Source organism: Streptomyces abikoensis (assembly GCF_014648775.1).
GTDB classification, from domain to species: Bacteria; Actinomycetota; Actinomycetes; order Streptomycetales; family Streptomycetaceae; genus Streptomyces; species Streptomyces abikoensis.
In genome coordinates, this window is record NZ_BMRT01000010.1 from 170,919 (window position 1) to 228,589 (window position 57,671).

Annotated in this window: 46 protein-coding genes (2 of these 46 cut by a window edge); 33 read left to right on the plus strand and 13 right to left on the minus strand. The window is 73.8% G+C overall.

Annotated features, from left to right (window positions below; genetic code table 11):
- From IE096_RS27070 to IE096_RS27085, 4 genes are all read right to left on the minus strand, one after another.
- A protein-coding gene (locus IE096_RS27070) for an ABC transporter permease (RefSeq protein ID WP_189456066.1) crosses the window boundary here: on the minus strand, nt 1–200 show its 5' end (the start). It extends 2,320 nt beyond the left edge of the window; the window shows 200 of its 2,520 coding nt (coding positions 1–200); it begins with the start codon at nt 198–200; its stop codon lies beyond the left edge, outside the window.
- Between the two features lie 36 nt (nt 201–236).
- Nucleotides 237–1,025, minus strand: a complete 789-nt coding sequence (locus tag IE096_RS27075; protein WP_189456067.1) for an ABC transporter ATP-binding protein — start codon at nt 1,023–1,025, stop codon at nt 237–239.
- Between the two features lie 162 nt (nt 1,026–1,187).
- Nucleotides 1,188–1,805: an LmbU family transcriptional regulator gene (locus tag IE096_RS27080; protein WP_189456068.1), complete on the minus strand. Its 618-nt coding sequence runs from the start codon at nt 1,803–1,805 to the stop codon at nt 1,188–1,190.
- Between the two features lie 91 nt (nt 1,806–1,896).
- On the minus strand, nt 1,897–2,508 hold the full coding sequence (locus IE096_RS27085) for a response regulator (protein ID WP_373298215.1): 612 nt from the start codon (nt 2,506–2,508) through the stop codon (nt 1,897–1,899).
- A 293-nt stretch (nt 2,509–2,801) separates the two neighbouring features.
- On the opposite strand from IE096_RS27085, the gene IE096_RS27090 reads away from it, so the two are divergent.
- On the plus strand, nt 2,802–3,035 hold the full coding sequence (locus tag IE096_RS27090) for a hypothetical protein (RefSeq protein ID WP_189456070.1): 234 nt from the start codon (nt 2,802–2,804) through the stop codon (nt 3,033–3,035).
- Here IE096_RS27090 and IE096_RS27095 read toward each other — a convergent pair.
- Nucleotides 2,948–4,969: an AfsR/SARP family transcriptional regulator gene (locus IE096_RS27095; protein WP_229820643.1), complete on the minus strand. Its 2,022-nt coding sequence runs from the start codon at nt 4,967–4,969 to the stop codon at nt 2,948–2,950. The two genes, IE096_RS27090 and IE096_RS27095, sit on opposite strands and share 88 nt — an antisense overlap.
- A 488-nt stretch (nt 4,970–5,457) precedes the next feature.
- Here IE096_RS27095 and IE096_RS27100 point away from each other — a divergent pair, with 488 nt between their 5' ends.
- The 13 genes from IE096_RS27100 (at nt 5,458) to IE096_RS27160 (ending at nt 20,147) form a co-directional block, all read left to right on the plus strand.
- Nucleotides 5,458–5,997, plus strand: coding sequence for an LmbU family transcriptional regulator (locus tag IE096_RS27100; protein WP_189456072.1), 540 nt, complete (start codon nt 5,458–5,460; stop codon nt 5,995–5,997).
- 72 nt (nt 5,998–6,069) lie between these two features.
- Nucleotides 6,070–6,603, plus strand: a complete 534-nt coding sequence (locus tag IE096_RS27105) for a PH domain-containing protein (protein WP_189456074.1) — start codon at nt 6,070–6,072, stop codon at nt 6,601–6,603.
- On the plus strand, nt 6,600–8,213 hold the full coding sequence (locus tag IE096_RS27110; RefSeq protein WP_189456076.1) for a PH domain-containing protein: 1,614 nt from the start codon (nt 6,600–6,602) through the stop codon (nt 8,211–8,213). Before IE096_RS27105 ends, IE096_RS27110 begins: the two co-directional genes overlap by 4 nt.
- A gap of 68 nt (nt 8,214–8,281) precedes the next feature.
- Nucleotides 8,282–9,289, plus strand: coding sequence for an aldo/keto reductase (locus IE096_RS27115; RefSeq protein ID WP_189456078.1), 1,008 nt, complete (start codon nt 8,282–8,284; stop codon nt 9,287–9,289).
- Nucleotides 9,290–9,336: 47 nt separating this feature from the next.
- Nucleotides 9,337–9,918, plus strand: coding sequence for a GNAT family N-acetyltransferase (locus IE096_RS27120; protein ID WP_189456079.1), 582 nt, complete (start codon nt 9,337–9,339; stop codon nt 9,916–9,918).
- Nucleotides 9,919–9,983: 65 nt separating this feature from the next.
- Nucleotides 9,984–10,967 (plus strand): NAD-dependent epimerase/dehydratase family protein, encoded by a 984-nt coding sequence (locus tag IE096_RS27125; RefSeq protein ID WP_229820644.1) that lies wholly within the window; start codon nt 9,984–9,986, stop codon nt 10,965–10,967.
- 61 nt (nt 10,968–11,028) lie between these two features.
- Nucleotides 11,029–12,306 carry an activator-dependent family glycosyltransferase gene (locus IE096_RS27130; RefSeq protein WP_189456080.1) on the plus strand — a complete coding sequence of 426 codons (1,278 nt, stop codon included), beginning with the start codon at nt 11,029–11,031 and terminating at the stop codon, nt 12,304–12,306.
- Nucleotides 12,307–12,351: 45 nt separating this feature from the next.
- A complete protein-coding gene (locus tag IE096_RS27135; RefSeq protein ID WP_189456081.1) occupies nt 12,352–13,653 on the plus strand; it encodes an activator-dependent family glycosyltransferase in 1,302 nt (433 codons plus the stop codon).
- Nucleotides 13,654–13,670: 17 nt separating this feature from the next.
- Entirely contained in the window at nt 13,671–14,972 is a 1,302-nt protein-coding gene (locus tag IE096_RS27140; protein ID WP_189456082.1) for an activator-dependent family glycosyltransferase, read from the plus strand.
- The gene (locus IE096_RS27145) at nt 14,969–16,264 is read left to right on the plus strand and encodes an activator-dependent family glycosyltransferase (protein WP_229820645.1); all 1,296 of its coding nucleotides are present in this window, start codon (nt 14,969–14,971) and stop codon (nt 16,262–16,264) included. The genes IE096_RS27140 and IE096_RS27145 overlap by 4 nt, the downstream gene beginning before the upstream one ends.
- A gap of 20 nt (nt 16,265–16,284) precedes the next feature.
- A complete protein-coding gene (locus IE096_RS27150) occupies nt 16,285–17,565 on the plus strand; it encodes an activator-dependent family glycosyltransferase (RefSeq protein ID WP_189456083.1) in 1,281 nt (426 codons plus the stop codon).
- Between the two features lie 13 nt (nt 17,566–17,578).
- Nucleotides 17,579–18,856, plus strand: a complete 1,278-nt coding sequence (locus IE096_RS27155) for an activator-dependent family glycosyltransferase (protein WP_189456084.1) — start codon at nt 17,579–17,581, stop codon at nt 18,854–18,856.
- Nucleotides 18,857–18,875: 19 nt separating this feature from the next.
- Nucleotides 18,876–20,147 (plus strand): activator-dependent family glycosyltransferase, encoded by a 1,272-nt coding sequence (locus tag IE096_RS27160; protein ID WP_189456087.1) that lies wholly within the window; start codon nt 18,876–18,878, stop codon nt 20,145–20,147.
- 62 nt (nt 20,148–20,209) lie between these two features.
- On the opposite strand, the gene IE096_RS27165 is transcribed toward IE096_RS27160, so the two are convergent.
- Nucleotides 20,210–20,911: a YqeB family protein gene (locus IE096_RS27165; RefSeq protein ID WP_189456089.1), complete on the minus strand. Its 702-nt coding sequence runs from the start codon at nt 20,909–20,911 to the stop codon at nt 20,210–20,212.
- Nucleotides 20,912–20,983: 72 nt separating this feature from the next.
- Entirely contained in the window at nt 20,984–22,141 is a 1,158-nt protein-coding gene (locus IE096_RS27170) for a sensor histidine kinase (RefSeq protein ID WP_229820646.1), read from the minus strand.
- Nucleotides 22,142–22,504: 363 nt separating this feature from the next.
- Between IE096_RS27170 and IE096_RS27175 the strand changes: the two genes are divergently transcribed.
- Genes IE096_RS27175 through sbnB form a run of 3 tightly spaced genes read left to right on the plus strand, consistent with a single transcriptional unit; the run spans nt 22,505 to nt 26,060 of the window.
- The gene (locus IE096_RS27175) at nt 22,505–24,013 is read left to right on the plus strand and encodes a 4-hydroxyphenylacetate 3-hydroxylase family protein (RefSeq protein WP_189456187.1); all 1,509 of its coding nucleotides are present in this window, start codon (nt 22,505–22,507) and stop codon (nt 24,011–24,013) included.
- An 11-nt stretch (nt 24,014–24,024) separates the two neighbouring features.
- The gene (gene sbnA, locus IE096_RS27180) at nt 24,025–25,068 is read left to right on the plus strand and encodes a 2,3-diaminopropionate biosynthesis protein SbnA (protein ID WP_189456091.1); all 1,044 of its coding nucleotides are present in this window, start codon (nt 24,025–24,027) and stop codon (nt 25,066–25,068) included.
- Nucleotides 25,062–26,060 (plus strand): 2,3-diaminopropionate biosynthesis protein SbnB, encoded by a 999-nt coding sequence (gene sbnB, locus IE096_RS27185; protein WP_189456094.1) that lies wholly within the window; start codon nt 25,062–25,064, stop codon nt 26,058–26,060. Before sbnA ends, sbnB begins: the two co-directional genes overlap by 7 nt.
- Nucleotides 26,061–26,132: 72 nt before the next feature.
- On the opposite strand, the gene IE096_RS27190 is transcribed toward sbnB, so the two are convergent.
- The 5 genes from IE096_RS27190 to IE096_RS27210 all read right to left on the minus strand — a co-directional run bounded on the left by IE096_RS27190 (nt 26,133) and on the right by IE096_RS27210 (nt 30,963).
- Entirely contained in the window at nt 26,133–27,125 is a 993-nt protein-coding gene (locus IE096_RS27190) for a Gfo/Idh/MocA family protein (RefSeq protein ID WP_189456096.1), read from the minus strand.
- Between the two features lie 68 nt (nt 27,126–27,193).
- Nucleotides 27,194–27,820: a dTDP-4-dehydrorhamnose 3,5-epimerase family protein gene (locus tag IE096_RS27195; protein ID WP_229820647.1), complete on the minus strand. Its 627-nt coding sequence runs from the start codon at nt 27,818–27,820 to the stop codon at nt 27,194–27,196.
- A gap of 78 nt (nt 27,821–27,898) precedes the next feature.
- A complete protein-coding gene (locus tag IE096_RS27200) occupies nt 27,899–29,275 on the minus strand; it encodes an NDP-hexose 2,3-dehydratase family protein (RefSeq protein WP_229820648.1) in 1,377 nt (458 codons plus the stop codon).
- 5 nt (nt 29,276–29,280) lie between these two features.
- Nucleotides 29,281–30,390, minus strand: a complete 1,110-nt coding sequence (locus tag IE096_RS27205) for a DegT/DnrJ/EryC1/StrS family aminotransferase (RefSeq protein WP_189456097.1) — start codon at nt 30,388–30,390, stop codon at nt 29,281–29,283.
- Between the two features lie 42 nt (nt 30,391–30,432).
- Nucleotides 30,433–30,963 (minus strand): GNAT family N-acetyltransferase, encoded by a 531-nt coding sequence (locus IE096_RS27210; protein ID WP_189456099.1) that lies wholly within the window; start codon nt 30,961–30,963, stop codon nt 30,433–30,435.
- A 264-nt stretch (nt 30,964–31,227) separates the two neighbouring features.
- Between IE096_RS27210 and IE096_RS27215 the strand changes: the two genes are divergently transcribed.
- The 5 genes from IE096_RS27215 to IE096_RS27235 are packed head-to-tail and all read left to right on the plus strand — an operon-like array spanning nt 31,228 to nt 44,347.
- Nucleotides 31,228–31,551 carry a hypothetical protein gene (locus IE096_RS27215; protein WP_189456101.1) on the plus strand — a complete coding sequence of 108 codons (324 nt, stop codon included), beginning with the start codon at nt 31,228–31,230 and terminating at the stop codon, nt 31,549–31,551.
- 6 nt (nt 31,552–31,557) lie between these two features.
- A complete protein-coding gene (locus IE096_RS27220; protein ID WP_189456103.1) occupies nt 31,558–31,779 on the plus strand; it encodes an MbtH family protein in 222 nt (73 codons plus the stop codon).
- 58 nt (nt 31,780–31,837) lie between these two features.
- The gene (locus IE096_RS27225) at nt 31,838–36,907 is read left to right on the plus strand and encodes a non-ribosomal peptide synthetase (RefSeq protein WP_189456104.1); all 5,070 of its coding nucleotides are present in this window, start codon (nt 31,838–31,840) and stop codon (nt 36,905–36,907) included.
- Nucleotides 36,904–43,416 carry a non-ribosomal peptide synthetase gene (locus IE096_RS27230; RefSeq protein WP_189456105.1) on the plus strand — a complete coding sequence of 2,171 codons (6,513 nt, stop codon included), beginning with the start codon at nt 36,904–36,906 and terminating at the stop codon, nt 43,414–43,416. Before IE096_RS27225 ends, IE096_RS27230 begins: the two co-directional genes overlap by 4 nt.
- A gap of 4 nt (nt 43,417–43,420) precedes the next feature.
- Nucleotides 43,421–44,347, plus strand: coding sequence for an ornithine carbamoyltransferase (locus IE096_RS27235; protein WP_189456106.1), 927 nt, complete (start codon nt 43,421–43,423; stop codon nt 44,345–44,347).
- Nucleotides 44,348–44,506: 159 nt separating this feature from the next.
- Here IE096_RS27235 and IE096_RS27240 read toward each other — a convergent pair whose 3' ends face one another.
- Nucleotides 44,507–45,487 (minus strand): TauD/TfdA family dioxygenase, encoded by a 981-nt coding sequence (locus tag IE096_RS27240; protein ID WP_189456107.1) that lies wholly within the window; start codon nt 45,485–45,487, stop codon nt 44,507–44,509.
- Nucleotides 45,488–45,770: 283 nt separating this feature from the next.
- Here IE096_RS27240 and IE096_RS27245 point away from each other — a divergent pair, with 283 nt between their 5' ends.
- The 11 genes from IE096_RS27245 to IE096_RS27295 form a co-directional block, all read left to right on the plus strand.
- The gene (locus tag IE096_RS27245) at nt 45,771–47,000 is read left to right on the plus strand and encodes a class I SAM-dependent methyltransferase (protein WP_189456108.1); all 1,230 of its coding nucleotides are present in this window, start codon (nt 45,771–45,773) and stop codon (nt 46,998–47,000) included.
- 51 nt (nt 47,001–47,051) lie between these two features.
- Nucleotides 47,052–47,924 carry a glucose-1-phosphate thymidylyltransferase RfbA gene (gene rfbA / locus IE096_RS27250; protein WP_189456193.1) on the plus strand — a complete coding sequence of 291 codons (873 nt, stop codon included), beginning with the start codon at nt 47,052–47,054 and terminating at the stop codon, nt 47,922–47,924.
- A 60-nt stretch (nt 47,925–47,984) separates the two neighbouring features.
- Nucleotides 47,985–49,130: an AMP-binding protein gene (locus IE096_RS27255; protein ID WP_189456110.1), complete on the plus strand. Its 1,146-nt coding sequence runs from the start codon at nt 47,985–47,987 to the stop codon at nt 49,128–49,130.
- Nucleotides 49,131–49,134: 4 nt separating this feature from the next.
- The gene (locus IE096_RS27260; RefSeq protein ID WP_189456111.1) at nt 49,135–50,655 is read left to right on the plus strand and encodes an HAL/PAL/TAL family ammonia-lyase; all 1,521 of its coding nucleotides are present in this window, start codon (nt 49,135–49,137) and stop codon (nt 50,653–50,655) included.
- 76 nt (nt 50,656–50,731) lie between these two features.
- Entirely contained in the window at nt 50,732–51,466 is a 735-nt protein-coding gene (locus tag IE096_RS27265) for a 4'-phosphopantetheinyl transferase family protein (protein ID WP_229820649.1), read from the plus strand.
- Nucleotides 51,463–52,449: a dTDP-glucose 4,6-dehydratase gene (gene rfbB / locus IE096_RS27270; RefSeq protein WP_189456112.1), complete on the plus strand. Its 987-nt coding sequence runs from the start codon at nt 51,463–51,465 to the stop codon at nt 52,447–52,449. Before IE096_RS27265 ends, rfbB begins: the two co-directional genes overlap by 4 nt.
- Nucleotides 52,446–53,387 (plus strand): dTDP-4-dehydrorhamnose reductase, encoded by a 942-nt coding sequence (rfbD, locus tag IE096_RS27275; protein WP_189456113.1) that lies wholly within the window; start codon nt 52,446–52,448, stop codon nt 53,385–53,387. Before rfbB ends, rfbD begins: the two co-directional genes overlap by 4 nt.
- Complete coding sequence (gene rfbC / locus IE096_RS27280; protein WP_189456114.1) at nt 53,369–53,995, plus strand: dTDP-4-dehydrorhamnose 3,5-epimerase; 627 nt, start codon at nt 53,369–53,371, stop codon at nt 53,993–53,995. Before rfbD ends, rfbC begins: the two co-directional genes overlap by 19 nt.
- Nucleotides 53,992–55,236, plus strand: a complete 1,245-nt coding sequence (locus IE096_RS27285) for a macrolide family glycosyltransferase (protein WP_229820650.1) — start codon at nt 53,992–53,994, stop codon at nt 55,234–55,236. The genes rfbC and IE096_RS27285 overlap by 4 nt, the downstream gene beginning before the upstream one ends.
- Nucleotides 55,237–55,557: 321 nt before the next feature.
- Complete coding sequence (locus IE096_RS27290; protein WP_189456115.1) at nt 55,558–56,940, plus strand: family 2B encapsulin nanocompartment shell protein; 1,383 nt, start codon at nt 55,558–55,560, stop codon at nt 56,938–56,940.
- Nucleotides 56,927–57,671, plus strand: the 5' portion of a protein-coding gene (locus IE096_RS27295; RefSeq protein WP_189456116.1) for a cysteine desulfurase. Its footprint extends 632 nt past the window's final position; only the first 745 of its 1,377 coding nucleotides appear in the window; its start codon is at nt 56,927–56,929; the stop codon falls past the right edge of the window. Before IE096_RS27290 ends, IE096_RS27295 begins: the two co-directional genes overlap by 14 nt.

The window sequence follows — 57,671 nt, forward strand, 5'->3', positions numbered from 1 at the left end:
GAGCCGCTGCCCTTGTGGGGCCGGACGGCGACGTCGATGCCGGCGAAGCCCTTCTGGGAGCTCTTCCGGAAGGCGTCGGAGACGGTGGAGGTGAAGACCAGGGTGCCGGAGACGAAGGCCACGCCGAGGACGACGGCGAGGACGGTCATCAGCAGCCGGGCCTTGTGCGCGAGCACATTGCGCAAGGCGGTGCGGAACATGGGGAAGTCAGTCCTGAGGTTCGAGTCCGGCGGGGATCAGCTCGTGCGGCCCTTGGCGTCGAAGCGCTTCATGCGGTCGAGCACGGCGTCGGCGGTGGGCTCGCGCATGTCGTCGACGATCCGGCCGTCGGCGAGGAAGACGACGCGGTGGGCATAGGAGGCGGCCACCGGGTCGTGGGTGACCATCACCACGGTCTGCCCGAGCTGGCGGACCGACTCCCGCAGGAAGCCCAGGACTTCGGCGCCGGAGCGGGAGTCGAGGTTGCCGGTGGGCTCGTCGGCGAACATGATCTCGGGCCGGCCCGCCAGGGCGCGGGCCACGGCGACGCGCTGCTGCTGACCGCCGGAGAGCTGGTTCGGCCGGTGCTTGAGCCGCCCCGACAGACCCACGGTCTCCACCACCATGTCCAGCCACTGCCGGTCGGGCTTGCGGCCGGCGATGTCCATGGGGAGCGTGATGTTCTCCAGGGCCGTCAGCGTCGGCAGGAGATTGAACGCCTGGAAGATGAAGCCGATCTTGTCGCGGCGCAGCCGCGTCAGGTTCTTGTCGTTCAGCCCGGTCAGCTCGACGTCGCCGATGCGGGCCGAGCCGCCGGAGACGGTGTCGAGCCCGGCCATGCAGTGCATGAGCGTGGACTTGCCGGAGCCCGACGGGCCCATGATCGCGGTGAACTCGGCCCGGTGGAAATCCACGGAGACGGCGTCGAGCGCGACCACCTGGGTCTCGCCCTCGCCGTAGACCTTGGAAAGGTCCGTGGCGCGGGCGGCCACAGCGGTGCTGCTGCCGCGGACGGCGGTCGGGACGCCAAAGGAGCCGGTGGTCACGGCGTTCCTCCTACTGATGACGGGTGCGCGAACGTTCCCCATCCTTGTCGCGACCGTCGTCGAGCGGATCAGCCGTAACTCCCTTTTCCCAGCATCTTTGGACGGTCCGGCGGGGCCTCCCGGTCATCCTTTGGTAGGTCCCCGCCCAACCCGCCCCGTCGGCTACGCGCTGAGCACGCTCGCGGCGGCGTCGTCGAGCATCGCCATCGCCCACTTCTGGAGGTCCAGCTCGGAACGTTCGGCGGCCCGCGCCCACAGCAGCCGCTGGTCGCGGAGGATGTGCACCTGGATCGGTGCGACCCGGCCGGCCGACGGCGTCTCCGGCTCGCCCTGGCGGGCGGCCTTGACCCGGCTCCGCAGGAAGTTCCGGGACCAGTTGAGCTTCTCCGCCCGGTCGAGCCAGTAGTCCTGCTCGTGCTCCGGAAGGCTCGCCAGTTCGGCGTGGTGCTGGAAGCTCAGCGCCGCCCGCCGCCGGCCGGGCGCGTAACGCCGGGCCACCCAGGCGTAGTTGCGGAGCGTCTGGTAGTCGAGCAGGGTCTCCTCGATGGCGTGGCGGTAGCGGTCCGGGTAGGCGGTCCGGCCGTAGATCAGCCAGTCCCCCAGCCACCACGTCGACGAGTCGGCGGCGACGTATATCCGCTTCCCTATGCCCTGCCATTCGTCCAGCGAAATGCCGGACGGCAGGCAGAGCGCGGTCCGCCGCGCGGCCGCCCCGTCAATGGGAATTCGGGCTTCCGCTTTTTCCGCGTCGGCCCGCGCACCGTGATTCGTTTCCCCCATGTCCAATGCCCCCGTAGCACAGGTCGGTTGACGATACGTCGGCGATCGTATCCGTCCGGCGCTATACCTCGTCTATACCCTCCCTTGACTTTTACCCGAGGTCGTCGAGTTTCCCCGCGTCGTGCACCAGGAGGGCCACCTGGACCCTGTTGTTCAGCCCGAGCTTCGCGAGGATATTGGAGACGTGGGTCTTGACCGTGGGCACACCGAGATGGAGCGCCCGGCCTATCTCGGCGTTCGACTTGCCCTGGCCGATGCCCACGGCGACGGCCTGCTCCCGGGGGTTGAGCAGCGCGAGCCGGCTGTCGGCGGCGCTGCGCCGCCGCCCGTGGTCCGGGGTGGTGACGACGCGGTCGATCAGCAGCTGGAGCACGGCCGGGGAGAGCACCGGCCGGCCGCCGGCCACCTGCCGGATCGCCGCCACGATCTCCGCCGGCGGGGTGTCCTTGAGCACGAAGCCCGCCGCTCCCGCGCGCAGCGCGCGCACCACGTACTCGTCGGCGTCGAAGGTGGTGAGGACGAGCACCTCCGGCCCGCCGCTCCGGGCGCGCAGCGCCTCCGTCGCGGCGATGCCGTCCATGACGGGCATGCGCACGTCCATCAGGACGACGTGCGGCTCGTGCCGCCGGACCATGGCGAGGGCCTCGGCCCCGTCGCCGGTCTCGGCGACGACGCGGATGTCCGGCGCCCCGCCGAGCAGCATCGACAGCCCGACGCGGACCAGCGGGTCGTCGTCGACGATCAGGACGTCGATCACGGCCGGCCGGGCCGACTCGGCTGCGGGGGCGGGAGGGTTGAGGGCCACGGGTGACTCCGGGGTGACGAGCCGGGCGCTTGCTGGAGAAGGCGCGGCGGGGCGGGGCGGGCATGCCGTACCCAAGTCGGCACCGCCCGATACCTTGGTCGTTCCGGGCAGCCGAGCGGCACGACTTCGGTCGACGCGGAGAATACCGATGGCCGATCCGCCCGGAACGCCCGCCCGCATAACGTGGAGGCATGGCGAAGGTCGTTCAGCTCGTCGGTCTGTTCCTGGTCGTCGCGGGCATCAGCGGTACGGTCGATGCGCTGGCCACACAGCCGTTCATGAGCCCCGTGCTCAATTTCCTCAACCATGTGATCCCGCATATCGACGCGCTCAAGGGCTACGAGGTCATCTCCAACCTCTCCATGGCCATACTGGGCGTGATCGTCGTGACCGTCGTGGGCAACCGCGCGGGGCAGCGGGACTGACGGACGAGCTTGGCGCGCTCGGCGGCCATCCGCCGCCCGTACGAGTGCACCAGGGGGTTCAGCCGGAAGCGGTTGCGCGCCACCTCCCGGACGAGGCTCGCGTCGACGAGCGCGTCCAGGGCGCGGCGGCAGCCCGCCGCGTCGAAGCCGCTCAGCGCCGCCACCACGGGCAGGGTGACCTCGCGCTCGCTCTGGGCGCCCAGCGCCCGGAACACATGGGCGGCGTCGGCGCGCAGCGCCGCGTACGACCAGCCGAAGACGGTGCTCACGGAGGAGTCGCCGTCGCCGGAGATCTCCAGGGAGTGGGCCAGGTCCCCCTCGACGAGCGCGTCGAGGGCCTCGTCCGGGCCGGGGGCGACGCGGATCAGCGTGGCCGCGATGCGCAGGGCCAGCGGCAGCCCCCCACAGGCTGCCACGAGGCGGCGTACGGCCGCCTCGTGGCGCGCGACGAAGGGCCGGCCGACCATCCGGGCGAACAGCCGGGTCGCCTCCTCCTCGGCGAGGCCGTCCAGGACGATCCGGCGGGCGCCGTCGCGGGCGATCAGCCCGGTCAGGCCGTTGCGGCTGGTGACGATCACCAGGCTGGCGGGGGTGCCGGGCAGCAGCGCCCGGACCTGCTCGACGGACTCCGCGTTGTCCAGGACGATCAGCAGCCGGCGATCGGCGACCAGGCTCCGGTAGAGGGAGCGGGCGTCGAGCGGCTCCGGCGGCGTCGGCTGTCCCATGCCCGGGATCAGGTGGCGCAGCGGAGTACCGGCGGCCTGCCGGCCGCGTCGGCTGGAGAAGGCGTGCAGGTCGATGTGGAGCTGCCCGTGCGGGTACTTGTGCGCGAGCGAGTGGGCGAGCCGGGTGGCGAGGGCGGTCTTGCCCACACCGGGACCGCCGGTGATCAGCAGCAGGGCGGACTCCTCACTGCCCTGGGCCGCCGTCACCAGCTCGTTGAGCTGGGCCAGTTCGGCTTCGCGCCCGGTGAAGTCCGGGACGTCCCAGACCAGTCGCCCGGCGGCCGACGCCCGGGGGCCCGGCACACGGGGGAGCGGCTCGGCGGCCACGGACGGAACGACGGGGGCAGCGGGGTCCACGGGGTCCACCGGTTCCATCGGCTCCACGGAGGTCGCGGACGACGCGGGGGCCTCGGCCGATGCGGGTGCCCCGGACGACGCGGGTGTCGTGGGCCGGCGGCGCGAACGGGAGCTGCAGTCGCGCAGGACCTGTTCGTAGAGCCGCTGGAGGCGCTCGCCCGGTTCGATGCCCTGCTCCTCGACGAGCGTCGTACGCAGCGAGTGGTACTCCCGGACGGCGTCGGCGTGCCGGCCCAGCTCGGCGAAGCAGCGCATCAGCAGATAACGCGGGCGCTCGCGCAGGGGGTGGCGGTGGACGAGGGTGGTCAGTTCCGCGATCGGGCCGGCGGGCTGCTTGAGTTCCAGCAGCAGTTCGGCGCAGTCCTCCATGGTGTGGAGGTGGGATTCCGCGAGCCGGACGCGCTCGGCCTCCACGAAGGGGCCCACCGCGCCGCCGTAGGGGGTGCCCTGCCAGAGTCTGAGGGCGGACCGCAGCTCCGCGACCGCCCCGTGGAGGCCGCCCGCCGCCCGGAGCCGGCGTGCGGCGGCGAGGTGGTCGGCGAAGCGCTGGGTGTCCACCCCGGAGGGCGCGACACGCAGCAGATATCCCATGCTGTCGGAAACGAGCACTTCCGAGCGCGCATGCCGGCAGCGGTCGGGTTCCAGGCAGTTCCTCAGCCGTGCAATATAGGTGTAGACGCTGTTCACGGCGGTGGCCGGGGCATTTTCCCCCCATACCGCGCTCATCAATTCATCACGGCTCACCACGCGATTCGCCTGGGCCGCCAGAACCGCGAATATCGTCCGCTGGGTCGGTGAACCGAGCTCCACCCGGCTTGATTCCCGGGACGCCTGAACGGGCCCGAGCAGCATTGCGGTCAAAGAAGTGTGCACGACTGAAACCCCCCGTTTCGTCACCCCTTCCGGTGGATCATAGCAACCCGGCGCGCCGGATTGTCTGAAAGAAATCTGGTCCAGACCGCACCGGCATGCGACGTCCACCCCTGGCCCGAAGGAGACGAACCACGCGCCCGAACAGTTCCCGGTCCGCAGCCGCCGGACAGCGGTCCCGTCCCGCCGGCGGGACAGCGGCGGGCCGCCTCACACCGGGCCGGGAGAGGGCCGGGAGAGGGTCCGGACGGAGCCCGGACAGGGCCCGGAGGGGGCCGGACCGCCCGCCCCACCTGGCCACTTGGAGCTTGTCTAGGTTCTATCAAGCCACGTGTGGCAGTCTCCGTTGCCGATCGATTGCAGAGGCCACGTAAGGCGGCAAGGCAGTGCTCGACAGTGCTCAGCGGAATCCGGTGAACGCGACCGTGAACGGGGGGATGCCACGTTCCGGCACAGCTCAGGGCCAAGTGATGAGGAGAAGAACCGCGCTGCGAATCCCCTCGGGTATATCCCTCGACGCCTGGCAGCACCTGGGCAGACAGATCCAGGAATTGTCGAACTCCTCCGCGTGGTGGCTCGGCGACTGGCTGATCTACGGCCAGTCGGAATTCCCGAACCGCTACAAGCACGCGATCGCGCAGACCTCGCTCGACTATCAGACGCTGCGGAACTACGCCTGGGTCGCCCGGCGTTTCGACGTCGGTCAGCGCCATGCCGGGCTGAGCTTCCAGCACCACGCCGAGGTGGCCGGGCTGCCCGTCGACGAGCGGGACCGCTGGCTGCTCCGCGCCGCGGAGAACCGCTGGTCGCGCAATGAGCTGCGGCGGCAGGTACGGGCCGGCCGGGAGCTGCCGGGACGCACCCGCGCCGTTCCCCTGGAGATGACCCCGGACGAGGTCCAGCGCGAACGCTGGCAGGAAGCCGCGCGATACACGGGAAGCGATTTGCAGACCTGGATCACCGCCGTTCTCGACGACGCCGCCAAATCCGCGCCCGCATTGCAGAGTTGACCTCACGGCAAACCCAAGGCATTTCGTTCCCGCGCGTCGCGCGGCGGACCGCGCCCTGTGCACGATGACGGCATGACTGGAGTGAAGCCGCCGCCATCGGCGCTCTCGATCCACACCGCCGATGCCGCGATCCGCCCGCCGCGCCACCGGGTGGAGCGCCGCGCGATCTGGTGGTGGACGATCCGTGTGCTGCTGTCCATGGTCGTCGTGCTCGGCGCGCTGGGTACGACGTACTGGCTGTGGGAGGACGGCCGGACCTGGACCGGCCCCGTTCTCGTGGTCCTGGCCGTCCTCCACCTGGTCACCGGCGCGGTCATGCCCTCGTGGCGCTACCGGGTCCACCGCTGGGAGTGCACCGGCCTGGCCGTCTACGAGCTCAAGGGCTGGCTGGTGCGGGAGTGGCGCATCGTCCCGGTCTCCCGCATCCAGAGCGTCGACGTGGTGCGCGGCCCCGTGCAGCAGTTGTTCGGCCTGGCCACGCTGCGGGTGGTCACCGCATCGATGGAGGGCCACATAAAGATCGTCGGACTGGACGCCGAGGTAGTGGCGCGCACCGCCGCGGAGCTGACGGAGATCACCCAGGCCACCCCGGGGGACGCGACGTGACCCTCGCGCAATCCCCCGGCGACACCGCCCCCGCGCGGGAGCCGGCCGGCGACGAGGTGCCCTGGCAGCGCCTCCACGGGCGGCTGATCTGGGTCAACGCCGTCCGGCTGGTGCTCTCGACGCTGCCGACCCTCCTCTCGATGCTCTTCCTCGGCGGCGACCGCCGCATGGCGGACCTCTGGCCCGCCGTCGGGGCGACCACGGCCGGCGTGCTCGTCAGCGTCGCCGACGTCGTGCGCTGGATGCGCACGCGCTACCGGATCACCGAGGACCTGGTCGAGATCCGCACGGGCCGCGTCCTGCGCGTCTACCGGCAGATCCCCCGGGACCGCATCCGCGCGGTCGACTCCAAGGCACGGCTGCGCCACCGGCTCGCCGGGCTGCGCGTGGTCTTCGTCAGCGCCGGCCGCTCCCGGCCCTCGGTCCGGCTCGACGCGGTCACCAAGGACATGGCGATCGCGCTGCAACGCGAGCTGATGCCCGCCCAGTCGGAGGAGGACGCCGCACGGGAGACCGTCATCGCGCGCATCCACTGGACGTGGGTCTTCCACAACGTCATCAACGTCTGGGGAATGCTGGTCGGCGCCCTGCTGCTGTGGAGCGCGGACTCGCTGCTCCAGCTCGTCGGCCTCGACCTCATCGGGACGCTGGACCACGCCGTCGACCACCTCGCCACCAGCCGCGCGGGCCGCTGGGCGCTCTGGGCCGGCGTGCTGTTCGTCTTCGGCTTCGCAGCGCTGCTCAGCGGGTTCGTGGCCGGCAACTGGGGATTCCGGCTGGTCCGCACGGCCAACGACGAGGGCACCACGCTGCTGACCCGGCAGGGGCTGCTGTCCACCCGGGAGGTCCGCCGCGACGACCGGCGGCTGCGCGGCATGCACCTCAGCGAGCCCCTGTTCTGGCGCTGGATGGGCCTCACCGAGACCGCCGTCATCTCCACCGGCCTCGCGACCTGGTCGCTCAGCAGCGAGGCGGCCAGCAACATCCTGCCGCGCGCCCCGATCCGCGAGGCCCGGCGGGTGGCCGCGCTGGTGCTGCCCGGACCGGAGCGCCCCCTGGAGGCCCCGCTGCGCCGCCACCCGCGCGCCGCGCTGTACCGGCGGCTGCTGTGGGCGGCGCTGCTGACGGCGGCCCTCACGGGGCTGCTGTCCTGGCTGGCGGCGACGGACGCGGTGCCCGGCTGGGCCCCGGCGGTGCCCCTGTGGGCGTCCCCCCTGACCCTCCTCGGGGCGTTGATCGCCTTCCGTTCGCTGGGGCACACCGCCACCGGCGGCTACCTCGTCCTGCGGCGCGGCCTGTCGCGCCGGCAGACGGCGGCGCTGCGGTGCGACGCCGTCCTCGGGCTGAAGGTCCGGCAGACGCTCCTCCAGCGCGCGCTGGGGCTGGTGAGCATCGGGACGCCGACGGCCGCCGGCGAGCGCTTCTACCACGCGCCCGACCTCGGCACCGAACAGTTCCTGACCTTCGCCCGGGAAATCGTCCCGGAGTTCCTGACCGAATTCCTCGAACCGGTGCCGCGGAGCGATCCGAAGTCCGTTGCGGCGAAACCCCTTACGACGGAAAGGAAAACGCCCGCGCGGCTCCCCGGCCGCGACCCGGGTCGGCAATGATCGGGGACAGCGCTCTTCACCCGGACCCCTTCTGACACGCGTCGCGGGACCTCTTGGAGTACACGAAAATGTGGGAGACCCAACTAGCCGACGGTTTTTCCGTGGGTGCGCTCGGCCTGGGCTGCAGTTCGATGTCCTACGGCTACGAAACCGGCCGGCGGGACGACGACGAGTCCGTCCACGTCATCCACCGGGCACTGGACCTCGGCGTCAACCTCTTCGACACGGCCGATGTGTACGGGCCCTTCACCAACGAGGAGTTGATCGGCCGGGCCCTGGAACACCGCCGTTCCGAGGCGAACATCGCGACCAAGTGCGGGATGATCGCGCGCCCCGACGGCCGGTTCGTCCGCGACGGGCGCCCCGAGCACCTGCGGAGGGCCTGCGAGGCGTCGCTGCGACGGCTGCGGACCGACACGATCGACCTCTACCAGCTGCACCGCGTGGACCCCGCCGTGCCGCTCGTCGAGACGTGGGGCTGCCTCGGCGAACTGGTGACCGAGGGGAAGGTCCGGGCCCTGGGCATCTCGCACGCCACCTGCGAGGAACTCGCCGAGATCCACGCCGTGTTCCCCATCACCACCGTGCAGTACGAGCTGTCGGTGTGGGCGCCCCAGCACAAGCGGGAGATCCTGCCGTGGTGCCGTGCCAACGGCGTCGGGTTCCTCGCCTTCGCCCCCATCGGCCGCGGCTTCCTCTCGGGCCGCGTCTCGCACGAGCAGCTCCACACCGGCGACTCCCGCGTCCGCGACCCGCGCTTCGACGAGAGCGCCATGCGGGCCAACGAGTCCATCCTCGAAGGGCTGCGCGAGGTCGGCGCCCGCCACGGCGGGGCGACGCCCTCCCAGGTGGCCATCGCCTGGGCGCTGGCGCAGGGACCGGGCGTCGTCCCCATCCCCGGCACCCGGCACCTGCGCTGGCTGGAGGAGAACGTCGCGGCGGCCTCGCTGCGGCTCACGGAGGAGGACCTGCGCCGGCTCGACACCCTGCCGCCCGCAGTCGGTGAGATGCGCTGGGACAGCGTCCGGCCGGACGGCGCGGACCGCACCGCCGCGCGCGCCCCGCACGCCTCCTGACCGCCGGATCCGACCCGGCCCGCCACAGAAACGATTGGACGTCCACCGTGCTCTTCCCGCACACCGCGTCGCGCCGGCTCGAGTTCCGCCCCGCGTCCGACGGCGACCACGACGAGGTCACCCGTGCCTTCCTGCGGAGCGGCGTGGAGAACGTCAGCCCCACGGAACAGCCGACCACCCGGCGCCTGGCCGACTGCGACGCGGCCTTCCTGGTCGCCCGCCGGGGCCGGGGGGACATCCTGGGCTTCAGCGCGCTCCACGGCCGCGACCAGGCCGGGCACATCCGCTGCGCCGTCTATCTGGACCCGGCCCGGGCCAGGCTCGGCGTGGGCTCCGAGGCCATCTACCTGACGATCAACTACGCCTTCGCGATGTTCGACGTCGACCGGGTGATCGCCCAGACCACCGAGGCCACCCTGGGCTCCGTGGGGATGAGCCCGGGGAGCAGCTCGGCCGACCGGGTGCTGCGCGACTTCCTCTACTTCCGCGGCCGCCACTGGGACCTCCACGGATTCCAGCTCTCCCGGAGCGAGTGGGAGGAGCACGTCGACACCGGCCACCTCGACCCCGTGCTCGGCCCGGGGCTCGGCTGGCGCCACGACCCGTACCGGACGCCCCTCGCCCCCTGAGCCCCACGGCCCGCCCCCCGGACGCGTGAGCCGTCCACCGAACGCCAACGAACCGAAGGAGAACCGTGCCAGGTCAGGGAACAGGACAACTGATCACCGTCCTCGGTGCCTCGGGCCTGCTGGGCACCGCCGTCAGCAGGGAGCTCGCGCGACGGCCCGTACGGCTCCGCCTCGTCGGCCGCCGACCCGTGGCCCTCCCGGACCGGCCGGTCGCGCGGATCGAGGAGCGCTCCGCCGACCTCACCGAGCCCGGCGCGGTCGCGGCGGCGGTGGAGGGATCCGACGTGGTGATCCACCTCGTCGCGCACATCGCGGGCTCCGGCACCTGGCGGGTCGCCGACGGCGACGAGCGGGCCCGGCGCGTCAACGCCGGTCTCGTCCACGACGTCATCGACGCGATCCGCGCCGAGCGCCGGGCGACGCCCCCGGCGCTGCTGTTCGCCGGGTCGATCTCGCAGTCCGCCACCGCGCCCGAGGAGCTGCTGACCGCCTACGACCGGCACAAGCTGGAGGCGGAACGGGCGATCGCCGACGCCACCGCCGAGGGACTGGTCCGGGGCACCACCCTGCGGCTGTCCACCCTCTACAGCCTGGGCACGGACGCCCCCGGCCTGGACCGGGGCGTCGTCGCGGCCATGACCCGGCGCGCCGCCGCCGGACTGCCGCTCACCATGTGGCACGGCGGCACGCCCAAGCGCGACCTCCTCGGCATCGACGACGCGGCCCGCGCGTTCACCGCGGCCCTCGACGCGCCCGCCGCGGTCACCGGCCGCCACTGGGAGATCGGCACCGGCGCCCAGACCAGCGTCGCCGAGCTGTTCACGGCGATCGCCGAGGCGGTCGCCCGGCACACGGGCCGCCCGCCCGTGCCGGTCGTGTCCACCACACCGGCCGAGTACGCGGTGAGCACCGATCAACTCGACTTCGTCCTGCGGTCGTCGGCCTTCCCGGACGTGACCGGCTGGCACCCCCGCGTCGGCCTCCACGAGGGGCTGGACCGGCTCGCCGCCGCCGTCGTCCGCGAACAGGCCGGGCACGAGGCGGCGTAGCGCCCCCGTCCCGCACCGCGCCCGCGCCGCGCCCGGACCCGCCCACAGACACAGGGACACGATGCGAATACTGTTCACCACCACCCCGGACAAGAGCCTCTTCCAGCAGATGGTGCCGCTGGCCTGGGCGCTGCGCACCGCCGGCCACGAGGTCCGGGTGGCCAGCCAGCCCTCGTTCACGGACGTGATCACGCAGGCCGGGCTCACCGCCGTGCCCGTGGGCAGCGCTCGGGACATCCAGCGGCTGGCCCGGCTGAAGCCGGAGCACGCCGAGGCGGCCCGCAAGGGCCTGCCCGTGCCGTACGACGCCGCCGAGCGGGACCCGGCGGAGCTCGACTGGGAGACCACCCTCGCCGGGTACCGGGACGTCGTCTCCCAGTGGCACCGGACCGACAACTTCCCCATGATCAAGGACCTGGTGGAGTTCGCCCGGCACTGGCGGCCCGACCTGATCATCTGGGAGCCGCTCACCTACGCCGGGCCGATCGCGGCCAAGGCCACCGGCGCCGCCCACGCCCGGCTGCTGTGGAGCATCGACGTCATCGGGATGGCCCGCACCCGCTTCCTGGAGCTCAAGGCCCGGCAGCCGGAGGCGGAGCGCGCCGACCCGCTCGCGGACTGGCTGGGCGGCTACGCCCGCAAGTACGGCGGCGAGTTCACCGAGGACATGGCCACGGGCCACTTCAGCATCGACCAGTTCCCGGCGTCGCTGCGCATGACGGCCGACACACACTACGTCCCCATGCGCTACATCCCCTACGGCGGCCCCGCCGTCGTCCCCCGGTGGCTGTGGGAGGAGCCCGCCCGCCCCCGAGTGGCGCTCACCCTGGGCATCGCCGCGACCAGCCGCTTCGCCGGGCACGTCGCCGACGTCGGGGACATCCTCGACTCGCTGGCGGACCTGGACATCGAGGTCGTCGCCACCCTCGCCGAGTCGGAGCAGCGCAAGCTGGGCGCGGTGCCCGGCAACGTCCGGCTCGTCTCGTACGTGCCGCTGCACGCCCTGCTGCCCACCTGCAGCGCGGTCATCAACCACGCGGGGCCGGGCACCTTCCTGACGACGACCCTCAACCCCGTGCCGCAGGTCGCCGTGCCCTGGGACTTCGACGAGCCGGAACTGGCCCGGCGGGCGGCCGCGCAGGGCTCCGTCCTGACCATCCGCGCCGACCGCGCCACCGGCCCGGCCGTGCGCGAGGCCCTGCTGCGCGTCCTGCGCGAACCCGGCTTCCGGCAGGCGGCCACGGCGCTGCGCGACGAGTTCCGCGCGCTGCCGAGCCCCACCGAGCTCGTCCCCCGTCTGGAGGAGCTCACGGCCGCGTACCGCGCCGCCACCCGCTGAACCACCTGCCGAACCATCCGCTGAACCACCCGTGAGGGAGCCCCCATGCGCGTCCTGTTCGCGGCCAATCCGCACAAGAGCGTCTTCCAGTACATGGTGCCGATGGCCTGGGCGCTGCGCACCGCCGGCCACGAGGTGCGCTTCGCCAGCCAGCCCGCCTTCGCGGCGACGATCACGCAGGCCGGGCTGACGGCCGTGCCCGTCGGCCGGGACCACGACCGGCTGTGGGCCGCGCGCGCGGCGGCGGGCGGGGCGGACGGCGCGGCGGACGCGGGGCGGGCCGGCATCGAGCCGCCGTACGACGCCTTCACCGATCCGGAGAAGGCCACCTGGGAGTACCTCTCCGCGGGCATGGCCACGGCCGTCGGCGAGCGGCACCGGCTGGCGGCCTTCCCGATGGCCGCCGACCTGGTGGAGTTCGCCCGGCACTGGCGGCCCGACCTGGTGATCTGGGACCCGCTCAGCTACGCGGGCCCGATCGCGGCCCAGGCGGTGGGCGCCGCCCACGCGCGCCTCCTCTTCGGCGTCGACGTCTTCGGCGGGGTCCGCGACCTCTTCCTGAAGCTCAAGGAGCGGCAGCCGGAGGGCGAGCGCGTCGATCCCCTCGCGGACTGGCTGGGCGGCTACGCGCGCAAGCACGGCGGCGAGTTCACCGAGGACATGGCCACGGGCCACTTCACCATCGACCAGTTCCCGGCGAGCCTCCAGACCGAGGCGCCCGGACTCCACTACGAGCGCACGCAGTTCATCCCCTACGGCGGCCCGGCCGTCGTACCGGACTGGCTGCGCCGGGCGCCGGAACGGCCGCGCGTCGCCATCACCATGGGGCTGAGCGCCACCGACGTCTACAGCGGCTACACCGTCGACACCCAGGACGTCCTCGACTCGCTCGCCGACCTCGACATCGAGATCGTCGCCACCATCGCGGACAGCGAGAAGGCCAAGCTGAAGCGGATCCCCGGCAACGCGCGGCTCGTGCCCTACGTGCCCCTGCACGCCCTCGCACCGACCTGCGACGCGGTCGTCCACCACGCCGGAGCGGCCACCCTCGCCACCGTCGCCCGGCACCCCGTGCCCCACCTGTCCCTGCACTACCACTACGACCAGCCGATCCTCGCCCGGAAGCTCGCCGAGCACGGCGCGGGACTGGAGCTCCACACCAGCGAGGCCACCGGCCGGGCCGTCCGCGAGCACGTCCTGCGGCTGCTGGACGAGCCGTCCTTCCGCGAGCGCGCCGCCGCCCTCCGCGACGAGACCCTCGCCCTGCCCACCCCCAACCAGCTCGTCCCCCGCCTCGAAGAACTCACCGAGCGGCACCGCCGCGCCACCACGACCACCGCCGCCTGACCGGACACAGGGACACCATGCGAATACTGTTCACCGCCTATCCGGAGCGGACGCACTTCCTCCTGATGGCTCCGCTGGCCTGGGCCCTGCGCACCGCCGGCCACGAGGTCCGCTTCGCGAGCCAGCCGAAGTTCACCGAGGAGATCACCCGGGCCGGGCTCACCGCCGTCCCCGTCGGCCGCGACCGCGACCTCTGGCAGCTCCTCGCCCGCGACCCGAGCTGGCTCGGCGAGACCGAGCGCGGCGGCATGCCCATGCCCTACGACGTGGCCGACCGCCCCCACGACGAGATCACCTGGGAGTACCTCAGCCAGGGCTACGCGACCCAGGTCGAGCGCTGGCACAAGACCAGCAACGTCCCCATGGTCGGCGACCTCGTGGAGTTCGCCCGGCAGTGGCGGCCCGACCTGGTGATCTGGGAGCCGCTCACCTACGCCGGGGCCATCGCCGCCGAGGCCGTCGGCGCCGCCCACGCCCGCCTCCTCTTCGGCATCGACATGTACGGCGTCGCCCGCGAGCACTTCCTCCGCCTCAAGGCGGAGCGCCCCGAGGCGGAGCGCGTGGACCCCATGGCCGACTGGCTGGGCGCCTACGCGCGCAAGTACGGCACGGAGTTCCGCGAGGAGCTGGTCACCGGGCAGTTCACCGTCGACCTGGTGCCCGAGTGCCTCCAGCGCCGCGCCGCCGGCCTCACGTACGTCCCCCTGCGCTGCACGCCCTACGGCGGCCCCGCCGTGGTCCCCCCGTGGCTGCGCGCCCGCCCGGAGCGGCCGCGCGTCGCCCTCACCCTGGGGCTGAGCACCACCGGGCACGGCGGCGAGTACAACGTCGGCGTGCAGGACATCCTCGACGCCGTCGCGGACCTCGACATCGAACTCGTCGCCACCATCGCCGAGTCCGAGCAGCACAAGCTCACCCGCGTGCCCGCCAACACCCGCGTGGAGTCCTTCCTCCCGCTGGACGCGCTCGCCGCCACCTGCGACGCCGTCATCCATCACGCCGGCTTCGGCACCCTCGCCACCACCGCGCTGCGCGGACTGCCCCAGCTGACGCTGCCCTGGGACAACGACGGCCCGGCCCTGGCCGAGGGCGTCGTCGCCACCGGCGCCGGCCTGATGATGAACCCCAAGCGGGCCACCGGCCGGGACGTACGGGAGGGCCTGCTGCGGCTGCTGTCCGAGCCGGGCTTCCGGGCGGGCGCGGCGGAGCTGCGGACGCGGATGCTCGCCCAGCCCGCCCCGAACGACCTGGTGCCCGTCCTGGAACGGCTCGTGGCCGAGCACCGCGACGGTTCCACCGCCGCGAAGGGCCGGGGGTGAGCCCGTTGCGCGTCCTCCTCGTCGCCAACCCCGAGAAGGCCCACGTCCTGCCGATGTTCCCGCTGGCCTGGGCGCTGCGCACCGCCGGCCACGACGTGCGGGTGGCCTGCACGCCCTGGTTCGCGGACGTCGTCACCCAGGCGGGGCTCACCGCCGTCCCCGTCGGCCGGGACTACGACCTGTGGAAGCTGCTCGACCGCAGCATGCACACCCTCCCCGACTGGTCCTACCGCCCGGAGTACGGCCTGCCCGCGCCCTACGACGCGGCCCACGAACCGGACCGGGCCACGTGGGAGCACCTGACCGAGGGCTACGAGCGGATCGTCTCGCTCTGGCACAAGCCCGCGAGCTTCCCGATGATCGCCGACCTCGTGCGCTTCGCCCGGCAGTGGGGGCCCGACCTGATCCTCTGGGAGCCGCTGGCCATGGCGGGCCCCATCGCCGCCGAGGCGTGCGGCGCCGCGCACGGCCGGCTGCTGTGGAGCGTCGACGTGTTCGGCGCGACCCGCCGGCGGTTCCTGCGGCTCAAGGAGCGGCGACCGGAGGGCGAACGCGTCGACCCCCTCGCCGACTGGCTCGGCGGCTACGCGCGCATGTACGGCGGCGAGTTCAGCGAGTCCATGGTCACGGGCCAGTTCACCGTCGACCAGCTCCCGGCGTCGCTCGCGACGGACGGCCTCCCCGGCCGGCTGCCCCTGCGGTTCGTGCCCTACGGCGGCCCGGCCGTGCTGCCCAAGTGGCTGTGGACCCGGCCCGAACGGCCCCGGGTGGCGCTGACGATGGGGCTCAGCTCGACGGACCACGACGCGGGCTACGCGATCGACGTGCAGGGCGTCCTGGACGCGCTGGACGGCCTCGACGTCGAGATCGTCGCGACGGTCGCGGACGCCGAGCGCCACAAGCTCGCGCGGGTGCCGGCCAACGCCCGGCTGGTGCCCTACGTGCCGCTGCACGACCTGGCCCGCACCTGCGACCTGGCCATCCACCACGGCGGCTTCGGCACGTTCCTCACCTTCGCCCGCCACCCCGTCCCCCAGCTGCTGCTGCCGTGGGACTTCGACGGGCCGGTCCTGGGCCGCCGGGCCGCCGAGCAGGGCGGCTCGCTCGCGATCCGGGCCGACGAGGCCACCGCGGAGTCCGTCCGCGCGGCCGTGCTGCGGCTGCTGACCGAGCCCGCCTTCAAGGAGCGGGCGACGGCGCTGCGGGACGAGATCGACGCGACGCCGAGCCCCAACGAGCTCGTCCCCCGCCTGGAGGAGCTCACGGCCGCCCACCGCTCCACCACCCGCTGAACCACCCGTGAGGTAGCCCCATGCGCGTCCTGTTCGCGACCAGCCCGCACAAGAGCGTCTTCCAGTACATGGTGCCGATGGCCTGGGCGCTGCGCACCGCCGGCCACGAGGTGCGCTTCGCGAGCCGGCACGCGCTCACGGAGACGATCACCCAGGCCGGGCTGACGGCCGTGCCCGTCGGCCGGCGCGGCAATCCCTTCCGGCTGCTCGACATGGTCGACCCGCAGGTGATCGCCGACGCGCGGGTGGGGCTGCCCACGCCGTGGGACGTGACCGAGGACCCGGCGCGGGCGACCTGGGCGGGGCTGCTCGACGGCTACCGCCTCGCCGTCGGGTCGCTGCGCGAGGACAACTTCCCCGTGATCGGCGACCTGGTGGCGTACGCCCGGCACTGGCGGCCGGACCTGGTGATCTGGGAGCCGTTCTGCTACGCCGGGCCCATCGCCGCCGAGGCCGTGGGCGCGGCCCACGCCCGCCTGCTCTTCGGCGTCGACGTCTTCGGCGTCGCGCGCGAGCACTTCCTCCGCCTCAAGGAGCGGCAGCCGGAGGGCGGGCGCGAAGACCCCCTCGCCGAGTGGCTCGGCGGCTACGCGCGCAAGCACGGCGGCGAGTTCACCGAGTCCATGGCCACCGGGCACTTCACCATCGACCAGTTCCCCGCCAGCCTGCAGGTCGAGGCGCCCGGACTCGCCTATGAACGCGCCCAGTTCATCCCCTACGGCGGCCCGGCCGTCGTACCGGACTGGCTGCGCCGGGCGCCGGAACGGCCGCGCGTCGGGATCACCATGGGCCTGACGGCCACCGACGTCTACAGCGGCTACACCGTCAACACTCAGGACGTCCTCGACTCGCTCGCCGACCTCGACATCGAGGTCGTGGCGACCATCGCCGACGAGGAGAAGGCCAAGCTGAAGCGGATCCCGGCCAACGCCCGGCTCGTGCCCTACGTCCCCCTCCACGCCCTCGCCCCCACCTGCGACGCGGTCATCCACCACGCGGGCGCCGCCACACTCGCGACCGTCGCCCGGCACCCGGTCCCGCACCTTTCCCTGCACTACCACTGGGACCAGCCGATCCTCGCCCGGAAGCTCGCCGCGCACGGCGCGGGACTGGAGCTCCACACCGGCGAGGCCACCGGCCGGGCCGTCCGCGAGCACGTCGTCCGGCTGCTGACCGAGCCGTCCTTCCGCGAGCGGGCGGCGGCGCTGCGCGACGAGACCCTCGCCCTGCCCACCCCCAACCAGCTCGTCCCCCGCCTCGAAGAACTCACCGCACGGCACCGCCGCGCCACCACCGTCTGATCAGAGGGACACCATGCGCATTCTCTTCACCGCCATCCCCGAAAAGACGATCTTCATGGGGATGGTGCCGCTGGCCTGGGCACTGCGGAACGCCGGTCACGACGTCCGCGTGGCGAGCCAGCCCTCGTTCGCCGGGACGATCACCCAGGCCGGGCTGACGGCCGTGCCCGTCGGCCGGGACAGCGACCTCTTCCGCACCGCCCGGATGGAGCCCGAGGCGCTGGAGGAGGCCCGTGCGGGCCTCCACTCGCCGTGGGACGTGACCGAGGACCCCGCGAGGGCCACGTGGGACCACATGTACGCCGGGTACTACGACATGGTCGAGAAGGGCCACAAGCCGGAGAACTTCCCGATGATCGCCGGACTGGTGGAGTACGCCCGGCACTGGAAGCCCGACCTGGTGATCTGGAACCCGCTCACCCTCGCCGGGCCCATCGCCGCCGAGGCCGTCGGCGCCGCCCACGCCCGCCTCCTCTTCGGCATCGACGTCTTCGGCGTCGCCCGCGAGCACTTCCTCCGCCTCAAGGAACAGCGGCCGGAGGGGGAGCGCGAGGACCCCCTCGCGGACTGGCTGGGCGCCTACGCGCGCAAGCACGGCGGCGAGTTCACCGAGTCCATGACCACCGGGCACTTCACCATCGACCAGTTCCCGGCGAGCCTCCAGACCGAGGCACCCGGACTCCACTACGAGCGCACGCAGTTCATCCCCTACGGCGGCCCGGCCGAGACCCCGAAGTGGCTGTGGCGGAAGCCGGAGCGCCCCCGCGTCGGCATCACCATGGGCCTGAGCGCCACCGAGCTCTTCAACGGCTACGCGCACAGCACCCAGGACCTGCTGGACGCCCTGGCCGACCTGGACGCCGACATCGTCGCCACCATCGCCGACGACGAGAAGGCCAAGCTGAAGCGGATCCCCGACAACGCCCGCCTCGTGCCCTACGTCCCCCTCCACGCCCTCGCCCCCACCTGCGACGCGATCATCCACCACGCGGGCGCCGGCACCCTGGCCACCGTCAGCCGCTACGGCGTGCCCCAGCTGTCGGTGCCCCACCACTTCGACGAGCCGCTGTTCGCCCGCAGGCTCGCCGAGCAGGGCACCGGACTGGCGCTGGCCCCCCGGGACGCCGGCGGCGAGAACATCCGCGCGCACGTCCTGCGACTGCTCACCGAGCCGTCCTTCCGCGAGCGCGCCGCCGCCCTCCGCGACGAGATCCACGCCCTGCCCTCCCCCAACGAGCTCGTCCCCCGCGTCGAGGAGCTCACGGCCGCACACCGCTCCACCACCCGCTGAACCACCGTGAGGTAGACCCATGCGCGTCCTGTTCACCTGCTATCCCGAGCGCACCCACTTCCTGCTCATGGCCCCGCTGGCCTGGGCGCTGCGCACCGCCGGCCACGACGTCCGGGTGGCGTGCCAGCCCAAGATGACGGCGGCCATCAACCAGGCGGGGCTCACGGCGGTGCCCGTCGGCAGCGACCGGGACCTGTGGCAGATCATCGGCCGCCGCCCCGGCCGGCCCGGCGCGCGGAAGCAGCCGGGCCTGTCCGAGCCGTACGACGCCGTGGAGCGCCGGACCGAGGACATCACCCTCGCGTACCTGCGCGAGGGCTACCGGCTGCAGACCGACAGCTGGCACAAGATGACCAACGTCCCGCTGACGGGCGCGCTCGTCGAGTACGCCCGGCACTGGAAGCCCGACCTGGTGCTGTGGGAGCCCCTCACCTTCGCCGGGGCGATCGCGGCGCAGGCCGTCGGCGCGGCCCACGGCCGGATGCTGATCGGCGCGGACGTCTACGGCGTCGCACGCCGCCACTTCGTCCGGCTCGCCGCCGGGCAGCCGGGCGGCGAGGGGAGCGACCCGCTCGGCGAGTGGCTGGGCGGCTACGCCCGCCGGTACGGCGGGGAGTTCACGGAGGAGCTGGTCACCGGGCAGTTCGGCCTCGACCTGCTGCCGCCGTCCCTGCAGGTCCACGCGCCCGGCCTCGACTACCGGTCGCTGCGCTTCACCCCGTACGGGGGCCCGGCGGTCGTGCCGAAGTGGCTGTGGGAGCGCCCCGAGCGGCCCCGGGTGGCGCTGACGCTCGGGCTCACGGTCACCGACCACGCCATCGGCTACGCGATCGACGTGCAGGAGATCCTGGACTCGGTCGCCGACCTGGACATCGAGCTGGTCGCGACGATCAGCGACGAGGCCCGGGGGAAGCTGGAGCGGGTCCCGGACAACGCCCGGCTGGTGCCCTACGTGCCGATGCAGGCCCTGCTGCCCACCTGCTCGGCGATCATCCACCACGCCGGTGTGGGCACCCTCAACACCGCCGCGTTCTACGGCGTTCCACAGCTGACCGTGCCCTGGGACGTCGACCAGCCGCTGCTGTCGGACCGCCTGGCCGCGCAGGGGGCGGGGCTCACCACCCACTCGACGCGGGCCACCGGGGCGATCGTCCGGGAGAGCCTGCTGCGGCTGCTCGGCGAGCCGTCCTTCCGCGAGCGCGCCGCCGCGCTGCGGGACGAGATGCTCGCCGTGCCGAGCGCCAACGACACCGTTCCCTTCCTGGAGGAACGGGCGGCCGCCGCCCGGTGAGCACGACGCGCGAACGCCCCGGCCGCCGGAGGCGGTCGGGGCGCTGCCGGTACGGGCGCGGGCTAGCGGAGCGTCCGCCAGTACTGGCGCTTGTCCTGGTCGCGCACGACGACGCCGACGCGGGCCAGCTCCGTCTTCAGCTCGGCGGCCTCCATCTTGGCGCCGGGCTTCCGCAGCGCCTCCGCGCGGGCCTTCAGCAGGGTGTTGGCGCGCTCGGCCAGCTCGGGGACCTCGGCTATCCACAGCCGGAAGTCCTGCTTGTACGGGTCCTCGTCCGCCCAGGCGTAGCCGTGGGCGGCGAAGGCGGCGGCGAGGCGCGCCCGGTCCTGGTCGCAGTCCTCCCGGGCGAGCTCCTCGGTGCCGGGGCCGAGGAGGACGAGCTGCTTGCCGTCCCGGAAGGCCAGGGCGATGTCGGCGCCCGGGACGACGCGCGGCTCGCCCTTGCGGATGAGCTCCACCCGGTCGTCGTGCACGGCGACGGACAGCTCGCTGAACTTCACGGCCACGCCCGCGACGAGGCCGACGAGGCCGCCCAGGGCGATCGCCCCGATCGTCAGGCCCGGCTCGGGGATCGCCGTGACGAGCTTGGCCGGGCCCTGCAGCGGCGCCCAGGGCAGGGTCACCAGCCACTTCGCGACCGCCTTTATCAGCCAGCCGAGGCCGGCGCCGAGCAGGGCGAAGACGACGCAGACGAGTACCTGGCCCCAGACCGGCTCGGCGACCACGGTGGGCCCGGCCTGCTGCGGATACCGCTTCTCGGACATGGGGGGATCACTCCAACCGCTCGAACAACTCTGACTAGGGGGTGGTGGCGACTAAAGAGGCGCGGGGCGCCGTCAGGGCCAGGGCAGGCAGGCCGTGATCTGCCAGCCGCCGCTGCCGTCCGGCCCGTACTCCAGGCGGCCGCCGGCCAGCGCGACGCGCTCGGCGAGTCCGGCCAGGCCCTGGCCGGGCGGTGCGGCGGGCACCGGCGCCGGGTCGCGCGGCTGCCGGGGCCCCGGCGCCGCGTTGGTCACCGCGACCGTCAGCCCCTCGCCGGCCTTTCCGCTCACCTGGACGCTGACGGCCGCGCCGTAGGCGTGCTTGCGGGCGTTGGTCAGCGCCTCCTGGACGACCCGGTAGGCGGTGCGGCCGATCGTCTCGGGCGCGGCCTCCGGGACCTCCTCCAGCAGCTTCACCCGCATCCCGGCCCGCCCGGACTCGGCGACGAGCCGGTGGACGTCGGCGAGGGTGGGCTGCGGCGGGCCGTCCACCGGGGCGCGCAGCACGCCGAGCACCTCGCGGAGGTCCTGGAGCGCCTGGTGGGCGCTCTGCCGGATGACGCCCGCCGCGCGGGCGACCTCCTCCGGGGACGCGTCGGTGCGGTACTCCAGGGCACCCGCGTGGAGGCTCAGCAGGGAGAGCCGGTGGCCGAGGACGTCGTGCATCTCGCGGGCCACAGCCTCGCGGGTCCGCATCTGGGCCTGTTCCGCGCGCAGTTCGGCCTCCGCGACCATCCGGTCGCGCAACTGCCTGCGGTGGGAGACGAACAGGCCCCAGCTGACCGCGCTGGCCTGCACGATCATGCCGAAGACCAGGTACTGGAACCCGGACAGCAGCGGGTCGGGCCGGAAGAAGACATCCGCGACCACGGGCACCAGACCCGCCAGATAAACCAGCGCGGTCGTCCGGGATTTCCTCTGGACGGCCACGCTGAACAGCGCGACGAGCATCGCGCCCGCGACCATCTCGAAAAACACCGAAAGGACGATCAAAACCAGCGCGAGATGCACCGGCCAGCGGCGGCGCAGCCACAACAGACCGCAGCCGACCGCGCCGGCTATCTGCTCGGCCTTGAACATCGCGTCCGGTGCGGAATCCGGCCCGCCGTGCAGCCTGCTCTTCGCGATCGCCATTCCGTAGGCCACCGCGAGGAGAAAGAAGACGGTGTCCACGGTCCATTCCCGTGGGCCGCGCCTGGGGGCGGCCTCGGCCGCGCTCGAAGCATCTGACACGGTCCGGACTTTACCGCCCGGAACCCTTCCCGAAAGGGGTCCGGGCCAGGGACGATACCTTGGTAGGGCCGATCGGGGCCGCGAACGATACCTCGGTAGGACCGCCCCGGACTTCCGTAGCCGGCGGCGCCCCGGGGGAGGCGCCGGACGGCCCCTCGTCGTCCCGCCGGCGGGACGACGGCCCCACCGCCGGGAATTGCCCGGCGCGGACCGTACGCAATTCCCTCGCCGAATCGCCCTCCCCGCATTGTCCACGGCCTCGCGCTGCCCGTTTCCCGCAATCGCCGAAAACGCATCGACCAGGCTGACCGCAGAATTCCCCGAGAGAAGGCCGAGTTGACGACAGCGAACGACGTCCGCCCCATGACCGGGGAGGAGTACCTGGATTCCCTGCGCGACGGACGGGAGGTCTGGTTCCGCGGCGAGCGCGTCCGGGACGTCACCACCCACCCCGCCTTCCGCAACAGCGCCCGGTCCGTCGCCCAGCTCTACGACGCCCTCCACGACCCCGAGGCCAAGGGCACGCTGAGCGTCCCCACCGACACCGGCAACGGCGGCTTCACCCACCCGTTCTTCAAGACCGCCCGCACCTCCGAGGACCTCGTCACCGCGCGCGACGCGATCGTCTCCTGGCAGCGGCTGGTCTACGGCTGGATGGGCCGCACCCCCGACTACAAGGCCGCGTTCTTCGGCACGCTCGACGCCAACGCCGACTTCTACGGCCCGTACGCCGACAACGCGCGCACCTGGTACAAGCGGGCGCAGGAACGGGTCCTGTACTTCAACCACGCGATCGTCCACCCGCCCGTGGACCGCGACCGGCCGGCCGACCGGACCGCCGACGTGTGCGTGCACGTCGAGGAGGAGACCGACGCCGGGCTGATCGTCTCGGGCGCCAAGGTCGTGGCCACCAACTCCGCGATCACCAACGCCAATCTCATCGCCCACATGGGCCTGCCGCTGCGCGACAAGCGCTTCGGCGCCGTCTTCACCGTGCCCATGGGCACCCCCGGCCTCAAGCTGATCTGCCGCACCTCCTACGAGATGCAGGCGGCGGTCCTGGGCAGCCCCTTCGACTACCCGCTGTCGAGCCGGCTGGACGAGAACGACTCCATCATGGTCTTCGACCGGGTGCTGGTCCCCTGGGAGAACGTCCTCATGTACGACGCGAGCGCGGCCAACGCGTTCGCCACCCGGTCCGGCTTCCTGGAGCGCTTCACCTTCCACGGCTGCACCCGCCTCGCGGTCAAGCTCGACTTCATCGCCGGCTGTCTGCTCAAGGCGGTCGAGGCGACCGGCACCTCCGGCTTCCGGGGCGTCCAGGCGCAGATCGGCGAGGTGCTGAACTGGCGCGACATGTTCTGGGGCCTGTCGGATGCCATGGCCAAGTCGCCCACCGACTGGCACGGCGGCTCCGTGCAGCCCAACCTCGACTACGGCCTGGCCTACCGCACCTTCATGGGCATCGGCTACCCGCGCGTCCGCGAGATCGTCCAGCAGACCGTCGGCAGCGGCCTGATCTACCTCAACTCCCACTCCAGCGACTGGAAGAACCCCGAGGTCCGCCCCTACCTGGACCGCTACCTGCGCGGCTCGCGCGGCATCCAGGCCATCGACCGGGTGAAGCTCCTCAAACTGCTCTGGGACGCCACCGGCACCGAGTTCGCCGGCCGCCACGAGCTGTACGAGCGGAACTACGGCGGCGACCACGAGGGCATCCGCGTGCAGACCCTCCTCAGCTACCAGGCGCGCGGCAAGGCCGACGCCCTGAAGGGCTTCGCGGACCGCTGCATGTCCGAGTACGACCTCGACGGCTGGACCCGGCCCGACCTGTTCGGCCCCGGCGACCTGCCGCCGGCCGACCACCGCTGAAGGGGGAGGCGATGGCCGCGGACCGCCCCAAGGGCATCCTGTCGACCGTCGGGGACACCCCGCTCGTCGAACTGGAACGGATCGCGCCCCACCACGACTTCCGCGTCCACGCGAAGATCGAACGGTTCAACCCCGGCGGCAGCATCAAGGACCGGTCCGCGCTCGGCATGCTGCTGGAACGGATCCGCTCCGGCGCGCTCGTGCCGGGCACGTCCACGGTCGTCGAGTCCAGCTCCGGCAACCTCGCCATCGGGCTCGCCCAGATCTGCTGCTACTACGGGCTGCGGTTCATCTGCGTCGTCGACGCCCGCACCACCGAGCAGAACCTCGCGATCCTGCGCGCCTACCGGGCCGAGGTGGAGATCGTCACCGAACCCGACCCCGCCACCGGCGAATACCTCCCCGCCCGGCTGCGCCGCGTCGCCGAGCTCGCCGCGACGGTGCCCCACGCCTACGTGCCCGACCAGTACGCCAACCCGCGCAACCCCCGGACGCACCGCGAGACGACCATGCGGGAGATCGACCGGGCCATGGGCGGCGACGTCGACTACCTGTTCGTCGCCGCGGGCACCACGGGCACCCTGGGCGGCTGCGCCGCCTACATCCGCGAACGCGGCATGGCCACCACGGTCGTGGCGGTCGACGCGGTGGGCAGCGTGCTGTTCGACTCGCCGGTGTCCTGCCCCCGGCTGATCCCCGGGCACGGCGCCTCCGTGGCCCCGGCCCTGCTGGACCGGACGGCCGCGGACCGGGTCGTGCACATCAGCGACCTGGAGTCGGTGGCCGGCTGCCGGCGGCTGGTGCGGCGCGAGGCGATCCTCGCCGGGGGCTCCTCCGGGGCCGTCGTCGCCGCGCTCGGCAAGCTCGCGCCGGAGATCCCGGCCGGCGCCTCCTGCGTCCTGATCCTGCCCGACGGCGGCGACCGCTACCTCGACACCGTCTACTCCGACGCCTGGGTGCGCCGCCACTTCGGCGACATCGACCTCGACACCGTCATCGACCCCGATTTCGAACCCGACCTCGACCCCGACATTAAGGAGACCGTCCCTTGCTGATCATCGGCCACCAGGCGGCGCAGGACGTCCTGCGGGACCAGGAGCAGCGGATCCTCACGCTCGTGGAGGACACCTACCGGCTCCACGACGAGGGCGACACCGCCCTGCCGCACTCGGTGTTCCTGCGCTTCCCCGACGACGCCCGCAACCGCGTCATCGGCCTGCCCGGCTACGTCGGCGGCGCCGACCCGGTCGCCGGCATGAAGTGGATCGCGAGCTTCCCCGGCAACGTCGCGGCCGGGAAGGAGCGGGCCAGCGCCACCGTCGTGCTCAACTCCACGGCCGACGGGCGCCCCGAGGCGCTGCTGGAGGCGTCGGCGATCTCCGCCAAGCGCACCGCGGCCTCCGCCGCCGTCGCGGCGGGCCTGCTGGTGACGGACGCGGATCCCCGGGGGATGTCCCTCGTCGGCTGCGGGCCGATCAACCGCGAGGTGCTGCGCTTCACCGCGGCCCGGCTGCCCTCGCTGCGCGAGGTCGTCGTCTTCGACCTGGACCGCGAGCGGGCCGCCGGCTTCGCCGACGCCGCCCGGGAGATGCTCCCGGGGGTCTCCTTCACCGTCGCGGAGCGGATCGAGGACGCCATGGGCGCCCACCCGCTCGTCGCGCTCGCCACGACCGCCGCCACGCCGCACCTGGACCTGTCCGCGTGCCGGCCGGGGGCGACGGTGCTCCACGTGTCCCTGCGCGACCTGACCGTGGAAGCGATCCTCGGCGCGCAGAACGTCGTCGACGACGCCGACCACGTCTGCCGCGAGAACACCTCGCTCCACCTCGCCGAACAGGCCACCAGCGGCCGGGACTTCATCGCCGCGAGCATCGGGGGTCTGCTGCGGGGCACGCCGGGTTTCCGGCGGGACCCCGCCGCGATCGCCGTCTTCTCGCCCTTCGGCCTGGGCGTCCTGGACCTGGCCCTGGCCCGCTGGGTGCGGGACGAGGCGGACCGCCGGGGCCTGGGCGTCCGGGTCGAGGACTTCCTGCCCCGACTGCCCTGACCGTGACGGCCCCGGGGGCCGGGCGGACCGCGTTCGGTCCGCCCGGCCCCTTCGGCACGTCCCCGGGCCCGCTCAGACGTCCACCACGAGGGCGGCCCGGCGGATCTCCTCGATCAGCTCGGCCTGGCGCAGGCTGCCCTCCTGCTGCGGGGTGATGTCGCGCTCGCCGCGCACGGCGGCCGTGAACGTCGAGATCACATTGGCGAACTGGTGGTCGGCGGCCAGGGTGATCTCCTCCGCGTGGTCCTGCCGTTCGACGCGGAGCACGGGCCGGTGGGTCTCGGGCGGGGTGAAGGCCCGGTCCAGCAGCAGCCGGCCGGTGGCGCCGGAGAGCGCGTAGGTGTTGCGGTAGGAGTGCTCCATGCCGAAGGTCAGCCGGGCCGGGATCCCCTCGGGCGTGGCGAGCAGCACGCTGCCCGACATCACCACGTCGTGCTCCCGGTCCCGCCGGAACACCGCGCCGACGACCCGCAGGTCGCCGCCGAGGAAGTACTGCGCGGCGCGCACGGGGTAGCCGCCGAAGTCCAGGAAGGCGCCGCCGCCCACGTCCCGCTGGTAGCGGATGTCGCCGGCGGGCTTCGGGGGGATGGTGAACGCGCTGGAGAAGCCGCGCAGCTCGCCGATGGCACCGTCGTCCAGCGCCTTCCGCACCGCCGCGTGCTGCGAGTGGTAGAGGAACATGTAGTTCTCCAGCAGCACCAGCCCGCGCTCGCGCGCGTACGCCACGACCCGGCGCGTCTCCGCCGCCCCGGCCGTCAGCGGCTTCTCGACGAGGACGTGCTTGCCCGCCTCCAGCGACCGGGTGACCCACTCGGCGTGCATCAGCCCGGGCAGCGGGATGTAGACGGCGTCGAGGCCGTCGACGTCCAGGAGCGCGTCGTACCCCTCCAGGGGGACGCCGCCGAACCGGTCGGTGAACCGTCGCGCGGTGGCCGCGCTGCGGCTCGCGATCGCCGCGATCTCCACGGCCGGGTCGTCCTCCAGCGCCGGGAGGGTCCGCCGCCAGGCGATGTCCGCACAGCCCATGATCCCGATGCGCAGTCTGTCGCCGGTGCAGTTGAACATGTGGAAGAACTCCGATCGGCATGGGGCGGTAGAAACGGTGACCGGGCGGCGGGCCGGCCGGGCGGGGCTCAGCCCCGGGACGGGCCCTCGCGCAGCGCCGCGTAGTGGGCGAGGCACTCCTCGTAGGTGGGGAGCATCCCGCGGGCCACCGCCTCGCTCAGCGTGGGCGCCCCGGCGTCCTTGTCCGACATGACCGGCGGCTCGGTGAGGTTCCAGGGAATGCCGATGTCGGGGTCCAGCGGGTCGACCTCGATCATCGTGCCGGGGATGTACGGCTCGGAGCAGAGGTAGTTCATGCACGCGTCGTCGGTGAGGGTCAGGAAGGCGTGGCCGATCCCGTCGGCCAGGTAGACCGCCGTGCCGGACTCCTCGTCCTGGGGGGTCACGTCGTACTGCCCGAAGGTGGGCGAGCCCACCCGCAGGTCCACCGCGACGTCGAGGACCGCGCCGCGCACACAGGTGACCAGCTTGGCCTGGCCCGGCGGCAGCGCGGTGCTGTGGATGCCGCGCATGGTGTTGCGGCGGCTGGAGGAGTAGTTCGCCTGCCCGACGACGAACGGGTAGCCGATGATCTCCGAGAGGGTCTCCGAGCGGAACGCCTCGAAGAAGTGGCCCCTGCGGTCCGGCAGTTTGCCGGGGACGATGCGGTAGGCCCCCGGGATGGACATCTCGGTGACATTCGCGGCTTCAAACATTTCCCACCAGCCTCGGAATTCTCAACGCGTACGGAGCACCCGCCGCCCGGTGCCGGGTCGCGGGCCCGGCGGGGCCGTTCAGCACAGGCTGTGGAGGCAGGTGAGCAGGGAGCGGGCCTCGATGTTGAGGTAGTGACCGTGGCGCAGCAGATCGGTCAGCTGCCGGGCGGTCATCCAGCACAGCTGCGGGGGCACGTCCACGGGGAAGCCCTCGTCCACCTCGACGATCTGGTAGCGCGTGAGCGCGTGGTGGAAGCGGCCGCCCTCCTCGGAGAGGACGTGGTCGTAGCGCGTCGTCCCGCCGCCGGGCCGCAGCGCGTCGCGCAGGAAGGGCTCGCGCACGTCCTCGATCCCCCGGCCCGGGTGGAGGTGGACGGTCGGGGCCATCTCCACCTGGTCCAGCAGCCCGTACTCGGGCCGGGCCCGCACCAGCAGGTGGAGCACGCCGTCGATGGCACGGGCGACGAACACCGCCCGGCCCTCGCCGCGCGGCTGGAGCAGCGGCTGCGTCCAGCGGGTGACCTCCCGGGTGCCGGCCGCGACCTCGACCGCGATGACGCGGAACTGCTCGCCCGCGCGGTCGGAGATCTCCCAGTCGTCCCGGCCCCAGCCGGCGACGTCGGCCATGGGCACGAGCCGGGCGTTCCAGTCGCACCGCGTCTTGGCCTCGGTGAACCAGCTGAGGATGCCGCCCGCCGTGCCGGGTCCGCGCCCGCGTTCCGGCTGGTGCCGGTACTGGTAGGAGCGGACGAGCGCGTCGCGGAAGGCGTCCCCGGTCGGGGCCTCGTCCTCGTCGGGCAGCCCGAAGGGCATGCAGGACAGCACGGTCCGGGCGTCCATGTTGAGCAGATTGTCGACCGAGGTCAGCTCGCGGAGCTGGGCCAGGGTGAGCCAGCAGAAGTCTTCGTGGAGGGGCACGTCGCCGGTGGCGAGCACGACCATGTTGCGGTTGCGCTTGCGCCAGAACCAGGCGCCCTGCTCCGACTGGAGGACGTCGACCAGCACCTGGCCGCGCTCCGGCCCGGTGAAGTACTCCAGGTAGCGGGTGGTGTGACCCCGGTGCACCTGGGTGTAGTTGCTGCGGGTGGCCTGGACCGTGGGCGACAGCTGGAGCGTGTTGACGTTGCCCGGCTCCATCTTCGCCTGCATCAGGCAGTGGAGGACGCCGTCGAACTCCTTGACGACGATGCCCAGGATGCCGATCTCGGGCTGGTTGATGACCGGCTGCGACCAGACGTCCGTCCCGCCCTCCAGGACCCGCAGGCCCTCGACGGTGAAGAACCGGCCGCTCTCGTGCCCCAGGTTGCCCGTCCGCGGATCGAACGCCCACGCGTCCAGGCCGGAGAAGGGGATGCGCTCCACCGAGAACCCGCCGGCCGCCAGGCGCCCGGCCCACCAGCCGTGGAACTCCTCGGTGGACATCAGTCCCCGGCCGCCGGCCGACCAGTCGCCCACCGCGCTCAGAGCCTTCCCGCCACGTCGAGCACCTTCTCGATGACCCGCTCCTGCTCCGCCTCGGACAGGGAGGCGTACATGGGCAGCGAGAAGATCTCCTTGGCGACCCGACTGGTCACCGGCAGGTCGTCCGGGGCGTAGCCCAGATAGGCGAAGCCCTCCTGCTCGTGCACCGGCCAGGGGTAGCTGATGTTCAGGTGGATGTCGTGGGCCTTGAGGGCCTCGATCAGCTCGTCCCGGCGCGGGTGGCGCACCACGTAGACGTAGTACACGTGGTCGTTGCCCGGCGCGAGCTTCGGCGTGACGATGCCGGTGCCCGCGAACGCCTCGGCGTAGCGGGCCGCGATGGCGCGGCGGCGCTCGATGTAGCCGTCGAGGCGGGTCAGCTTGCGGCGGAGGATCTCCGCCTGCACCTCGTCGAGCCGGCTGTTGTACCCCGGGGTCTCGACGACGTAGTAGCGGTCCTCCATGCCGTAGAAGCGCAGCCGGCGCAGCCGGGCGTCGACGGCCGGGTCGTCGCTGACCGTCGCGCCGCCGTCGCCGTAGGCGCCCAGCACCTTGGTCGGGTAGAAGGAGAACGCGGCGGCGTCGCCCATCGAGCCGGCGATCCGGCCGTGGTGCCGGGCGCCGTGGGCCTGCGCGCAGTCCTCCAGGACGACCAGGCCGTGCTCGGCGGCCAGCGCCTTCAGCGGGGCCATGTCGACGCACTGGCCGTAGAGGTGCACCGGCAGCAGGCAGCGGGTGCGCGGGGTGATGGCGGCGGCGACCTGGCCGACGTCCATCAGATAGGTGTCGGGGTCGATGTCGACGAACACCGGGACGGCGCCCACGGCGTTGATCGCGATGACGGTGGGCGCGGCCGTGTTGGAGACCGTGATCACCTCGTCGCCCGGCCCGATCCCGAGGGCGCGCAGGCCGAGCACGATGGCGTTCGTGCCGTTGTCGACGCCGACGCAGTGCGCCACGCCGTTGTACGCGGCGAACTCCTCCTCGAACGAGCGGACGCTCTTGCCGAGCACCAGCTGGCCCGAGCCGAACACCGTGTCCACCGCGTCGAGAATGTCCGCGCGTTCCTTCTCGTACTCCGGCAAGTATCCCCATACGTGCTGGGTCATCGCGGCACCTCCAACTGGATTGCTGTCAGGACAGGAAAGGGTTCAGACGATCTGCTCGAGGAGTTCCACACCGTGGGTGTTCCAGTCCGTACGGTGGACGGCGAGGACGTGGACGTCCCACAGCCGGCCGTGGAAATAGGTGTGGTCGGGCAGGACGGCCTCGGGGCGGAGGAGGGAGGCGTGCTCCGCGCCGAAGCCGATGCCGGTGGTGTCCGGCGAGGTCCGGTGAATGTACACCTTCCGTACCCGCCACATCGCGAAGGCGAAATTGACGGTCAGCGCGTGGACGTCGCCGCTGAACTCGCCCGCGTCACCGGCGAGATGGACCTCCAGGCGCATGTGGCCGGCCGGGGTGGGGGCCGAGAGCGTGCTCAGGCCGACGACCTCGCCGGTGTCCACGCGGTGGACGAGGAAGCAGGCCGAGAGACCCTGCCCGAAGGTCTTCGCGTAGGAGTCCAGCACGGGCAGCCCGGCGGTGCCCAGCCGGAAGAGGATCCCATAGGCCGCCGCCGCGTCCCCGGCGCCCGCCGGCCGCAATTCGACACGACCGGTCCCGGTGTGCGGGAAAAGCATTGTCACCTGCCCCTTCGACTGTGGTGGCGCGCAGGCCGATTACCCGCCATGAATCCCTGAATTCGTACCCGCCCCGGAATGCCGGGGGCAATGCGCCGGGCGGAACGAGCGGCCCGGCGGTGTCTCGCCGGCGGGACGCCGGGAATGCCGCAACACCGTTTCCGGCGCCCGCCATTGCCCTCGCCGGAAACGGCTGACTACGGTCGGTCCCCACCACGGCGGACTGATTGCGCCGCCCTGTCCGAGGAGCGTTGGCGAAAAGTTATGCTGGACAATGAGACCGGAACCGGCGACAACCCGTCGATCGTCGAGGAATTCACCGAGGTGATCCGCCGCACGGCCGTCACCATCTGCGCGGAGCAGCCGGACGTCCCCGAGCCCAAGGAGCTGGGCGACCTCGACTCCTTCTCCATGGTGCAGGTCCTGCTCGACCTGGAGAACGAGCTCGGCATGAAGGTGCTGGAGGAGCTGGAAGGCTTCGACGGGGGCACGTTCCACGAGGTCGCCGAGCACATCGCCGGGATCGCCGAACGCGACGGCACGTCCGCCGAGTTCACGGCGACCGTCCGGCGCATCGTGAACGGCTAGCAGGCCATGGACGAGCCGAACAGCACCCCGGACCACCGCTACCGCGTGGTCCTCAACGACGAGGAACAGTACTCGATCTGGTGGGCCGACCGGCCGCTGCCGGACGGCTGGCGCGCGGAGGGGACCGAGGGCACCCGTGAGGAGTGCCTGGCGCGCGTCGACGCGGTGTGGACCGACATGCGCCCGCTGAGCCTGCGCCTCCGCATGGCGGAGGCGGCCGCCGGCTGAGCCGCCGCCGGTTCCTCCCCACCCGCCGCCGACCAGGCGCCCCCGCGAAGGAGCATCCGTGAACGACCGGACCCCGCCCGCCGCACCGGACTCCTTCCGGCCGCTGCCCGAGCTGATCGCCGCGCGGGCCGCGGCGACGCCGGACGCGATCGCGGTCGACGCCGTCCAGGCCGGCGGGACCACCCTCACCTACCGGGCGCTGGAGCTCCGTGCCAACCGGCTCGCGCACCGGCTGGTGGCGCTGGGCGCCGGCCCGCACGCCTTCGTCGGAGTGTGCCTGCGGCGGGGCGACGACCTGGTCACCGCCCTGCTGGCGGTGTGGAAGGCGGGCGCCGCGTACGTTCCCCTGGACCCGGACCACCCCGCCGAACGGCTCTCCTGGGCCCTCGCCGACACCGGCGCCCCGATCGTGCTCACCGAGCGCGCCGCCGTACCGTCGCTCCCCACCGGCACCACCGCCCGGGTGCTGGTCCTCGACGAGCCCGACGGGCACGACGGGCACGACGCCGCCGGTGAGGCCGCGCCCGAGGTGCCCGGCGGCCCGGCGGAGGCCGCGCGCCGTCCGGCGTACGTGCTCCACACCTCCGGCTCCACCGGCCGCCCCAAGGGCGTCGTCGTCCCGCACGCCGGCATCGCCAACCGGGTGCGCTGGCTGGCCGAACGGCACGGGCTCGGCCCGGCCGACCGGATCCTGCAGAAGACCACCATCGGCTTCGACGCGGCCGGGCTGGAACTCTTCGCCCCGCTGATCAGCGGCGGCACGGTCGTCCTCGCCCCGCACGGCGCCGAGCGCGACCCGGCGGCGATGCTGGCCGCGGCCGCCACGGGCCGGGTCACCGTCCTCCAGGCCGTGCCCTCGGTGCTGCGCTCCCTGGTGACCGCCCCCGGCTGGGCCGGCTGCGACGCCCTGCGGCTCGTCTTCAGCGCGGGCGAGCCCCTCCACGCGGAGCTCTGCCACCAGGTGCTCGCGCGCGTGCCGCAGGTGGAGATCTGGAACACCTACGGCCCCACCGAGTGCTCGGTGGACATCACCGAGCACCGCTTCGACCCCGCCCAGACCGCCGGGCCCGTGCCCATCGGCCGGCCCATCGGCGGCATGCGCGCGCTGGTCCTGGACCCCCACGGCCGGCCCGTCCCCCCGGGCGCGGAAGGCGAGTTGTACGCGGGCGGGGCCGGAGTCGCCTCCGGCTACCTCGGCCGCCCCGGCCTGACGGCCGAACGCTTCGTCCCCGACCCCGACGGCCCGCCCGGCGCCCGGCTCTACCGCACCGGCGACCTCGTGCGGTGGACCGACGCCGGTGTCCTCGCGTACCTGGGCCGGATCGACCAGCAGATCAAGGTCAACGGCGTCCGTATCGAGCCCGGCGAGGTCGAGGCCGCCCTCGGCGCCCACCCCGCCGTGGCCGCCGCCGTCGTCGGCGCGGCCCCGGACGGCCGGGGCGGCACCCGGCTCGTGGCCTGGGTGCAGCCGGCCGGTGCCGCGCCCGCCCCCCACGAGCTGCGCGCCTTCCTGCGCCGCACCCTGCCGGACCCCATGGTCCCGGCCCTGTTCACGACCGTCGCCGCCTTCCCCCGGACGGCCAGCGGCAAGACCGACCGGGCCGCCCTGCCCGCCCCGGACGCGGGCCGCGCCGACGGCCCGCCGCACGTCGCCCCGCGCACCGCCGCCGAGCACGCCGTGGCCGGTGCCTGGGCGGACGTCCTCGGCGTGCCCGCCGCGACCGTCGGCGTCCACGACGACTTCTTCCAGCGCGGCGGCTCCTCCCTGCTGCTCACCCAGCTCGCCGGGCGGCTCGCCGACCGCACGGGACGGCGGATCGACCTGCGCGCCCTGTTCACGGCCACCACGGCCGAGGCCCAGGCCGCCCTCCTCGGCGAGGGGAGCGTCGAGGAGAACACCGAGAGCACCGGGGACGCCGTCGTGCCCGTGCCCCGCGACGGGGCGCTGCCCCTGTCGTACGGCCAGCGCGGGCTGTGGCTGCTGGAGCAGTTGCGGCCCGGCAGCCCCGAGTGGGCCGAGCTGCTGTGGATCCGGCTGCCCGGCGACTGGTCCGAGGACACCGTGCGCACCGCCCTCGCCGGGCTCCAGGAGCGCCACGAGATCCTGCGCACCCGCTACGAGGCGCGCGGCGACGGACCCGTCCAGATCGTGGAGCGGCCCGGCCCGCCCGTCGGGCTCCGCACCGCCGAGGCCGCCGACGACGCGGCTGTCCGCGCGCTGGCCGCGGGCGAGCTCGCGCACGGCTTCGACCTGGAGCACGGGCCGGTGTGGCGGGCGCTGCTGCTGCGGACGCCCGACGGCGGACAGGTCCTGCTGCTGGGCGTCCACCACATCGCCTGCGACGGCTGGACCTCGGTCGTCCTGGAGCGCGACGTCCGCGCCCTGGGCGAGGCCGCCCACACCGGTGGCGCGCCCCGGCTGCCGGAGCTCCCCGTCCAGTACGCCGACCACGCCGCCTGGCAGCGCCGGCGCCTCGACGCGGACGTGCTCGACCGCGAACTCGCTTACTGGCGCGACGCGTTGAAGGGCGCCGAGCCCCTGGAGGCGCCCACGGACCGGCCCCGACCGCAGGTGCGCGACGGGCGGGGCGCCCTCCACACCTTCACCGTCCCCGCCGAGCTCGCCCAGCGCGTCGCCGCCCTCGGCGCGTCCGCCGGGGCGAACCTCCACCAGACGCTGCTCACCGCGTTCCTCACCCTGCTGGGCCGGCTGACCGGCCGGGACGACGTCGTCGTCGGCATGCCCGTCGCGGGCCGCCACCGGCCCGAAGTCACCGACGTGGCGGGCTACTTCCTCAACACGCTCGTCCTGCGCGGCCAGCTGGACACCGGCCGGGACGTGCGCGACGCGCTCGCCTCCGTCCGCGACGCCGTGCTGGACGCCCTCGCCCACCAGGAACTGCCCTTCGACCACCTGGTGCGCGAGCTGCTGCCCGGCCGCGACCTGTCCCGCACCCCGCTCTACCAGGTGATGTTCGACTTCCACGAGGAAGGACGCACCGGCACCGCCCTGCCCCCCGGCGACCTCGACGCCTTCCGCGACGCCTGGCGCTCCGCCCGCACCGACCTCACGTTCGTCGTCCACCGCCAGGCCGACGGCAGCCTCCTGGGCATGGCCGAGTACGCCACCGCCCTGTACGACACGGCCACCGTCGAACGCCTCGCCGCCTGCTGGGTCGAGCTCCTCACCTCCTTCGTCACCGACCCGGCCGCGCCCCTGGCCGAGGCCGAGGCACTGCCCGCCGCCGAGCGCGAGCGGCTGCTGGCGCTCGGCGCGGCCGACCCGGCGGCGTGGGACGAGCCCGACGGCTGTGTCCACGCCGCGTTCGAGGAGACCGCGCGCAGTCGCCCCGAGGCCGTCGCCGTCGTCTGCGGCGACGAACAGTGGACGTACGCCCGCCTGAAGGACCGCGCCGACCGGTTCGCCCGCCACCTGGCCGCCCTGGGCGCGGGCCCGGAGACCACGGTCGCCGTCCTCCTCCCCCGCAGCCCCGACCTCGTCGCCTGTCTGCTGGGCGTCTGGCGGGCCGGCGCCGCCTACGTCCCCCTGGACGCGGAGGCCCCCGACGAGCGCCTCGCCCACGCGCTGGCCGACTCGGCCGCCCGGGTGCTGGTCACCGACGCCGCCGGCGCCCGCCGCCTCGCCGCCCGCCACGCCGGGCCCGTCCTCGCCGTCGACGATCCCGCGCTGCCGGACCCCGCGCCGTACGAGCCGCCGGCCGCCGGGCACGACCCCGCCCGGCTCGCCTACGTCATCTACACCTCCGGCTCCACCGGCCGCCCCAAGGGCGTCGCCGTCGAGCACCGCGCGCTGCTGCGCCTGCTGCGCGCCTCCCGCGACCACCTGGACTTCGGGCGCGGGCCGGACGACGCCTGGCTCGCCCTCGCCCCGGCCACCTTCGACATCTCCTTCACCGAGCTGGTGATGCCCCTGGTCACGGGCGGCCGGGTGGTCCTCGTCCGCGACCACGAGACGGCCGACCCGGCCGCCCTCCTCGACCTGATCGACCGCACGGGCGTCACCCACCTCCAGGCCGTCTTCCCGCAGTGGCGGATGCTCCTCGACCACGGCCTCGGCCGACGCCAGCTCATCGGCCAGACCGGCGGGGAACCCTGCCCGCCCGACCTCGCGCGCGAACTGGCCCGCACGCTCAAGCGGTTCGTCAACGAGTACGGCCTCACCGAGACCACCATCGCCGCCACCCGCTGGGAGATCCCCGACACCGCCACCGTCGTGCCCATCGGCCGCCCGTACGCGCACGCCGCCGCGCACGTCCTCGACGCGCTGCTGCGACCCGTCCCCCCGGGCGCCACCGGCGAGCTGTACATCGGCGGCACGGCCCTGGCCCGCGGCTACACCGGCGCCCCCGCCCGCACGGCCGAGCGCTTCCTGCCCGACCCGTGCGGCCCGCCCGGCGCCCGGCTCTACCGCACCGGCGACCTGGCCCGCGTCCTGCCCGACGGCACCCTGCTGTTCACCGGGCGCGCCGACGGCCAGGTGCGGATCCGGGGCCGGCGCGTCGAGACCGGCGAGGTGCGGGCCGTCCTGGCCGAGCACCCCGGAGTGGGCGAGGCCGTGGTCGTCGCCCACGGCACCGGCGACGACGCCCGGCTCGTCGCCTACTGCGTGCCCGCCGGAGGCGAACTCCCGCCCACCGGCGAACTGCTGGCCCACTGCGCCCGGTTGCTGCCCGACCACATGCTGCCCACCCTCGTCGTCCCCCTCGCGGCCCTGCCGCTGACCCGGCACCACAAGGTCGACCTCGCCGCGCTGCCCGCCCCCGACCTCACCGCGGCGGCCGACGACGAGCCGTACGCCCCGCCCGAGGGCCCGCTCCAGGAGACCGTCGCCCGGATCTGGCGCGAGGTGCTCACCGGTCCCGACGGGCGCGCCCCGCGCGTCGGCGCCCACCACCGGTTCTTCCGGCTGGGCGGGGACTCGGTCCGGGCCGCCCGCGTCATCGCCCTCCTCCACGAGGAATACGACATCAAGCTGCCGCTGCGCGCCCTCTTCGACCGGCCCACCGTCGCCGGGCTCGCCGAGGCCGTCGAAGAGGCCGTACGCGCCGAGATCGCGTCCTTGACCGATGCCGAACTGGCCGCCGCCCACAGGGAGTACCACCCGTGACCGACCCCGCACCGACTCCCCGACAGGACGCCACGGCCGACGCGCTGCGCGCGGAACTGCTGCGCCGCCGCCTGGCCGGAGCCGCGCCCCGCGCCCGCCGGGACGGCCTCCGGCGGGTCCCCCGCGACACCCCGCTCGCCCTGTCCCCCGGCCAGCGCCAGCTGTGGTTCCTCCACCAGCTCGACCCGGACGCCCCCGACTACCTGCTGCCGCTGGCCCACCGGCTGCGCGGCCCGCTGGACGCGGACGCCCTGCGCGCCGCCTTCGACGCGCTCGCCGCCCGCCACGAGATCCTCCGCACCCGCTACGTCCTCGACGGCACCGAGCCGCGCCAGATCGTCGACGCCCCCGCCCCGGTGGACTTCGCCCTGCGCGCGCACGAGGGACTCACCGACGCCGAACGCGACGCGGAGGCCGCCCGGTTCGCCGACGAGCAGGCGCAGGTCCCCTTCGACCTGGCGACGCGGGCGCCGCTGCGGGTGCGGCTGGTCCGCTTCGCCGCCGACGACCACCTCCTCGTCGTCGTCCTCCACCACATCGCCTGCGACGCCCCCACCCGCGCCCTGCTGCTCACCGAGCTGTCCGAGCTCCACCGCGCCCACATGGAGGGCCGCCCGGCCGCGCTCGCCCCCGAACCCACGCAGTACGCCGACTACGCCGCCTGGCTGGGCGACCGGCAGGACGGCCCCGACGTGCGCGGCGACCTCGACTGGTGGCGGCGCGAACTGGCCGGGCTCGCCCCCCTCGGCCTGCCCACCGACCGGCCGCGCCCGGCCGTCCGCTCCTGGGAAGGCGCCGCCGAGCCGTTCACCGTGCCCGCCCCCGTCGCCGCGCGGCTGCGCGCCCTCGCCGAGCGGCACGGCGCGTCCCCGTTCATCGTGCTGCTCACCGCCTTCCAGGCGCTGCTCTCCCGCCACACCGGCAGCCGGGACATCGCCGTCGGCACCGCCGTGTCCGCGCGCACCCGCCCCGAGCTCGCCGGCATGGCCGGCTACGCCTACAACAGCCTGGCCCTGCGCGCCCGGTGGAAGGGCGACCCCGCCTTCGACCGGCTGCTGGAACGGAACCGCGACACGGTCCTCGCCGCCTTCGACCACCGGTCCGCGCCCTTCGACCGGCTCGCCGACGCGCTGGAGCCCGAGCGCGACCTGTCCACCACGCCCGTCTTCCAGGTGATGTTCGACCTGGTGCGGGCGGACGAGGCCGACCCCCTCGACCTGCCGGACGTCACCGCGACGCCCGTCGCCGTGCCCACCCGCACCGCCCGCTTCGACCTCACCGTCCACCTGGAGGAGCGGCCCGACGGCGGCCTCGACGGCTCGCTCGAGTACGCCACCGCGCTCTTCGACCCGACGACGGCCCGCAGGCTGACCGGGCAGTACACCCGGCTGCTGGCCGCGGCCGCCGAAGCCCCCGGCACCCGCCTCTCCGGCCTGGAGATCTTCGACGCGGCCGAACGCGCCCTGCTGCTCGACGGCCCCCGGGAGCCCCTGGGCACGAACGCGCCGCTCGACCTCGAAGCGCTGCGGCCCGTCCACGAGACCATCACCCGGCAGGCCACCGCCACGCCCGACGCGACCGCCGTCGTCCACGGCGGCCGCCGGATCGCCTACCGGGAGCTCGACGCGACGGCCAACCGCGTGGCCCACCGGCTGCGCGAGCTCGGCGCCGGGCCCGAGGACACCGTGGGCGTCCTCCTCGACCGCGGCCCGGAGCTGGTCGCCACCCTGCTGGGCGTCTGGCGGGCCGGCGCCGCCTATGTGCCGCTCGACCCCGGATACCCGGACGAGCGGCTGGCGTTCATGCTCGCCGACACCGCCACCCGGCTCGTCGTCACCGAACGGCGCCACACCGGCCGCTTCACCGGCGCCACCGCACGCCTCGTCGTCCTCGACGAGCCCGCCGAACGGGCGGCGCTCGACGCCTGCCCGGCCACGCCCCCGGCCCCGCCGGCCGGCGGATACGACATCGACCACCTCGCCTACGTCATCTACACCTCCGGCTCCACCGGCCGTCCCAAGGGCGTCCTCATCACCCACCGGGGCCTGGCGAACTACCTGGGCTGGACCGCCGACGCCTACGCCACGGCGGGCACGGGCGGCGCCCCGCTGTTCTCCTCCGTCGCCTTCGACCTGGGCATGCCCGACCTCTACACCCCGCTGATGACCGGGCAGCCCGTCCATCTGCTCGACCAGGACTTCGAGATCGACGACCTCGGGAAGCTGCTGACCGAGGGCGCCCCCTACTCCTTCGTCAAACTCACCCCCGGCCATCTCGACCTGCTCTCCCAGCAGTTGACCGGCGAGGAGGTCGCCGGCCTGGCCGGCCTGGTGATCGCCGCCGGGGACTCCTTCACCAACCGGCTGGCCGAACGCTGGCTCAAGCACGCCACGCCCGCCGGGGCGCGGCTCGCCGCCGAGTACGGGCCCACCGAGATCACGGTCGGCAACTCCGCGTACTTCCTGGACGGCCCGCCGGACACCGAGCTCGTCTCCATCGGCCGGGCCATCCCCCACACCACCATGCGCGTCCTCGACGAGGAGCTGCGGCCCGTGCCCATCGGGGCCGTCGGCGAGGTGTGCGTCGGCGGCGTGGGCCTGGCGCGCGGCTACGCGGGCCGGGCGGCCCTGACCGCCGAACGGTTCCTGCCCGACCCCTACGGCCCGCCCGGCTCCCGGCTGTACCGCACCGGGGACCTCGCGCGCGTCCTGCCCGACGGCAACCTCGACTTCGTCTCCCGCGCCGACCACCAGGTCAAGCTGCGCGGCTACCGGATCGAGCCCGGCGAGATCGAGACCGCCCTGACCGGGGACCCGGCCGTCGCCGAGGCCGTCGCCCTCGTCCGCGAGGACACCCCCGGCGACAAGCGCCTGGTCGCCTACCTCGTGCCCGCGCCCGGCGCCGCCCTGCCCGCCCCGGCCGCCCTGCGCGAGCGCCTGGGCGAGCTGCTGCCCGAGTACATGGTCCCCTCCGCCTTCGTCACCCTCGACGCCCTTCCGCTGACCGCCAACGGCAAGCTCGACCGCAAGGCCCTGCCCGCCCCGGAGCGCGAGGCCACCGCCGTCGGCGAGCACGTCGCCCCACGCGACGACGCCGAGCACGCCATGGCGGCCGTCTGGTCCGAGGTCCTCGGCCTGGAGCGGGTCGGCGTCCACGACAACTTCTTCGACCTCGGCGGCGACTCCCTGCGGGCCGTGGCCCTCGCGGGCGCGCTCCGCGAGGCCGGCCGGCCGGTGGCGGTGCGCGACATCTTCGAGCACCGCACCGTGGCCCGGCTCTGCCGGGCGCTGGGCGAGGGCGCGGTGGCCGAGACCGAGGGCGTCCGGCCCGTCGCCCCGTTCGCGATGCTCACCGACGAGGAGCGGGCCGCGCTGCCCGCCGACGCCGTCGACGCCTACCCGCTCTCCCGCACCCAGGCCGGCATGTTCGTCGAGATGTACGGCGACAGCGGCCACAACCGCTACCACAACGTCACCTCCTTCCGGATCCGCGACAGCCGCCCCTTCGACCCCGCCGCCTTCCGCGCCGCCGCCGACCTCGTCGTCGCCCGGCACGAGGTGATGCGCACCTCCTTCCCGCTCGCCGAGGGCACCCGGCCCCTCCAGATCGTCCACGCGAGCGCCTCGATGCCCTGCCGGCACGAGGACCTCCGCCACCTGCCGCCCGAGCTGCGCTGGCCGGAGCTCGTCGCCTTCGCCGACCGCGACCGCGAGCGGCTCTTCGACGTCACCAAGGCCCCGCTGATGCGGATGGCCACCCACGTGCTCGACGACGACGGCTGGTGGCTGTCCATCACCGAATGCCACCCGGTCATCGAGGGCTGGAGCTACCACAACCAGCTGATGGAGCTCCTCCGCGCCTACGAGCGGCTGCGCGACGGCAAGGAGCCCGACCCGGCGCCGCCCGCGCCCGCCGTCCGCTACGCCGACTTCATCGCGGCCGAACTCCGCTCCCTCGCCGGCACCGAGGACCGCGCCCACTGGCACGACCTCATCGACCGCCACGAGAAGTTCCGGATCCCCGCCGCGTGGGCGGGCGACCCGGACGGGCCCGCCGAGCGGTACCGCATCGACATGCCGCTGACGGACCTGGAGCCCGGCCTGCGGGCCCTGGCCAGCGCCACCGGCGTGCCCTACAAGAGCGTCCTGCACGCCGCCCACAGCAAGGTCCTGTCCCTGCTCACCCGGCAGCACGCCTTCCGGGGCGGCATGGTGGCCGACGCCCGGCCCGAGGTGCGCGGCGCGGAGCGGGTCTCCGGCATGTACCTCAACTCGGTGCCGTTCCCGTACACGCGCGGCGCCCGCACCTGGGGCGAACTGGCCCGGGAGGTCTTCGCCGCCGAGGTCTCGCTGTGGCCGCACCGGCGCTTCCCGATGCCCGCGATGCGGCGCCCCGGCGGGGAGCACCACCTCGTCGACGTGCTCTTCCACTACCTGGACTTCCACCAGGTGGACACCGGTCTCGTCGACACCGCCGCCAGCCGGGACGACAGCCCCAACGAGTTCCCCGTCGTCGTCGGCACCCCGCTGCGCGGCCACCTCACCATCGCCTCGGACACCCGCACCCTGCGCCGCGACCGCGCCGCGCGCCTCTCCCGGCTCTACCTCGCGGTACTCGCCGACATGGCCGCGAACGGCCCGGACGGCGACGCGCGGGGCGGCTACCCGGAGGCGGGTGAACGCGGCGCCGCGCTGCCGACGACGGACGCCCCCACCTCTCCGGACGTCACCGACACCCTCGCCGCGTTCGAGGCGCGGGCCGCCCGCGTGCCCGACGCCACCGCGCTCGTCGCGGGGCCGCACCGGGTGACGTACGCCGAGCTCGACGCCCGCGCCGACCGGCTGGCCTGGCGGTTGCGGGAGCGGGGCGCCGGGCCGGAGACGCCCGTCGGGGTGCTCCTCGACCGGGGGCCGGACCTGGTCGTGGCCCTGCTCGCCGTCTGGAAGGCGGGCGCGGCCTACGTGCCCTGCGACCCGTGCGCGCCGGACGCCCGGGCGCGCGAGGTGTTCACCGGCGCGGGCTGCCGGCTCGTCGTCACCGAGGAGGCCCACGCCCAGCGCGTCCCCGCCGAACTCGCGCTCGTCGTGGACGCCCCGGACGAGGACCGGCCGTCCCCCGCCGGGCCGCCCCCGCGCACGGCCGACCCCGACCGGCTCGCGTACGTCCTCCACACCTCCGGCTCCACCGGCACCCCCAAGGGCGTCGCGGTCGGCCACCGGGCCCTCGCCCACTACCTGAGCTGGGCGACCCGCGCCTACCTCGGCGACCGGACCGGCGGCGCGCCCTTCTTCACCGCGATCGACGCCGACCTCGGCGTGCCCGCCCTGTTCGCCCCGCTGCTCAGCGGACAGCCGGTGCGGCTGCTGCCCCAGCGGTTCGGGCCGGAGGAGCTCGGCGGACTGCTGTCCGCCGGGGCGCCCTACGCCTTCGTGGGCATGACACCGGGCCACCTGTCCCTGCTCGCCGAGCAGCTCGACGACGAGCGGCTCGCCGGCCTGGCCGGCCTGCTGGTCTGCGCGGGCGACGCCTACCCCGCCGCCCTCGCGGAGCGGGTCGCCGCGCGCGTCGCGGCGGCCGGCGGGGGCATGGCGCTCACCGCCGAGTACGGGCCGACCGAGGCGACGGTCGCCGCGACCGCGCACCGCGTGAGCGGTCCGTCCGCCCGGCCGCTCGTGCCGCTCGGGACGCCCCTGCCGGGCACCGTGGTGCGGATCCTGGACGAGAACCTGGCCCCGGTGCCCGACGGCGTCGTCGGCGAGGTCCACCTCGGCGGGCCCGGCCTGGCCCGGGGCTACGCCGGACGGCCCGGCGAGACGGCCGCGCGCTTCGTGCCCGACCCCTGCGGCCCGCCCGGCTCCCGGCTGTACCGCACCGGGGACCTCGCCCGCGTCCTGCCCGGCGGGGAGCTCGAGTTCGCCGGGCGCGCCGACCGCCAGCTCAAGGTCCGGGGCCACCGCGTGGAGCCCGCCGAGGTGGAGGCGGCGCTCACCGCCGACCCCCGGGTGCGCGAGGCGCTCGTCGCAGGCGTCCCCGACGCCTCGGGCGGCCACCGGCTCACCGCCTGGGTCGTACCCGTCGCGGACGGGACGGCCCCGCCGACGGCCGACGCGCTGCGCGAGCGGCTGCGCGGCCTGCTGCCCGCCGCGCACGTGCCCGCCTCCTACCGGATCACGGCCGCGCTGCCCCTGACGGCGGGCGGCAAGTACGACCGCCGGGCAGATCGTCATGACGACGGCGCCGACCGTGCCACGACGGCCGCCACCGGCCCGTACACGGCCCCCCGCACCGCCACCGAGCGCCTGCTCGTGGAGGTGTGGCGGGAGGTCCTCGGCCTCGACCGGGTGGGCGTCCACGACCACTTCCGCGACCTGGGCGGCGACTCGCTACTCGTCCTGCCCATGCTGTCCGCCGCCCGGCGGGCCGGGCTCGCCCTCGACCCGGCCACCGCCCTGCGGCACCCCACGGTCGCGGCGCTCGCCGCCGCCCTCGACACCACCACGGAGAGCTGACCCCATGGCCTCACGTCCCGTGCGCCACCTGATCTCCCTCGACGACCTGACCGACGAGGACCTGCGCCACCTCATCGAGCGCGGCGCCGCGTTTTCCGCCGGAACAGCCGGCGCCGGCCGTCCGCTGGACGGCCTCGTCACCGGGATCTACTTCGCCAAGACCTCCACCCGCACCCGCACCGCCTTCTCCGCCGGAGCCCTCCGGCTGGGCGGCGGGGTCGTCACCTACGGGCCCGGCGACCTCCAGCTCAACACCGGCGAGACCAGCGAGGACACCGGCCGGGTGCTGTCCCGGATGCTCGACGTCCTCGTGGCCCGCACCGCCGGCGACCCGGCGGAGATGCGCGCCTGGGCCCGGCAGGGCGGCATGGCCGTCATCAACGCCATGAGCGCCGACGAGCACCCCACCCAGGCGCTCGCCGATCTCACCACGCTGCTGCGGCACTTCGGAGGCGTCGAGGGCCTGCGCGTCCTGTACGTGGGCGAGGGCAACAACACCGCCGCCGCCCTCGCGCTGGCCCTCTCCCGCTTCCCGGGCGTCGAGTTCGAGCTGCGCACCCCGCCCGGCTACGGGCTCACGGCGCCCGTCCTGGAGAAGGCGACGCGGCAGGCGGCCCGCTCCGGGGCCGTGCTGCGGGAGCTCCACACCATGGACGGGCTGCCCGGCGGCTTCGACGTCGTCTACACCACGCGCTGGCAGACGACCGGCACGTCCAAGCCGGACCCGCGCTGGCGCGACGTCTTCGCGCCGTTCCAGGTCCGCGCCGAGCTGTGGGAGGCCAGCCCGAAGGCGGTCTTCATGCACGACCTGCCGGCCCACCGGGGCGAGGAGGTCACGGCGGAGGTCCTCGACGGGCCGACGAGCATCGCCTTCGACCAGGCGGAGAACAAGATGCACAGCGCCATGGCCGTCCTGGAGTGGTGCCGGTAGTGCCCCGAAGGGGCGCGGGGCAGTATCGACATGCGGCTACCGCCGCGTGGCCGCGACCAGCCACGGCGCGCCTGCACGGAAAAGCGCGGGAGGGGGGTTGCCGGGCAGGTGAACTGCCCGGCAACGCCCCTCCCCCGGTACCGCCTCTGCGGCAGAGGCTCAGTTCAGAACGCTCCCGCCCGCCACCCGGTCCACCCGGGACCGGCGGTGGTCGGCGACGGCGTAGACGCGGTGGAGCCACCGGTCGGTGCCGTCGTAGCGCGGGGTGAACGAGGTGCGCCCGTGCACCGCGATCCGGTTGTCGACGACCGCGAGGTCACCCGCGGCGAGGGCGAGCGCGTGGGTGGTCCGCTCGAAGGCCCCGCGCAGCTCCTCCATCGCCCGTCCCGCCCCCTCGTCCAGCGGACGGGTGCTCGCGAAGTCGACCAGCACGTCGGGGTCCTCCGGCGCGCCCCGCAGGACCGCGTGGACCGGCGCGCCGTCCGCCCCGCCGAAGGACGGGGGCGCCTCGGTGAGGAAGCGCTCCTCGCCGAGCACCCGGCGGGCCTCCGGGGACAACAGAGGCAGCGCCCGGCGGACGGACGCGACGCACAGCCGGGCGTCACCGGTCGGGTCCTCGCGGACGCACAGCAGGCCCACGTAGTCGGGCCGGTTGCGGTGGAAGGCGTTCTCGGAGTGCATCTGCAGGCGCACCGAGCCGGCGTTGCTCTGGAGCCGCTCCTGCCCCGGCACCGGCACGACGTCCTGGACGAGGGCGCCGGACTTCTCGTCGCGGTAGGCGATCACCTCGCCGAGCTGGAGCATCACGGCGGTCATGGCCGCGGCCCCGAGCGTCGCGGTCCGCTGGACGGAGCCGGGGACCGTGGGCGTCGGGGGGAGGTCCGCCGCGACCGGCAGGCCGCGGATCAGCAGGACGCCCTCCGGGCCCGGGTCGTGCCGGAACTCGCGTATCTCGTCGAGCAGTTCGTGCGGCAGCCGGGCGGACGCGCCGCGCACCTCCCTGAGCCACTCGGCGCTGTCCACCCGGCCGGCCGCCGCGGTGAGGAGTCGGCCGGCGAGCGCGGCGACCTCCGCGCGCGGTCCGGCGTCGAGAACCACCGCCGTTCCGTCCAGAGGGCGAATGGAGCCTGTCTGTGTCATGGTCACTTGCCTTCTCACTGAAGCTGTGCGAGAGGAATGCCTGCGCTCGATTCCGCTCGAGTTCACGGACGCCCGGGACACAAAACGCTAGGCAGCGGCCGGCGTGGGGGTCAATTGCCGGGCCGGTTTATCGCACGGGGCGCGCCGTCAAGAGGCCCGGGGAATCGCCGCGTTGTCCCGCCGGCGAGACGAGGGCATTGTGCGCGCTTCCCGCCGGACCGCCGCTGGGGCAGACTCGCCGTATTCAGCGAATCGCCCGTCGGCCGCCCTTCCAGGAGCACGTATGTCGAGCACGATCCCATGCCGTATCTGCGCCGGACCGGTGCAGGAATTCTTCGACTTCGGCCGCCAGCCCCTGTCCGACGCGTTCCTGCCCGTCGACGCGGACTTCTCGCAGGAGTTCTTCTTCCGCCTCGCCGTCGGCGTGTGCGGCACCTGCGGCATGGTGCAGCTGACCGAGGAGGTCCCCCGGGACCGGATGTTCCACGAGGACTACCCGTACTTCTCCTCCGGCTCGGCCTACATGCGCGAGCACTTCGAGGGCCTGGCGAAGCGGCTGCTGACCACCGAGCTCTCCGGCGAGGACCCCTTCGTCGTCGAACTCGGCTGCAACGACGGCGTCATGCTGGGGACGCTGGCCGACTCGGGCGTCCGCCACCTGGGCGTCGAGCCGTCCGCGAGCGTCGCGGCCGTCGCCGCGGCGAAGGGCGTGCGCGTGCGCACCTCCTTCTTCGAGGAGGCCACGGCCCGCGAGATCCTCGCCGAGGACGGCCGGGCGGACGTGATCTACGCGGCCAACACCCTGTGCCACATCCCCTACATGGACTCGATCCTGGCGGGCGTGCGGGCGCTGCTGAAGCCGACCGGCGTGTTCGTCTTCGAGGACCCCTACCTGGGCGACATCGTCGAGCGGACCTCGTTCGACCAGATCTACGACGAGCATTTCTTCTTCTTCACCGCGTCCTCCGTGCGCGAGATGGCCGCCCGCAACGGCCTGGAGCTGGTCGACGTCGAGCGGCTGACCGTGCACGGCGGCGAGGTGCGCTACACCCTCGCCCCCGCCGGGGAGCGGCAGCCGTCCGAGGCCGTGGCCGCGCTCGTCGCCGAGGAGAAGGAGCGCAAGCTCTCCGACCTCACCACCCTGCGGGCCTTCGGCGAGAACGTCCTGAAGATCCGCGACGACCTGACCGCGCTGCTCACCCGGCTGCGCGCCGAGGGCAAGTCGGTCGTGGGCTACGGCGCCACGGCCAAGAGCGCGACGGTCACCAACCTCTGCGGCATCGGCCCGGAGCTCGTCCCGTTCGTCTGCGACACCACCCCCGCGAAGCAGGGGCGGCTGACCCCGGGCACCCACATCCCCGTGCGGACCCCGGACGCCTTCTCCGGCGACTACCCGGACTACGCGCTGCTCTTCGCGTGGAACCACGCCGAGGAAATCATGGCCAACGAGCAGGAGTTCCGTGCCGCCGGCGGCAAGTGGATCCTCTATGTGCCCGAGGTCAAGGTCGTCTGATCCGGGCGCCGGACGGCTTTCGTACCGGGCACTCGAAGAATTGGGGGAATGATGAAGGGAATTATTCTCGCCGGGGGCAGCGGCACCCGGCTGTATCCCTCCACCTTGGCCACTTCCAAGCAACTCCTGGCCGTCTACGACAAACCGATGGTCTACCACCCGCTTTCGGTGCTGATGCTCGCCGGAATCCGGGAGATCCTGGTGATCTCGACGCCGGAGAGCGTGCCGCCACTGCGCTCGCTGCTCGGCGACGGCTCGCACCTGGGCCTGGAGATCAGCTATGCGGAGCAGGAAAGTCCGCGCGGTATCGCGGAAGCGCTCGTCATCGGCGCCGACCACATCGGCGACGGCCCCGTCGCCCTGATCCTCGGCGACAACGTCTTCCACGGCGCGGGATTCCCGCAGCTGCTGCGGACGGCCCGCGCCGAGCTGGACGGCTGCACGCTCTTCGGGTACCCGGTCTCGGACCCCGAGCGCTACGGCATCGGCGAGGTCGACGCCGAGGGCAACCTGGTCTCCCTGGAGGAGAAGCCGGACCGGCCGCGCTCGGACAACGCGATCACCGGCCTGTACTTCTACGACGCGGACGCGGTGGAGATCGCCCGGGGGCTGACCCCCTCGGACCGCGGCGAACTCGAGATCACCGACGTCAACCGCGTCTACCTGGAGCAGGGGCGGGCCCGCCTCATCCGGCTGGGCCGCGGCTACACCTGGCTGGACGCGGGGACCCACGACTCCCTGCTGGCGGCCAGCCAGTACGTCCACGTCATCGAGAAGCGGCAGGGCGTCCGCGTGGCCTGCGTCGAGGAGATCGCCCTGCGCATGGGCTACATCGCGCCGGAGCACTGCCACCAGCTCGGCGCCCGGATGAAGAACTCGGAGTACGGCCAGTACCTCATGCAGGTCGCCCGGCTGGTCGCCTGACCGGGCCCGGCGGGACCGCGAGGACGGGCACCGGGGAAGACGGCACGACAGGGAGTACGAGTGGGACACGCGGGATATCAGGAGCTGACCCCGGCGGACGTGCTGACGCCGCCGGGCACCGGGGCGCCGGAGGTCACCGACCGCGCCTGGTGCGTCCGCTGGGAGCGGGAGCCCCGGGCGGAGGAACTCGTCCTGCGCACCCTGCCGGACACCCTGGACTTCCACACCTCGGGCAGCACCGGCCCCAGCAGGCTCTGGCGGCGCTCCCTCGCGGACGCGTGGAGCGAGGCCGGCATGCTCGCCGGGTTCGTCGGCGTCGACGAACCCGGGGCGGTCGTCTCCTTCGCGCCGCCCGTCCACGTCTACGGCGCGCTCGCCACGCTGCTGATGCCCGCCAGGCTCGGCGTCCCCGTCTGGTACCGCCCCGGCTACATCGGCGCGCTCCCGGACACCGGGGCCCGCCGGGTCGTCGTCGTGGCCACCCCGTGGATCTTCTCCCTGCTGCTGCGCAACATGGACTGGGTCCGCGCGCTGGACCACGTCACCGTGCTGTACAGCAGCGCCATGCTCCCGGCCGACGCCCGCGTCTTCCTGGAGCAGGCCGGCCCGGAGCGCGCGGCCCTCGTGGAGCTCCTCGGCTCCACGGAGACCGGCGGCATCGCGACCCGCCGCTGGCGCGCGGGCGAACCCCCGGCGTGGACCCTCTTCCCCGACGTCTCCTTCGCCCCCACCGGCGTCGAGGGGACCGAAGGGGCTGAAGGCGCCGACGGGACCGCCGTACCGCTGGTGATCCGCAGCCCGCGCCTGGCCCACCGCCCCGGCGGGAGCGCGCCGGACGCCTGGCCCACCGGCGACCTCGTCGAGCCGCTGGGCGACCGCGCCTTCCGGCTCGTCGGCCGGGTCGGCCGGCTCGTCAAGGTCAACGGCCGGCGGATCAACCTCGACGAGGCCGAACACGCCCTGCGCGCCCGCGTCGACTGCGCGGACCTGGCGCTCGTGGCCACCCACGACCCGATGATCGGCGAGCACGTCGACCTGTACGTCGTACCGAACGCCGGGACCGCGCCGGGCGGCACCGACCTGACCCCGGCCCTCGACGTCCTCGGCGCCCGCCCCCGGCGGACCCACCTGGTGCCCGTCATCGAGCGCTCCGCGACCGGCAAGCTCCGGCACCCCCAGACCGCACACTCACCGAACCAGGGATAGCAACGTGACAGTTACCTCCGAGACGACCGGCGCCGGGACCACCGACGGGCTCGGGCTCGCCGAGATCGTCGAAGCCGCCTCGTGGACCGCGAAGCTCGGCCCGCTCACCGACGCCGACGTGGCCGGGATGGAGGCCAGCGCCGCCACCGTCGACCGCTACCTCGCCGAGGGAAAGCCGGTCTACGGGCTCACGCAGGGCTTCGGCCCGCTGGTGACCTTCTCCGCCAAGTCCGAGCGGGAACAGGGCGACTCGCTCATATCCCACCTGGGCACCGCCCAGGGCCGGCCGCTCGACCCCGAGGTGTCACGGCTGGTCTTCTGGCTCCGCCTCAACAGCATGCGCAAGGGCGTCTCCGCCGTCTCGCCCGAGTTCTGGCAGCGCCTCGCCGACCTGTGGAACGCCGGCTTCACCCCGGTGATCCCCCGGGACGGCACGGTCAGCGCCAGCGGCGACCTCCAGCCCCTCGCCCACGTCGCCCTGGCCTGTGCCGGGTACGGCGAGGCGTGGGCGCTCGACACGGACGGCCGCCGGTACGTCCGCCCGGCCGGGGAGGTCCTCGCCGAGCTCGGCGCCGAGCCCCTGGAGTGGCCCGTCCGCGAGGCGCTGGCCTTCGTCAACGGCACCGGCGTCAGCCTCGCCGTCGCCATCCTCAACCAGCGCTCCGCCCTCCGGCTCGTCCACGCCGTCACCGACCTCACCGCCCGGCTGACCGTGCTGCTGGGCGGCAACGCCGAGCACTTCGACGAGGGCGTCGGCCGGGTCCGCAACCAGGCCGGGCAGCTGCGCGTCGCCCGCTGGATCCGGCAGGGCCTGCCCGAGGGCCACGAGCGCGACGAGCGCCGCCCGCTCCAGGAGCCGTACAGCCTGCGCTGCGCCCCCCAGGTCCTCGGCGCCGTCCTGGACCAGCTCACCCACGCCGGCGAGATCCTGGCCCGCGAGGCGAACGGCTGCACCGACAACCCGGTCACCTTCGAGGACCGGGTCCTCCACGCCGGCAACTTCCACGCCATGCCGGTCGGCTTCGCCTCCGAGCAGACCGGGCTGGCCCTGCACATGGCCGCCTACCTGGCCGAACGGCAGCTCGGGCTGGTGCTCAACCCCACCACCAACGGCGACCTGCCCATCATGCTCACCCCCCGGGCGGGCCGCGGCTGCGGACTGGCGGGCGTGCAGATCAGCGCCACCTCGTTCATCTCCCGGATCCGCCAGCTCGTCACCCCGGCGTCCCTGACGACGCTGCCGACGAACGGCTGGAACCAGGACCACGTCCCGATGGCCCTCAACGGCGCCAACGGCGTCTCCGAGGCGCTGGAGCTGGCCTGGCTGGCCGTGGGCTCGCTCGCCCTCGGCGCCGCCCAGCTGTCGGTGATGACCGAGCACGCGCACGGGACCGAAGGCGTCTGGGCCGAGCTGGCCGGCGTCTCCCCCGCGCTCGACGCCGACCGGCCGATGGCGGCCGAGGTCCGCGCCGCCGCCGCGCTGTTCGCGCGGCACGCGGACGCCCTGCTGGCCGAGCGCGCCTGACCGCCGGGCGCCCGGGGACCCCCCTCCGGGCGCCCGGCCCCCTCCCCCACGTATCCGCGAGACCGGAGCACCACGCGTGATCGCGAGCATCCTGCCCGCCGGAGTCGTGGCGGAGGAGTCCCACGCCGACGAACCGGCGGCCGGGCTGTTCCCCGAGGAGCTCCGGCTGACGGACGGCATGAGCGAGGCCCGGCGCCGCGAGTTCGCCGCCGTGCGGCACTGCGCCCGCCGGGCGGCCGGACGGCTCGGCGTGCCCGCCGCCCCGCTGCTGCCCGGGCACCGGGGCGCGCCGCGCTGGCCCGCCGGGGTCGTGGGCAGCATGACCCACTGCCCCGGCTACCGCGCGGCGGCCCTGGCCCGCGCGGAGGCCGTACGGGCCGTCGGCATCGACGCCGAGCCCCACGCGCCGGTGCCGGAGCGGATGGCGCGGGGCATCGCGCTGCCGGAGGAGCGGGAGCGGCTGCGCGCGCTCCACCGGCTGGACGACGGCGTGTGCTGGGACCGCCTCCTGTTCTGCGCCAAGGAGACCGTCTACAAGGTGTGGTCGCCCCTGACCGGGGTGTGGCTCGGCTTCCACGAGGCGTCGATCACCATCGACCCGGACACCCGCACGTTCCGCGCGCGCGTCCTGCGGCCCGTGCCGGCCGCCGTGGAGAAAGGTTTCCCCGCCGAGCTGCACGGCACCTGGACCACCGGCCGGGGCCTGCTGATCGCCGCGATCGTCCTCCCCACGGCGCCCTCCGCCCTTCCCTCCTCCCCTGCCCACCGGCCGCGCGCCGGGCTATACCGACGAGGTGCCAACTCCCCATGACCACCCGCATACTCGTGACCGGGGGCGCCGGGTTCATCGGCTCCCACTACACGCGCACGCTGCTCGGTCCCGACGGGCCCGGCGACGTGTCGGTCACGGTGCTCGACAAGCTCACCTACGCGGGCAACCCCGCCAACCTGGACGCGGTGCGGGACGACCCGCGCCTCACCTTCGTCCAGGGCGACATCTGCGACGCCGAACTCGTGGCCGGGCTCATGGCGGAGCACGACCAGGTGGTGCACTTCGCCGCCGAGTCCCACGTGGACCGGTCGATCGACGGCGGCGCCGAGTTCATCCGCACGAACGTCCTGGGCACCCACACCCTCGTCGACGCCGCCCACCGCGCGGGCGTCGACGTCTTCGTGCAGGTCTCCACGGACGAGGTGTACGGCTCCATCGACGAGGGCTCCTGGCCCGAGACCCACCCGCTCGCGCCCAACTCGCCCTACTCCTCGGCCAAGGCCGCCGGCGACCTGGTGGCGCTCTCCTACCACCGCACCCACGGCCTGGACGTCCGCGTCACCCGCTGCTCGAACAACTACGGGCACCACCACTTCCCCGAGAAGGTCATCCCCCTCTTCGTCACCAACCTCCTCGACGGCGGCAAGGTCCCGCTGTACGGGGACGGCGGCAACGTCCGGGACTGGCTGCACATCGACGACCACGTCCAGGGCATCGAACTGGTCCGCACCCGGGGCCGCGCCGGGGAGGTCTACAACATCGGCGGCGGCACCGAACTGTCCAACCGGGAGCTCACCGAACTCCTCCTCAAGGAGTGCGGGGCCGACTGGGAGACGAGCGTCGAGCACGTCGCCGACCGCAAGGGCCACGACCGCCGCTACTCCGTCGACTGCACCAAGATCCGCGAGGAGCTCGGCTACGCGCCCAAGGTGCCCTTCGAGCAGGGCCTCGCCGAGACCGTGCGCTGGTACCGCGAGAACCGCGCCTGGTGGGAGCCCCTGAAGCGGCGGGCGGCGCTGTGACGGAACCCGGTCCGCGGCCCTGGCTGGTCACGGGCGCGCGGGGCATGCTGGCGCGCGACGTCCTGGCCCGCCTGGCCGACGCGGGCGTCCCCGCCGTGGCCGCCTGCCGCCACGAACTCGACGTCACCGACCCGGAGTCGGTGCGCGCCGCCCTCGCCCGGCACCGCCCGGCCGTGGTGGTGAACTGCGCCGCCTGGACGGCCGTCGACGACGCCGAGCGGCGGGAGGCGGAGGCGTTCGCCGTGAACGCCACCGGGCCCCGGCTGCTGGCCGAGGCGTGCCGCGCGCCGGGCACCGTCCTGCTCCACGTGTCCACGGACTACGTCTTCGACGGGCGCGCCCGTGAGCCGTACCCCAAGGACGCGCCGACCGGCCCGCTCGGCGCCTACGGCCGCACCAAGCTGGCGGGCGAACGGGCCGTGCTGGAGACGCTGCCGCGCACCGGCCACGTGGTGCGCACCGCCTGGCTGTACGGGGCCGGCGGGGACAACTTCGTCCGCACCATGATCCGGCTGGCGGCCGGGCGGGAGACCGTCGACGTCGTCGACGACCAGCACGGCCAGCCCACTTGGGCGGCCGATCTCGCCGGGCTGCTGCTCCGCCTCGGCGGGGCGGCGCTGGAAGGAGCCGCGCCGGCCGGGATCCACCACGGCGGCGCCGGCGGGCACACCACCTGGTGCGGCCTGGCCCGGGAGGTCTTCCGGCTGGCGGGCGCCGATCCGGGGCGGGTGCGTCCCGTCACCGGCGCGGCCTTCGCGCGCCCGGCGCCCCGGCCCGCCTGGAGCGTCCTCGGCCACGATCCCCGGCGGACAGCGGGCCTTGCGCCGCTCCGCCACTGGCGCGACGCGCTGGCCGAGGCGTTCCCGGAACTGGCGAAGGCGGCCGCCGGCGTCACACGTGAGGGAGTCGGTGGTGCCCCGTGCGGCCGCTGTCCATAGAAGGGGCGTGGATCCACGAGCCGGAGGTCTTCCCCGACGACCGGGGCGGCTTCCACGAGTGGTACCGCGCCGACGGCTTCCGCGCCGTCACCGGCCGGGCGCTCCCCCTCGCCCAGGCCAACCTGTCGGTGTCCCGGCGGGGCGCCCTGCGCGGCATCCACTTCGCGGACGTGCCGCCCGGCCAGGCGAAGTACGTCAAGTGCGTCCGGGGCGCCGTGCTGGACGTGGTCGTCGACGTGCGCACCGGCTCCCCGACCTTCCGCCGCTGGGAGGCCGCCCGGCTCGACGACGAGAACCACCGCGCGGTGTACCTCTCCGAGGGCCTCGGCCACGCCTTCCTGGCCCTCACCGAGGAGGCCACCGTCGTCTACCTGTGCTCCGAGGGCTACGCGCCCGGACGCGAGCACGGCATCCACCCGATGGACCCCGACCTCGCCGTCGACTGGCCCGCCGGCATCACACCTCTGCTGTCCGAGAAGGACGCGCGGGCCCCGAGCCTCCGCGAGGTGGAGCGCCGGGGCCTGCTGCCCTCCTACGCCGCCTGCCGAGCCCTGCGCAACACCAGCCCGGCGAACACCGCCCCCGACCCCCTCACCCCGCACCCATGACCTCACCGTTCCATGCCGGCCGCACCGGCCGCCCCGCCCACATCGCCATGTTCAGCGTGGGAGCCCACGGGCACGTCAACCCGAGCCTCGAGGTGATCCGCGAGCTCGTCACGCGCGGCCACCGCGTCACCTACGCCATCCCCGGGTCCTTCGCCGGGACCGTCGCCGCCACCGGCGCCGAGCCCCGGGTGTACTCGTCCACGCTGCCGCCGGGCGACGACCCGGCGGCCTGGGGCGGCGAACTCATCGACCACCTGCGGCTGTTCCTGGCCGACGCCGGCCAGGCGCTCCCCCAACTGCTCAAGGCGTACGAGGGCGACCGCCCCGACCTGGTCCTCTACGACCCGATGGCCTACGCGGCCCGGGTCCTCGCCCAGCGCTGGGGCGTGCCCGCCGTGCAGCTCTCCCCGCACGCCGTCGCCTGGGAGGGCTACGAGGAGGAGGTGGCGGCCGAGATGTCCGGGGCGCTGCCGGAGGACCCGTGCGGCGCTCCCCGCTACAGCCGCTCCCACGCCTGGCTGGCCAACAACGGGATATCGATCGGGCCCGGCCGCATCGCGCGTCGTCCCGAGCGCTGTATCGCGCTGATCTCCGAGGTCCTCCAGCCGAACGCCCACCGGGTCGACCCGGCCGTCTACACCTTCACCGGCCCCTGCCGCCCCGAAGGCAACGAGGTCGGAGACGGGTGGGCGCGCCCGGCGGGTGCCGAGAGGGTGCTGCTGATCTCCCTGGGCACGCTCTTCACCCGGGCCCCCGAGTTCTACCGCGCCTGCGTCGCGGCCTTCGGCGGGCTGCCGGGCTGGCACGTGGTGCTGCGGACCGGCAAGGGCGTGGACCGTGCCGAGCTCGGCGAGGTGCCCGGTAACGTCGAGGTCCGCGACTGGGTGCCGCAGCAGGCGATCCTCGGACAGGCCGACGTCTTCATCACCCACGCGGGCGCGGGCAGCGCGCACGAGGGGCTCGCCCACGGGGTGCCGATGGTGGCCGTGCCGCAGGCCGCCGACCAGTTCGGCAACGCCGAGATGCTGGTGGAGCTGGGGGTCGCCCGCCGGCTGGCGAAGGAGGAGGCCACGCCGGAGGCCCTGCGCGAGGCGGTGCTGGCGCTCGCCGGGGACCCGGACGTCGCCGCGCGCGGCGCCGCGATCCGGCGGAGGATGGCGGCCGAGGGCGGCACCCGGCGGGCCGCCGATCTCGTCGAGGCCGAGCTCCCCGGCCGGCGGCCCGGCTCCCCGAGCGCCTGAGAGGCCGCCCCGCCGGGGTCCCGCGCGGCGCCGACGGGGGTCTCGCGCCGCCCCGGCGGCGGTTTTGCGCTGCGCCGGCGGCGCGACGCGCCCGGGCGGGCGGTCTCAGCAGATGGAATCCGGTCATCTCGCGGTACGGACCAGACGGGCGCCCGGCGGTGGATGCCTTGCCCCGGTTCGTCGGCCACGGCATCACGCTCCGTCAGGCGCCTGTTTCCGGACCGTGTCGGAATCCCCCGCCTTGTGACACGAACACCCCGAACGGACGATCGGTCTGCGCTCCCGCGCGAACATTCGCGCGGGCTCTTCGAGGAGGACCGCATGAACGATCGACTCAGTCTCGCGCCCGATGCCGCACGGCAGTTGGCCACGACCACCAAGACCACCCCGCAGATGCGCGGCATCACGCCGCGCTACCTGCTGCGCGCGCTGCCCTGGGTCGACGTCGAGTCCGGCGTCTACCGCGTCAACCGCCGCCGGACGTTCATCCTCGGCGACGACCGCATCAGCTGCTACTCCGAGGGCGGCGCCCACCGCGTCGTCCCCGAGGACCTGCGCGAACTGCCCTTCCTGCGCGAGGCCGACGCGGCCCTGCTCGCCGAACTCGCGGGCTCCTTCGAGCAGACGACCTTCGAGCCCGGCCAGATCATCGGCGCCGAGGGCGAGACGTGCGACAAACTGACCGTGATCGTCAGCGGCCGCGCCGAGAAGCGGGTCACCGGCCGCTACGGCGAGGACGCGCTGCTGGAGGTCATGGGCGACGGCCAGTTCTTCTGCCTGGACTCCTGGACCCGATGTCAGCCCTTGCCGTTCCGGGTCAAGGCGGTCACCTCCGGTGTCGCCCTGACCGTCGGGCTCGACGCGCTCAACGCGCTGGCGGAGCGCGACGCGTCCCTGCGCGCCGCGCTCGACGCCCACATCGCGGGCGAGGGCCCCCGGCCCGGCGCCGAGGTCCCCGTCGACCTCGCCTCCGGCCACACCGGCGAGCCCGAACTGCCGGGCACGTACGTGGAGTACGAGGACACGCCCCGCGAGTACCACATGAGCCTCGCCCAGACCGTGCTGCGCGTCCACACCCGGGTCTCCGACCTCTACAACGCGCCCATGGACCAGACCCGCGTCCAGGCCGACCTCACCATCCAGGCGCTGCGCGAGCGCCAGGAGGCGATGATCCTCCACCACCCCGAGTTCGGCCTGTTCAACAATGTCGCCCCGGGCATGCGCGTCCAGCCGCGCACCGGCGCGCCGACCCCCGACGACCTCGACGAGCTGCTCTCCCGGGTGTGGAAGCAGCCGAGCTACTTCGTCGCCCACCCCAAGGCCATCGCCGCCTTCGGCCGCGAGTGCACCCGCCGGGGCGTCCCCCCGGTGATCGACACCCGCTTCGGCAGCCCGCTGATCACCTGGCGCGGCGTGCCGATGCTCCCCTCCGACAAGGTGCGCTTCCAGGGCGCCGGCGGCGCCGCGACCACCGAGATCCTGCTGATGCGGGTGGGCGAGGCCGAGCAGGGCGTCATCGGGCTGCGCCCGGCCGGGGTGCCGGACGAGGTCGAGCCGGGCCTGTCGATGCGGAACATGGGCACGGACCAGAAGGCCATCACCTCGTACCTGCTGACGGCGTACTTCAACGCCGCGGTGCTGGTGGAGGACGCGCTCGCGGTCCTCCAGAACGTCGAGGTGTCGAAGTACCATGACTATTCCTGACGCCGGGACGTACGCGGGGATGCCGGCCGCCCCGTCGTGGGCCCAAGTGCCCAACGCGGCGCAGCAGTCCACGCCGCAGGCCGTGCCGCACTCCACGCCCCAGGCCGTGCCGCAGTCCACCCCGCCGCGCGGGCGCGGCTTCGACCCGATGGCGGCCCGGGCGGACGTCCCCGTGCTGCACCGCACCGTCAACGGCCGGCCGCTCGTCTGGCTGGACAACGGCGCAACCACCCAGAAGCCGCGCCAGGTCATCGAGGCGCTCACCGCCTACTACAGCGCCGCCAACTCCAACATCCACCGCGGCGCCCACACCATGGCCCGCGAGGCCACGGAGACGTACGAGGCGGGCCGGCAGGCCGTCGCGGACCTGCTGGGCGCGGCCTCCCCGGACGAGATCGTCTTCACCCGGGGCACCACCGAGGCCATCAACCTCGTGGCCCAGACGTGGGGACGGGCGAACATCGGGCCCGGTGACGAGATCGTCGTCGCCACGCTGGAGCACCACTCCAACATCGTGCCCTGGCAGATGCTGGCCAAGGAGAAACGGGCCCGGCTCAAGCCCATCCCGCTCCTGCCCGACGGCAGCATCGACCAGGCCGCCTTCGCGGACCTGCTCTCCTTCCGCACCCAGCTCGTCGCCGTCAGCCAGGCGTCGAACGTGCTGGGCACCGTACCGCCCGTCAAGGAGATGGCCGCGCTGGCGCACCGCTACGGGGCGAAGGTGCTGGTCG

Excerpts from the sequence above, each read along its gene's own strand:
- IE096_RS27140 (WP_189456082.1), top strand. The coding sequence starts at position 13,671 with ATGCGAATACTGTTCACCGCCTATCCGGAGCGGACGCACTTCCTCCTG.
- IE096_RS27085 (WP_373298215.1), bottom strand. The coding sequence starts at position 2,508 with ATGCTGCTCGGCGGGGCGCCGGACATCCGCGTCGTCGCCGAGACCGGC.
- IE096_RS27285 (WP_229820650.1), top strand. The coding sequence starts at position 53,992 with ATGACCTCACCGTTCCATGCCGGCCGCACCGGCCGCCCCGCCCACATC.
- IE096_RS27115 (WP_189456078.1), top strand. The coding sequence starts at position 8,282 with ATGTGGGAGACCCAACTAGCCGACGGTTTTTCCGTGGGTGCGCTCGGC.
- rfbA (WP_189456193.1), top strand. The coding sequence starts at position 47,052 with ATGAAGGGAATTATTCTCGCCGGGGGCAGCGGCACCCGGCTGTATCCC.
- IE096_RS27190 (WP_189456096.1), bottom strand. The coding sequence starts at position 27,125 with ATGTTCAACTGCACCGGCGACAGACTGCGCATCGGGATCATGGGCTGT.
- IE096_RS27210 (WP_189456099.1), bottom strand. The coding sequence starts at position 30,963 with ATGCTTTTCCCGCACACCGGGACCGGTCGTGTCGAATTGCGGCCGGCG.
- sbnA (WP_189456091.1), top strand. The coding sequence starts at position 24,025 with ATGGCCGCGGACCGCCCCAAGGGCATCCTGTCGACCGTCGGGGACACC.
- IE096_RS27205 (WP_189456097.1), bottom strand. The coding sequence starts at position 30,390 with ATGACCCAGCACGTATGGGGATACTTGCCGGAGTACGAGAAGGAACGC.
- IE096_RS27135 (WP_189456081.1), top strand. The coding sequence starts at position 12,352 with ATGCGCGTCCTGTTCGCGGCCAATCCGCACAAGAGCGTCTTCCAGTAC.
- IE096_RS27090 (WP_189456070.1), top strand. The coding sequence starts at position 2,802 with ATGGCGAAGGTCGTTCAGCTCGTCGGTCTGTTCCTGGTCGTCGCGGGC.
- IE096_RS27240 (WP_189456107.1), bottom strand. The coding sequence starts at position 45,487 with ATGACACAGACAGGCTCCATTCGCCCTCTGGACGGAACGGCGGTGGTT.
- IE096_RS27100 (WP_189456072.1), top strand. The coding sequence starts at position 5,458 with ATGAGGAGAAGAACCGCGCTGCGAATCCCCTCGGGTATATCCCTCGAC.
- rfbB (WP_189456112.1), top strand. The coding sequence starts at position 51,463 with ATGACCACCCGCATACTCGTGACCGGGGGCGCCGGGTTCATCGGCTCC.
- IE096_RS27150 (WP_189456083.1), top strand. The coding sequence starts at position 16,285 with ATGCGCGTCCTGTTCGCGACCAGCCCGCACAAGAGCGTCTTCCAGTAC.
- IE096_RS27175 (WP_189456187.1), top strand. The coding sequence starts at position 22,505 with ATGACCGGGGAGGAGTACCTGGATTCCCTGCGCGACGGACGGGAGGTC.
- IE096_RS27235 (WP_189456106.1), top strand. The coding sequence starts at position 43,421 with ATGGCCTCACGTCCCGTGCGCCACCTGATCTCCCTCGACGACCTGACC.
- IE096_RS27080 (WP_189456068.1), bottom strand. The coding sequence starts at position 1,805 with ATGGGGGAAACGAATCACGGTGCGCGGGCCGACGCGGAAAAAGCGGAA.
- IE096_RS27095 (WP_229820643.1), bottom strand. The coding sequence starts at position 4,969 with ATGCTGCTCGGGCCCGTTCAGGCGTCCCGGGAATCAAGCCGGGTGGAG.
- IE096_RS27220 (WP_189456103.1), top strand. The coding sequence starts at position 31,558 with ATGGACGAGCCGAACAGCACCCCGGACCACCGCTACCGCGTGGTCCTC.
- IE096_RS27195 (WP_229820647.1), bottom strand. The coding sequence starts at position 27,820 with ATGTTTGAAGCCGCGAATGTCACCGAGATGTCCATCCCGGGGGCCTAC.
- IE096_RS27165 (WP_189456089.1), bottom strand. The coding sequence starts at position 20,911 with ATGTCCGAGAAGCGGTATCCGCAGCAGGCCGGGCCCACCGTGGTCGCC.
- IE096_RS27245 (WP_189456108.1), top strand. The coding sequence starts at position 45,771 with ATGTCGAGCACGATCCCATGCCGTATCTGCGCCGGACCGGTGCAGGAA.
- IE096_RS27160 (WP_189456087.1), top strand. The coding sequence starts at position 18,876 with ATGCGCGTCCTGTTCACCTGCTATCCCGAGCGCACCCACTTCCTGCTC.
- IE096_RS27155 (WP_189456084.1), top strand. The coding sequence starts at position 17,579 with ATGCGCATTCTCTTCACCGCCATCCCCGAAAAGACGATCTTCATGGGG.
- IE096_RS27215 (WP_189456101.1), top strand. The coding sequence starts at position 31,228 with ATGCTGGACAATGAGACCGGAACCGGCGACAACCCGTCGATCGTCGAG.
- IE096_RS27130 (WP_189456080.1), top strand. The coding sequence starts at position 11,029 with ATGCGAATACTGTTCACCACCACCCCGGACAAGAGCCTCTTCCAGCAG.
- IE096_RS27105 (WP_189456074.1), top strand. The coding sequence starts at position 6,070 with ATGACTGGAGTGAAGCCGCCGCCATCGGCGCTCTCGATCCACACCGCC.
- IE096_RS27290 (WP_189456115.1), top strand. The coding sequence starts at position 55,558 with ATGAACGATCGACTCAGTCTCGCGCCCGATGCCGCACGGCAGTTGGCC.